This is a genomic window from Acidovorax sp. SUPP2825 (assembly GCF_030158995.1).
In the GTDB taxonomy this organism is placed as follows: Bacteria; Pseudomonadota; Gammaproteobacteria; order Burkholderiales; family Burkholderiaceae_C; genus Paracidovorax.
Genome location: NZ_BQXK01000007.1, coordinates 227,292 through 274,405 on the forward strand (window position 1 = coordinate 227,292; position 47,114 = coordinate 274,405).

Below are 47,114 nucleotides of genomic sequence, written 5' to 3' on the forward strand. Positions count from 1 at the left end.
ACTCCATGCGCACGCCGGCGATGCGGCACGACACCATGAGGTTCACGGCCAGCGGCGGCGTGAACTGGCCCAGGGCGACCTTGAGCGTGAGGATGACGCCGAACCACACCGGGTCCCACTGGTAGTGCTGCATGATGGGCAGCAGCAGCGGCACGAAGATCAGGAAGATCGAGATGCCGTCGAGGAACATGCCCACCGTGATGAGCAGCAGGATCAGCAGCGCCATCACGCCGTATTCGCCCAGGCCCGAGTTCACGATGGCTTTGGCCACCGGATCGATCACGCCCAGCGTGGACAGCGAGAACGCGAAGATGCCGGCCAGCGACACCACCAGCAGGATCACGGCCGAGAGCTCACCCGCCTCGCGCAGGATGGGGAACAGGTCGCGCACCCGGATGGTCCGGTGGATGCACATGCCCACGAACAGGCCGTAGAACACCGCCACCACGGCCGCCTCGGTGGGGGTGAACCAGCCCGCCCGCATGCCGCCCAGGATCAGCACCGGCGCGGCCAGGCCCCAGGAGGCCTCGCGCAGGCTGCGCCAGAACGGCGGGCGCGGCATGGAGGATTCGAGCGCGCCCATCTTGTGCCGGCGGGCCAGCCACACCGCGGGCACGATCAGCGCGATGCCGGCGAGCACGCCGGGAATCATGCCGGCCGCGAAGAGCGCGGGCACCGAGGCGCCCGGCACCAGCACCGAATAGATGATGAACGCGACGGAAGGCGGGATCAGGATGTCGGTGGCCGCCGCGGCCCCCACCACGCTGGCGGAGAACGAGCCCGGATAGCCCGCCCGCGACATGGCCGCGATCATCACGCCACCCACCGCAGCCGCATTGGCCGGCCCCGAGCCGGAGATGCCGCCCAGGAACATCGCCACGGCGATGGCCACCAGGGGCAGCATGCCCGGGCCGCGGCCCACGATGGCCACCGCGAAGTTCACGAGCCGAAGCGCCACCCCGGAGCGGTCGAAGATCGAGCCCACGAGCACGAACATGGGAATGGCCAGCAGCGGGTACTTGCCCAGGCCGGCATAGAAGTTCTGGGGCACGGCCAGCAGGCCGAACCATTGGCTGTCGGCATTGGCCAGCGCAATGGCCGCCACCCCCGCCAGCCCCAGCGCGGCGCCGATGGGCACGCCCACGAACATCATGGCGAGGAACGCCACGAACAGCAGGGTCGCGATCATGCGGAAGTGTCCTGCCGGCCTGCCGAGGAGGCCGTGCGGCCCCGGCGGATGAACAGCCCCACCGCCCGCCAGGTGATCAGTGCGGACAGCAGCGGCAGCCACACCGAGTACCACCACTGCGGTACGCCGATGCCGGGAGAGGTCTCGCCGAAGCGGTAGTCGTCCCACACCACCCGCACGCTCAGCACGGCGATCACGCCGAACAGCAGCGCCACCATCAGCGCACCGAAGCGCGCCAGCGCGTGCCGGCGAGCCGCCGAGCCGCCCTCGGCGAACCATTCGATGCGGATGTGCTGATCGCGCGCGACCGCGGCGGAGCCCGCCACCAGCGCCAGGACGATCATGAGGAAGACCGAGATCTCCTCGGTCCAGGCGAAGGAGGAGTTGGTGAAGTAGCGCACGAGCACGTTGGCGAAGGTGATGAGGGCCAGCGCCGCCATCACGATGACGGTGAGCCAGTCTTCGATGCGCAGTGAGCGGGGAGCGTCGTCGGGCGGTGCGGCAGGCCGTGCCGCGTCGTGGGGCGCGGGCCCGGACGGGGGAAGTGAGGACATGGGAGGCAGAGGGTCGAGAGAACGGACAACGTGGCGATGCGGGTCACTCTGCCCGCCGGCCTTGTGCGCCAGGGGCCCGGACGGGGCGGCGCTCGGAGCGCCGAAGCCATTTTGCAAGCAAACGTGGCAGGGCCCGGTGCAGGGTTTCCCCAAGGGGCCTTGCGCCACAGGCACGCGCGGCCCCCGATAATGCGCGCCATGGAAACCAAGTGGCTCGAGGATTTCGTCAGCCTCGCGGAAACGCGCAGCTTCAGCCGTTCAGCGCAATTGCGCCACGTGACCCAGCCGGCGTTCTCGCGCCGCATCCAGGCGCTGGAGGCCTGGGCCGGCACCGATCTGGTGGACCGCAGTTCCTACCCGACCCGGCTCACGCCCGCGGGCAAGACGCTCTACGAGGAAGCGCTGGAGATGCTGCAGGCCATGCAGAACACCCGCGCCATGCTGCGGGCCCACACCAGCGCCGGCAAGGACATGATCGAGTTCGCGGTGCCGCACACGCTGGCCTTCACGTTCTTTCCCGCCTGGCTGTCGAGCCTGCGCGAGCGTTTCGGGCCGGTCAAGAGCCGCCTCATCGCGCTCAACGTGCACGATGCCGTGCTGCGCCTGGTGGAGGGGGGGTGCGACCTGCTGATCGCCTACCACCATCCCTCGCAGCCCTTCCAGCTCGACGCCGACCGCTACGAAATGGTGACGCTGGGCCAGGAAATCCTCTCGCCCTATTCGCGCGCCAATGCCGACGGCCAGCCGCTGTTCAGCCTGCCGGGCCGCGCGGGCGAGCCGCTCCCCTACCTGGGGTATGCACCCGGGGCCTATCTGGGCCGCGTGACGGATTTGATCCTCAAGCAGTCGGGAACGGCCATCCACCTGGACCGCGTCTATGAAACCGACATGGCCGAGGGATTGAAGGCGATGGCGGTCGAGGGGCACGGGGTGGCCTTCCTGCCGCACAGCGCGGTCAAGAAGGAACTGCGCTCGCGCCGCCTGGTCAGCGCGGCGCCCCCGGGCGTGGAGGACCTGCAGATGGCGATGGAAGTGCGGGCCTACCGCGAAAAGCCGTCCGGCAAGGAGCCCTCCAAGGGCATCGCGCAGTCGCTGTGGACCTACCTGCAGGCCCACAGTACGGACAAGCCCCTTTGACCGCAGGGTCAGGTTATGTGTCAAATGCATATTCCACCGTGCATTTGGCATTGGAAAGACCGTGTGACGGGACGTACATTCCGTCCCGGCGTCCGGAGCGAAGTGCACAAGCCTTCACCCAACAGAGAGGCCCGGCCTGGCACGGTGTTTGCTCAGGTTAGAACTTACGAACTTTGAGACAAGCCATGAAAACATTCCATTGGAAGGCCGTATGGGGCGTTGCCGCCTTGTGCTGGGGCATGGCTGTCTCCGCGCAAGGGGTACTGGAGCGGGTCACCGCCGGCGGCAAGCTGGTGCTGGCCTACCGGGAATCCTCGGTGCCCTTCTCCTATGTGGACGCCGGCAAGCCCGTGGGCTATGCGGTGGAGCTGTGCCAGCGGATCGCCGAGGTCGTTCGCAAGAAGACCGGCCGCAAGGACATGGACGTGGAATTCGTGCCGGTCACCTCGGCCAACCGCATGGAGACCATCGAGAAAGGCCGCGCCGACATGGAGTGCGGCTCCACCACCAACAATGCCGAGCGCCGCCAGGTCGTGGCGTTCACCGTGCCCCACTTCATCACCGGCGCCCGCCTGCTGGTGCCGGCCCAGAGCAACGTGGACCGCATCGAAGACCTCAGCGGCAAGAAGCTCGTGTCCACCAAGGGCACCACGCCCTTGAAGGCGGCCCAGCAGATCAACCGCGAGCGGCTCCTGCAGATCAACATCGTCGAAGCCCCGGACCATGCCCGGGCCGTCGAGATGGTGGAAAAGGGCGAGGCCGATGCCTTCGCGATGGACGACGTGCTGCTCTACGGCCTGGCGTCCAACCGCCCCAATCCGGCCGCCTTGAAGGTGGTCGGCAAGTTCATCACCACCGAGCCGCTGGCCATCATGCTGCCCAAGAACGACCCCACGTTCAAGAAGCTGGTGGACGACGAGATGCGCCGGCTGATCACCAGCCGCGAGATCTATCCCATCTACGACAAGTGGTTCGCCCAGCCCATCCCCCCGTCCAACCGCGCGCTCAATCTTCCGGTGAGCTATCTCTTGCGGGATTTCTGGCGCTATCCCACCGATCAGGTTCCGTTTTGAGCGCCGTTTTTCAGCTGCGCTGACCCGATGTTCCGGGTATTCGGCATGGTGGCGAATTCCACTCCGTGCCACTATCTAGAATGATTGTTTCCGTTGTATCCGTAAGTTCTAAGGAGATCCTGATGAAGAAGCATTTGCTGGCAGTCGCCATCACCGCCCTGGCCGCAGGGAGCGCATTCGCGCAAGCCAACGACACGCTGGCCAAGATCAAGGCCTCCGGCACGATCACCGAAGGTGTTCGCGAATCCTCCGGCCTGTCGTACACCCTGGGTGACGGCAAGTACACGGGCTTCCACTACGACGTGTGCGCCAAGGTGATCGCCGACGTGCAAAAGCAGCTCGGCCTGGCCAAGCTGGACGTCAAGTACCAGCCCGTCACGTCGCAAAACCGCATCCCCCTGGTGCAAAACGGCACCGTGGACATCGAGTGCGGCTCCACCACCAACAACGCGGCCCGCCAGAAGGACGTCGCCTTCGCGGTCACGACCTATGTCGAGGAAGTGCGCATCGCCGTCAAGGCCGATTCGGGCATCACCGGCATCAAGGACCTGAACGGCAAGAACATCGCCACCACCACGGGCACCACCTCGGTGCAGACGCTGCGCAAGAACAAGCGCGCCGAAGGCCTGACGTTCAAGGAAGTGTTCGGCAAGGACCATTCCGACAGCTTCCTGCTGCTGGAATCCGGCCGCGCCGACGCCTTCATCATGGACGGCTCGATCCTGGCTTCCAACATCGCCAAGTCCAAGAGCCCCAACGATTTCAAGATCGTCGGCGAAGTGCTGAGCGTGGAACCCATCGCGATCATGATCCGCAAGGACGACCCCGCCTTCAAGAAGGCCGTGGACGACAGCATCAAGGCGCAGATCAAGTCCGGCGACATGGCCAAGCTGTACGACAAGTGGTTCCTGCAGCCCGTGCCCCCGAACAACGTGAAGATCGGCCTGCCAGCGAGCGAAGCGACGAAGGCGGCCTGGGCGAACCCCAACGACAAGCCCATGGAAGAGTACGCCACCAAGGACTGAGCGCCCGGCGCTCGCATGCGGCAAACGCCCACCTGACGGTGGGCGTTTGTTTGTTTCCCCGGCAGGGATGCCCGGGATGGGGCGCCAAGTTTGAAGACAACGAGATTTGAGAAGGATTTCCCATGGGATCAAATTGGGATTGGCAAGTCTTCCTGCAGGACCCAGGGGGTGAATACCCGACCTACCTCCAGTGGATGCTCTCTGCCTGGGGCTGGACGGTGTCGGTGGCCCTGCTGGCCCTGGTCATCGCGCTGGTGATGGGATCGATCGTCGGGACACTGCGCACGCTGCCCGACAACAAGGTGCTGGTCGGCTTCGGCAATGCCTGGGTCGAGCTGTTCCGCAACATTCCGCTGCTGGTGCAGATTTTTCTGTGGTACCACGTGCTGCCGGCGATCTTCCCGGTGCTCAAGGGCGTCTCGGGCTTCATCCTCGTGGTGCTGGCGCTGGGCTTCTTCACCTCGGCGCGGATCGCCGAGCAGGTGAGGGCGGGCATCCAGGCCCTGCCGCGCGGCCAGCGCTACGCGGGCATGGCCATGGGCTTCACCACCGTGCAGTACTACCGCTACGTGCTGCTGCCGATGGCGTTTCGCATCATCATTCCGCCGCTCACGAGCGAGACGATGAACATCTTCAAGAACTCGTCCGTGGCCTTCGCCGTGTCGGTGGCCGAACTGACGATGTTCGCGATGCAGGCGCAGGAAGAGACCTCGCGCGGCATCGAAATCTACCTGGCCGTGACGGGCCTGTACGTGATCTCGGCCTTCGCCATCAACCGCATCATGGCCTTCATCGAAAAGCGCACGCGCGTTCCCGGCCTGATCGTGTCCGGCGGCACGGGGGGAGGCCACTGACATGATGAATCTCGACCTTTCCTTCTACAGCTGGGACATCATCAGCAAGTTCGTCGTCAAGGGCTTTTACTTCAGCATCATGCTGACGCTGATCGCCACGGTCGGCGGCATCCTGCTGGGCACCGTGCTGGCGCTGATGCGCCTGTCGGGTAAGAAGTGGCTGGACGCGCCGGCCACGTTCTACGTCAACGGCATGCGCAGCATCCCGCTGGTGATGGTGATCCTGTGGTTCTTCCTGCTGGTGCCGGCCTCGTTCTACGCGGCCCTGCCCGGCGGAATCGGCACGAGCTACCGTTCGGAGCTGTCGGCCATCATCACCTTCATCGCCTTCGAGGCCGCGTACTTCAGCGAGATCATGCGGGCCGGCATCCAGTCGATCTCCCGCGGACAGGTGTTCGCGGGCCAGGCGCTCGGGATGACCTACGGCCAGAACATGAAGCTCGTGATCCTGCCGCAGGCGTTCCGCAACATGCTGCCCGTGCTGCTCACGCAGACCATCATCCTGTTCCAGGACACTTCGCTGGTCTACGCCATCGGCGCCTACGAGATGCTCAAGGGCTTCGAGACGGCGGGCAAGAACTATGGGCGGCCGATCGAGGCCTACCTGCTGGCAGCCGTCGTGTACTTCGCGATGTGCTTCGCACTGTCCTGGGTCGTCAAGCGCCTGCACCGGAAAATCGCCATCATCCGCTGAGCGGAAAGAGTGAGGAAATAGCAATGATTGAAATGAAGAATGTCTCGAAGTGGTACGGCAGCTTCCAGGTGCTGACCGACTGCTCCACTTCCATCCAGAAGGGCGAAGTCGTGGTGGTGTGCGGCCCTTCGGGCTCCGGCAAGTCCACGCTGATCAAGACCATCAACGCGCTGGAGCCCTTCCAGAAGGGCGAGATCTTCGTGGACGGCATCGCCGTGCACGACCCCAAGACCAACCTGCCCAAGCTGCGCAGCCGCGTGGGCATGGTGTTCCAGCACTTCGAACTGTTCCCCCACCTGTCGGTGACCGAGAACCTGACGATCGCGCAGATCAAGGTGCTGGGCCGCGGCGCGGACGAGGCCAAGAAGCGCGGCCTCAAGATGCTGGACCGCGTGGGCCTGTCGGCGCACAAGGACAAGTTCCCCGGCCAGTTGTCGGGCGGCCAGCAGCAGCGTGTGGCGATCGCCCGTGCGCTGTCGATGGACCCCATCGTGATGCTGTTCGACGAACCCACGTCCGCCCTCGACCCCGAAATGGTGGGCGAAGTGCTGGATGTGATGGTGGGCCTGGCCAATGAAGGCATGACCATGATGTGCGTGACCCACGAAATGGGCTTCGCGCGCAAGGTCAGCAACCGCGTGATCTTCATGGACGTGGGCGGAAAGATCCTGGAGGACTGCTCCAAGGACGATTTCTTCAACAACCCGGATGCCCGTCAGCCGCGCACCAAGGACTTCCTCAACAAGATCCTGCAGCACTGATCGCTGCGAGCCCCCGAGCCCCTGCGCCCCTGTCGGCAACAGCAGGGCACCAACGAGAAGCGCCCCCCGGCGCTTTTTTCATGGGCATCCAGGCAGGGACGGCGGGGCGGCGCAACAATGGAGCGCCCTGGCGGATGGGCCGTGGTTCGCGGCGTCCGCTTCCTTTCCCCCCGGCGTGCTCGTTGCCGCCTTTCCTGGATTCCCATTGCCCATGCCATTGCCCGAGGACATTCAGGCCGACGATGCAGCCGCTGGCGGCGCGCGTGCAGGCGCTGGTGCGGGTCGGGAGGTGGATGCCCGTGCGGGAGCGCATGGTCCGGGCTGGCAGATCGTGCACCTGCACTCCTCGGCCCCGCCGCAGCCGGACCAAGGCGCGCCCTGCAACGGCTGCGGCCTGTGCTGCCTGGCCGAGCCCTGCCCGCTGGGCATGCTGGTGTCGCGCCGCCGGCATGGCCCGTGCGCGGCGCTGCGCTGGCGGGAGGAAGGCGCTGGGGGCGATGCCGCACCGGGCCGCTATGTCTGCGGCATGGTCGCGGACCCCGGCGAGGTCACGGGCTGGCGCAGCGCCTGGGCCGTGCGGCTGATGCGCGCGCTGGTCAGGCGTTGGATCGCGGCCGGCATCGGCTGCGATGCGCCGCCGCTGAGGGTGCCTGAGGGGGCGGTCCATCCCCAAAAGGATCCGGGCAATTTGCTATAAAAATAATAGCTATATGCCCTAGTATCGATTGTGCTGGAGGCCTTTTTTGTCTCAAAGCCTCGTCACGTGCGCGGCAGGGCGTAGGCGATCAGCCAGTCCCCCGTGCGCGTACCGAGCGAGCCGTGTCCGCCTGCCGCCACCACGATGTACTGCCGGCCATCGGCCCCGGTGTAGGTCATCGGGGTGGCCTGGCCGCCCGCGGGCAGGCGGCTCTTCCACAGCTCGTTGCCGTTGGAGACATCGTAGGCCCGCACGTAGTAGTCGAGCGTGCCGGACAGGAAGGCCACGCCGCCGGCCGTGGTCACCGGGCCGCCCAGGTTGGGCACGCCCATCTTGAACGGCACGGGCACGGGGGCCAGGTCGCGCACGGTGCCGTTCTTGTGCTTCCAGATGATCTTGCCCGTGGTCAGGTCCGCGCCGGCCACGTAGCCCCAGGGCGGTGCCTGGCAGGGAATGCCCAGCACCGAGACGAAGGGCTTCAGGCGCACGGCGAACGGCGCGCCCACGTTCTCGTTCAGCGCGGGCAGCATGCCGTGCGGCGGCGCGCCGCCGGGCTGGACCAGCAAGGTGGTGTCGTCGGTGCGCGGGATGAGCTGCGAGGTGAAGGCCAGGTAGGTGGGCGTGGTGAAGGCCATCTCGCGCTGCGGGTCCACGGCCACGCCGCCCCAGTTGAACACGCCGAAGTTGCCGGGATAGACCAGGGTGCCGCGGGTGGAGGGCGGGGTGAAGCGGCCTTCGAAGCGCAGCTTCTCGAACGCGATGCGGCACATGAGCTGGTCGAAGAGGGTCACGCCCCACATGTCCGCGCCGGTGAGCGGTGCGGGGTCGAACGACAGGGCCGATTTGGGCTGCGTGGGCGCGGTGCGGTCGCCCTCGGCGGCGCCCTGGGGGGCGGGCACCTCGGTCACCGGCAGGATGGGGGTGCCGGTGCGACGGTCGAGCACGAAGACCTCGCCCTGCTTGGTGGGCTGCACCAGCGCGGGCACGCGCTCGCCCTTGACGGTCAGGTCCACCAGGCTGGGCTGCGCGGGCACGTCGTAGTCCCACAGGTCGTGGTGCACGGTCTGGAAGTGCCAGCGCACGCGGCCGGTGGCCAGCTCGAGCGCCACGACGGAGGACGAATAGCGCTCCACCTCGGGGCTGCGGCGGCCGCCCCACTGGTCGGGCGGCTGGTTGCCCATGGGCACGTAGACCAGGCCCAGGGTTTCGTCCACGCTGGAGATCGACCAGCTGTTGGGCGAATTGGCGGTGTAGGTCTCGCCGGGGCCGATGGGCGCGGTGGCCTCGGGTTTGGCCGAATCCCAGTTCCACACCAGCGCGCCGGTGTGCACGTCGTAGGCGCGGATCACGCCGGACTGCTCCTTGGTGGAGGCGTTGTCCAGCACGGTGCCGCCGATGATGACGAGATCGCGCGTGACCACGGCGGGCGAGGTCGAGTAGTAGGCGCCGGGGCGGCGGTTGGGCATGCCGGTCCACAGGTCGATCTGCCCGGTGCCGTTGCCGAAATCGGTGCACAGGCCGCCGGTGCGCGGGTCCAGCGCGAGCAGCCGGCCATCGGCCGTGGGCATGAACAAACGCCCTTCGCAGGACGCCGTAGGCAGGGCGGGTGCCGAGGCCGGCACCGGTGTGGCCGGCTTGGCTGCGGGTGGGGAAGAGGGTGCTGGCGCGGCCGTCGGAACGGCCGTGGCGCCGGCGGCAGCCGGTTCGGGGGGCTGGTACGACAGGCCGCGGCAGGTCAGGTGCTGCAGCGCCAGTTCGCCTTTGCCCTGCACCTGGGTGTCGTAGCGCCAGACCTGCGCGCCGGTGGTCGCGTCGAGCGCAATGACCGACTGGTGCGGGGTGCACAGGTACAGGCGGTTGCCGACCTTCAGCGGCGTGACCTCGAAGGTCGTTTCCTGCGGATCGCCGGGCTCGCCGCGCACGTCGCCGGTGCGGTACTGCCAGGCGACCTCCAGGCCGCGCACGTTGTCGGGGGTGATCTGGCCCAGCGGGGAATAGCGCTGGCCCTCGCCGGTGCGGCCGTAGGCATGCCATTCGCCGGGCGGGATGGCGCCGTGGTCGCCAGGGCCGCCAGCCGCGGCAGGCACCGTGGTGGTGGGGGTGGGGGCGGCATGCGCGGCGAAGGCGCCGGGCACGTCGTGCGCGTCATGGAACCACGAGGCCACGGCCACGGCCAGAAAGGCCGCCAGCGTCACGCCCAGCGCGCGGCGCGGGCCGCGCTGCGATGGCGAGACCAGGCCGCGGGACACCCAGGGCGTGAGCAGCAGCACCCCCAGCACGAAGAACACGTCGCCCCGTGCGGCGAGCGGCCACCAGTCCAGCCCGGCCTCCCACAGCGACCACAGCAGCGTCACCAGCACCAGCCCGGCATAGACCCACAGGGCGGCGGGGTTGCGCTGGGCCAGCATCCAGCCGGCGAGCAGGGTGGCCAGACCCGCGGGCAGGTAGTACCACGAGCCGCCCAGGGCGATGAGCCAGACCCCGCCCACGCCGATGGCCAGGCCGATCACGACGAGAAGCACCCCCAGGAAAACAGGCGCGTGGCGTTGGTTGGGCATGACCATTCCTCTTGAATAGGCAGTTCCCGGGCATGGCCTGCGGGCCGGATGTGCGGGGGGGGTTGGGGCTGGGAAGCGGCACGCTGGAAGTCGCGTGCGCCGGGGGTGACGTTAAGCGGGCACCCCGCGCCGCCGTGTCGGTTCCGCCCGTCGGCCCATGTAGGACGAACGCACCGGCCCTTCCGGCGCCGCTGCAATGCGGTCCGTGCATGACACGTGGGCGACAGATCCTCAGGGTTTCCGGCCTGCAGGGACAGGGCTACCCTGCGCTGCAATGGCGGTTGCTTACTTTGCGAGAACCGACCGACCATGCAGCGCCGCCATCTCATTCAGCTCGGGGCCGCGGCCCTGGCCGCCCCCGCCCTCACCGCCCGTGCCCAATCCTTTCCCGCCCGGCCCATCAAGCTGGTGATCGCCTTCCCGGCCGGCGGGCCCACCGACATCACCATGCGCGTGCTGGCCGACAGCGCCGGCAAGGCGCTGGGCCAGCCGGTCATCGTGGACAACAAGCCCGGCGCCGGCGGCACGCTGCCCGCGCAGCTGCTGCAGTCCTCGGCGGCCGACGGCTATACGGTGGCGCAGATCCCGCTGGGCGTGTTCCGCATGCCCTACACCACCAAGATCAACTGGGACCCGGTCAAGGACATCACCTATGTGCTGAACGTCACGGGCTACGCCTTCGGCGTGGTGGTGCCGGCCGACTCGCCGTTCAAGACCTGGGCGGACTTCGTGGCCTATGCCAAGGCCAACCCCGGCAAGCTCAGCTACGGCTCCACCGGCACGCTGACCAGCCCGCACCTCACGATGGAGCTGGCCGCGCAGCAACTGGGCCTGCAACTGCTGCACGTGCCGTACAAGGGCAGCGCCGACCTGATGCAGTCCATCCTGGGCGGGCAGATCATGGCCGCGGCCGACTCCACCGGCTTCGCGCCGCAGGTCGAGGCGGGCAAGCTGCGCGTGCTGAACACCTGGGGCGCCGAGCGCTTGGCGAAATTCCCCGATGCGCCCACGCTCAAGGAGCTGGGCATCGACGTGGTGCAGAACTCGCCCTTCGGCATCGGCGCACCCAAGGGCACGCCGCCGGACGTGGTCAAGCGCCTGCACGATGCGTTCAAGCAGGCGATGGACCAGGAGTCCTACCGCACCGCGCTGGCGCGCTACGACATGGTGCCGATCTACATGGACAGCGCGCGCTACCGCCAGTTCGCGCAGGACACCTTCACGCGCGAGAAGGCGCTGGTGGAAAAGCTGGGCCTGGGCAAGCCGCTGTAGTCCCCCTCGCACCGGGGCGGGGCACCGCTTGCGATGGGTTTTTTTGCTATGAAGATAATAGCTACAAGGGCAATATCTTCTAGGGCATGCGGCCCATCGCACCCAAAATGGCCTGCGCGACCTCGGCAAAGCCCGCGCCGCGCTCGCCCCGGGTGACGTAGCGCGGCCGGTGGCGCAGCTGCGGCACGAAGCGCGCCACGTTCGCCACGCCCACGCTGTGGGCGAAGCGCTCGAACATCAGCTGGTCGTTGGTGGAGTCGCCCACGTACACCCAGCGGTCGATCTCGGCGTCCAGGTCGCGCCCCAGGCGCTCGCGCACGATCCAGCGGGCGCCCTCCAGCTTGTTGTGCGCCCCGAACCAGCCGTTGATGTGGATGCTGCTCACCGTGGCATGCATGCCCGCCGCGTGCAGGCGGTCCACCACCTGGTCGATGGCGGCCTGCGGCAGGTGCACGAACTCGCTGTGGTCGATGGCGATGTCGCACTCGCGCCCGGCGGAATCGGTGGCGCGGCGCGCGCCCGGCACTTCGCGCTCGATCTGCGCCAGCACGGCCTGCATCCGCGCGTAGTTGGCCGCCCGCGTCGGCGCATCCTGTTGATACCATTTCGATAGGACGATGCAGGCGTCTTCATTGCGCGCAAGGGCATTCTGGTCCCGCTCCGCCACCAGCGCCACCGCGCCGTTCTCCGCCACGATGGCGTCCACGGGCCACGCGGCCGCGAAGGGCTCGCTCCAGCCCACGGGGCGCCCGGTGATCGGGATCACGTGCAGGCCCGCCGCTTTCAGGTCCGCGATGGCGGCCAGCGCATCGGCAGTGATGGCGCCATCGGTGGTGAGGGTGTCGTCGATGTCGGTGAACACCCCGGCGAGCGTGGCCGGCGGTTGCCACGCGGCCAGGGGCTGCAAGGTGGCGGGGAGCGGGGAGGGCGAAGGCATGGCGGTGGCAGGAAAAGGCGTGGCCGGAAAGTCGGGAAGGGGAGGCGCCCACCAGGGCCTGGGCCGCCCCGTTGGGCGTCCCCTGGCCCTCAGCGCTTGGCGAACTCGATGATGGCCCGGTAGAAGCGGTCGGAGCCGTCCTTCGTGTTGTCCGGGCCCAGTTCCATGCGGTTCACGCCGTTTTCGGCGCTGCCCTTGAACCGGTTCGGAATCACGGAAAAGTAGTACGGGCTGATGAAGCGCGCGCCGCCGGTGTAGTGCGACTGCATGGCCGCCAGGTGGGCACCGTCGCGCTTCCACTGCTGCGGATTGAATTCCGGCACGCCGTAGTCGGCGATCTTGCGTTCGGCCAGGAACCCTCGCACCCAGTCGCTGTCGGTGGCGCCGCCATACAGGTTGATGCCGTGCTTCCAGGGCAGCGAGCCGTGCAGGGTCTGGTCCGCCGCGAAGAGCTGCGGGTTCCAGGAGGAGTTCACGTTGGGCACGATCTGGTGGGAGTACAGCTTGTCGGCCGGCAACCCTTCGCTCGAGGCGATGCGATGGAACTCGCCCAGCAGCCGCGCCACCTGCTGCTCGCGGTAACGGTTCCAGTCCCTCGCCAGTGGGTTGAACAGCACGCCCTGCTGCGGCTTGGGCAGGTCGAGCCACGAGCGCACGCCAGGCAGCTCGCTCGCGGCCTTCATGCCGAAGACCTCCGGCGGGCGGCGGGTGGGCGGCGCCACGCGGCGGTCGCGCGGCATCACCGTGAACTCGGTCTGCGCCACCTCGAAGCGCGCCCCGCCCACACGCGCCACGATCTGCGCCATGTGCTTGCCGGGGCGCAGGGCGCTGAAGTCCACGTCGGTGCGAAAGCCCACGTTCGGCGTGGTGACCTCGTCCAGCGCGCGGTACACGTCCAGCCGGTTGTAGCTGCGCCCCACCGGGCCGATGTAGCGCGCATCCAGGTACAGGTCGAGGCCGGTCACGCGGCCTGCGGGGTCCCACAGCCAGCCGGAGAGCGGCAGGGTGCCGTCGGCGAAGGCGTCGTAGTGCTCGCCCAGGCTGCTGGCCGGCTCGCGGCTCACATCGTGCGACGGGGCGGGAACGGTGTTGAACGCGGCATAGGCCGTCCCGGCCTGCCGGTTGAGCGCCGCGATGCTGCCGTACTGCCTGGCCAGGTAGGCCTGGAAGCCCGCCACCGAGGCCGGGCTGTAGTCGGTGGTGCGGATGTTCTGGTACTCGCCCATGCCGTGTTCGAAATCGGGGAACAGGTGGTGCAGTTCGCCCGCGAGCGTGATGGCGACGATGCGCTGCTGCTGCTCCGCAGGCAGGGCCTTGATGCGCCGAGCCACGTAGCGCAGGGCCTCGTAGCGGTAGCGGTTGACCGGAATGCTGGCATCCGTCTCCAGCGTATAGGGCGCGATGCGGTAGCCGAAGTAGCCCAGTTCCAGCGGCTTGCCCCCAGGCAGTTGCATGAGGTTGCGCGGGTCTTGCTCCAGCTCGTCGGTCAGGGGACCGGCGGAGTCGAAGTGGTCCCCGGCCAGGTACAGCACGACGGGGCGCTTCACATCGGCCACGAGCTGCAGGAATTCATCGACCCGCGCGGTGTCGATCTCCCAGCCCGTGGCGGTCCTGCGGTACAGCGCCAGCAGCTGGAGCGTGGACGTGAAGCCGATCTGCACCTGCCCCCGCGGGCCGCCGGGCTCCAGCGTGTCGAGCAGGCGGTTGATCGCCGCCGCGCCCGTGCGCTTGCGCGCGCGGCACAGATCGATGGCGGCTTCGTAGGTCTTGACCCGCGGGTCGTTGGCGGCCTCGTCGCACACCATCGTGCCGACGATGGTCGGGGCGACGATGAACGGCGCGCGCGCCGGGCGGGGGGCGGTGTCCGCGTGCGCAGCGGCTCCCAGCAGGGACAGTGCCGCCGCCAGAATCCGTTGAGCGTTGAAAAAGCGCATGGCAGAGTGTCCGTCAAGGAAAAGAACTGCAAGGCCATGTCCGGCCGTGCAGAAGGTCCCCGGTGTGGGGCTAGGGAAAAGCGGAGTCTCAGGGCGGGCTGAGCGCCTTCTCCCGGTAGAAACGTCCCTCGCTGGCCTCGTACAGGCCCAACTCGCTGAACTGCATGCGCGTGCCCGGCTTGCAGTGGAACTCCATCGTCAGGCGACCTGGCGGGCCGGGCATCAACAGCGGCATCGTGCCCCAGGTGATGTCCTGCCCGGCCTTCAGGCCGTCCAGGCGCACGAGGCTGGCGCGTGCGGCACCATCGGGCCGGGTGTAGCCCACCCACAGGCGCTGGCATTGGCCTTCCAGACGCTCCAGCGGCAGCCGCAGGATGGAGATGCCATCCATCTTGAAGGCCTTCGCGCGCCACTCGACCAGGGCTTTCCCGGACGCCATGGGCACCTCGGCCGTGAACGGGTCGCCTTCCCACCCCTGCGTCTGGACCGTGCCGGGCTCGGCCATCTGGAGCAGCACGGGGTGCCCGAGGCTCAGGTCGGGCATGAGCGGCGCGCTGGTGCGCAGGTGGTAGGCCCCCAGCGCCACGCCCGCAACGATGGTGGCCAGGGCGCCGCCCAGGGCCATGCCCCGGCGTGGCTGGCGCCACAGCATCGCCACGCCTTGCGCGGCCAGCAGCACGAACAGAATGTCGAGCGCGCTGATGCTGTAGCGCGGGTTGTAGAGCACCGGCACGTGCACCGCGCACTGGTAGGCTGCGGCGCCGGTGACCATCCACACCATCAGGTGCCGGCGTCCGCCCCACGCCCCCAGGCACGCCAGGATCACCAGCACCACGCGCCAGGACCGGTCGTTCATGACATGGCGGTCCAGGTGCGCGCGGCTGAAGAACAGCACGGCGCCGAGCTTTTGCACGTACATCTGCGCCAGCACCGGGAAGGGCGTTTCGCGCAGCATGGTCTTGGCCACGGCCATCAGGCGGCGGTCGCCCTCGATCGAAAGGTGCCCCTGGCCGTCCGTGATGGTGGACTCGTCATGGACCAGTCCGAAGTACGGCGGCTCGTAGCCGGACAGCACGGGGTTGCTGCCGAAGTACAGCGCCGCGCCTGTGCCCGTGGCGACAATGGGCCGGCCGAATTCCTCGTTCTGCCGCGCCATGTAGGCGCCTACCAGTGCGAGGGCGATCAGGTGCACCGCCGCGATGCGCACGGCCGCCCCGCGTTGCGCGCCCTGCAGCTTGCGCGATGCGGCGAAGAACGCCACCACGGCGAACGGCAGCCAGTACATGTAGGTCCCGCGGGTCAGGGTGGCCGCGGCGAGGGCCAGGCCCGCCAGAACCACGGCGCCGATCCGCCAGCGCGCTGCGCGCGCACCGGCCGTGGTGTCTACCGCATAGGTGGTGGCCCAGAGCCACACGGCAACCAGGAACACGAAGGGCGCTTCGCCCATGAGCACCGCCCCGGCCTCCACCAGCATGTGGGGCAGCACGAACAGCCAGGCCGCGGCGGCGGCGGCTACGCGGCCGCCGATCCTGCGTGCGGCATCGAACGTGAGCACCAGCGCCACGAGCGAGATCGCGAGATTCGCGGCCTTGACGGCCACCGGGTCTGCCCCCGAAAGCGCCATGTAGACGACCGCGCCGGGCGCCACCTTGAGCATCTTCGGATCGCTGAACAGCTGCGCCGCATCCTCCAGCAACTGGCGCGCCAGCGGCAGGTAGGTGTGCAGCGAGTCGAACGGAATTTCCACCCGCGTGAGCACTTCCACCGTGCGCGCCGCGTAGAAGATGAGGGGCACGACCAGCCCCCACAGCATCCAGTGCAGGGTGGCGCGCTCGGACGGTGCGAGGGTGTGGCTGGCGTTGGGAGCGATGTGGCCCTGGGAGACGCTCATGGCGTGGCCTTTCCCGCCAGGTCGGCGGCGGCATCGAGGTCGTCCGGATGCAGGTAGGTGCTCAGCGGCTCGGTGGGCACGCTGCCCACGTCGTAGTGCAGGAACGCCACCAGGAACTGGATGCCGATGAGCACCGGCAGCGCCGCCAGCATCACGGTGCCGCTCGTGGCCGGATGGGTGCCGTAGGCGCTGTTGATCCAGTGCATCGCCCCGAACAGGCCCCCGGCCAGCAGCAAAAGCATGCCGAAGAGGCTGTAGATGGAGCCCACGTTGAAGTCGCGCACCAGGTAGCTGTACACATAGCGCCGGGCCAGGCGCGATGCGTGCTTCTTCAGGAATTCGGGCAGGACCTTGCCGATCTTGAGGTTCGATTCTTCGTCCGCGTACACGGCGTCCATGGGCACGTCGCGCACCACCGCCCGCAGCGTGTTCAAGCGGAACAACATGTCGGTCTCGAAGAAATAGCGGCGCTCCAGCTTGTCCAGCGGCAGCTCGCGCAGCACGCTGGTGTGGATGGCGGTGTAGCCGTTCGTCGGGTCCATGATGGACCAGTAGCCGCAGCTGAGCTTGGTCATGAACGACAGCACGGCGTTGCCGAACAGGCGCATCCCGGGCATGCCGCGCACCGATTCGGGCCGGAAGAAGCGGTTGCCCTTGGTGTAGTCGGCCCGGCCGTCCTGGATGGGGCGCACGAAGAGCGGCAGCAGGCGGGGGTTCATCTGGCCGTCGCCGTCGATCTTGACCACGATGTCGATGCCGTCCGCGACGGCCTGGCGGTAGGCCGTGACCACGGCCCCGCCCACGCCCTGGTTCTCGGGGTTGAACAGCACCTGCACGCGCGGGTCGGTGCAGTGCTGCTGGACGAAGGCGCCGCTGCCGTCGGGGCAGGCGTCGTCCACCGCGTAGATGCGGGACACGCTGGCCGGAATCGTGCGGATCACCTCCAGCACATGCTGGGTGACCTTGTAGCAGGGGATGGCGACGGCGACGCTCATGGTGTGCTTCGTCATGCCGAAGCCCTCCCCGCCACGGCGATACCTGCCAGGATCAGCGCCCCCCCGATGAAGGTCTGCAGGTGCAGCGGCTCATCGAGGAACAGCCACCCCAGCGCCGGCACGATCAGGAAGGCCAGTCCCATGAACGGATAGGCCAGGTGCAGCGGTGCGCTGCGCAGCACCCAGATCCACAGCAGCGTGGTCACGCCGTAGAGCGCCAGGGCGACGATGAGCCAGCCGTTGAAGATCCAGTCGGTCAGCACCGGCTGGGCCGGCAGCATCATGGCCGCCTTCTTGAACAACAGTTGCCCGAGCGAGATGCCGAGCACGCACAACAGGGTCAGGGACGTGAGTAAAAGGGACATGGTGAGAAGGCAGGGGGAGTGTCATGCCGACACGGGGCGGGCCGGGGTGGGGCGCCGCAAGGCGAAAGCGGGAAGCAGGGCCAGGGGCAGGGTGAAAAACGGCAGGAGGTAACGGTATTCGCCCGCGGTGGACAGCAGGAAGATGGCCACCAGCTGCACGGCCATGGGCAACGCCACGATCAGCAGGGTCAGGTCGCGCCGGGCGATGCCACGGCACAGGGCCCACGCCAGCAAAAGCATGCCGAGCCAAGGGGTCCACAGCAGCCACCGCCATGCATGGCTGGCCTTTTGCAGGGCGATGAAGCGGCGCTCCACGCCGCGCAGGTCGAACTGGCGAAAGACCGACACCCCCTGCGTGCGCTGCAGCACGTAGGTGGCGTAGGTCACGGAGGGAAAGCCGCCCTGCGCGAGCGCAGCGGCCAGGAAGACGTTGACCCGGCTGGCGATGAAGTCGGGCAGGTTCTGCCAGAGGTTGTAGGTGAAGAATTCACGCACGAGGGCCTTCTGGTCGGGCTGCGGCAGGCCTTGCATCTGCGGGCCTTCGGGATGGAAGACGAGCATGTCCCAGTACGCCGGGTCGGCATAGGCCTGCAGTTGCGGCAGGGGGCGGTAGCGCCCGAGCATCTCGATCGTGGCGGGCGACACCTTGGGCCGGTCCAGCACCCAGGGATCGTTCATGTGGGGGTACTGGTCCCACAGGCGGTTCATGGCCCGGGGCTTGAGAAAGTTCACGGTCTCGAAGACCACCATGGGATAGACGGCTTCCTGTGTCCTGGACGGATGCAGCTGGTGGCCCGCGAACATCGCCGCGCCCACCGCACCGATGACCGCCGCCAGCGTCCAGCGGCTGCGGCGGTCCAGGAGCAGTAGCACGGCAACGGCCGGCAGCAGAAAGACGATGCCGTTCGGCCGGGCGAAGGCCGCGAAGGGCAGCGCCACGGCCACCATGGTCAGCGAGGCCGCGCCCATCGTGCGCTGGCGGGCCGCCAGCCACAGCTCGAACAGCAGGCCGCAGGACGCCACGGCGAAGATGCCGTCCGGGTACAGCGTGCCCATGAAGTAAACCATGTGCGGTGCCAGGCACACCAGCACCAGCACCACCGCGAAGCTCTTTCTCAGGCCCTGCCGCCAGTACCACGCCAGCATGCGGGCGAAGATCAGCGCGCACAGGCACAGCAGCACCGCCACGGGCACTTCCACCCGCCGCGTGCCCTCGTAGAACAGGCGCACGAAGTAGTACCAGAAGACGGTCTTGCCGGAGCGGAAGTCGCCTGCGCGCTCCACCTCCAGCAGGATGGACACCGAGTCCTCCCCCAGGATGCCGGGCCAGAAGGCCATCAGCCAGGTGCCGTACAGCGCCATCAGGGCGCTCCAGATCACCAGAAAGGGGGCGGTTGCCCGCCAGCCATCCCGCGGGGCACGGACCGCGCGGGCCATGGACGGGGATGGCAGCGTCGCTCCCACGGTCGGGCGATGGTCTGCGCTCAACCGGCGGCCTGCAGCGCCAGGCCGGCGTGCTCGCGCAACGGATGGAAATGGATCTTGGGAAACCGCTCCTGGGCCAGGCGCACGTCGTAAGGCGAGGTGCACAGGTAGGCCAGCGTGTCCGCCGCGTCGTGCGCGAGCCGCAGCGGGTAGGCGTCGGTGAACGCACGCAGGTCGGCCGGGCTGTCGGCGGTGATCCAACGGGCGCCGGTGTACTGGCAGCCCTCCAGCCGCACGTCGGCGTCGTATTCGGTCTTGAGCCGGTGCTGCACCACTTCGAACTGCAGCTGACCCACCGCGCCCAGCAGCATGGCACCGCCGGCGTCGGGCTTGAAGACCTGGATCGCGCCTTCTTCGCCGAGCTGGGCCAGGCCCTGCTGCAGCTGCTTGGTGCGCAGGGGGTTCTTCAGGATGACCGTCATGAACAGTTCGGGCGCGAAGAACGGCAGGCCGGTGAACTGCAGGCTGGCGCCGTCGGTGATGGTGTCGCCCAACTGCACGCCGCCATGGGTGGTGAAGCCGATGATGTCGCCCGCATAAGCCTCTTCCACCGCCTCGCGGCGTTGCGACATGAAGGTCACCACGCTGGTGGGGCGCAGTTCCTTGGCGGTGCGTTGCACCTTGAGCTTCATGCCCGGCGTGTACAGCCCCGAGGCCACGCGCACGAAGGCGATGCGGTCGCGGTGGTTGGCGTCCATGTTGGCCTGCACCTTGAACACCACGCCCGAGAAATTCTGGTCTTCGGGCTGCACGGTTTTCTCGACCGGCTGCTTGTTCACCTGCAGGCTGCTCAGGCGGGGACGCGGCGAGGGGGCCAGGTCCACCAGCGCATCCAGCACTTCCATGACCCCGAAGTTGTTCACGCCGGAGCCGAAGAACACCGGCGTCTGCTTGCCGGCGAGGAAGGCCTCGTGGTCCCAGGTGGGCGAGGCGCCCACGGCGAGTTCCATGCTCTCGATGGCGGCGTCGAATTCGCTGCCGAAACGCGCGCGCAGGTTGGCGGCGTCCGACAGGGGAATGGTCTCGAAGTCCTGCGGGCGGCGCTCGCTGCCCGACTCGAACACCGTCATGGCCTGCGTGCGCAGGTTGATGATGCCGCCGAAACCCTTGCCCTGGCCCACGGGCCAGGTCATGGGCACGCAGGGCATGCCCAGCTCGCGCTCGACCTCGTCCAGGATGTCCAGCGGTTCGCGCACTTCGCGGTCCATCTTGTTCACGAAGGTGATGATGGGCGTGTCACGCTGGCGGCAGACCTCGATCAGGCGGCGCGTCTGCGCCTCCACGCCGTTGGCCGCGTCGATCACCATCAGGGCCGAATCGACCGCGGTGAGCACGCGGTAGGTGTCTTCCGAGAAGTCCTTGTGGCCCGGCGTGTCCAGCAGGTTCACCACGTGTTCGCGGTAGGCCATCTGCATGACCGAGCTGGCCACCGAGATGCCGCGCTGTTTTTCGATCTCCATCCAGTCGCTGGTGGCGTGGCGGCTGGCCTTGCGGCCCTTGACGGCGCCCGCGATCTGGATCGCACCCGAGAACAGCAGCAGCTTTTCCGTGAGCGTGGTCTTGCCCGCGTCAGGGTGGGAAATGATGGCGAAGGTGCGGCGGCGCCGTGTTTCGGAGACGTAGGACACTGTGTTTTTTGGTGAGGGCGCGGCGCAGGCGGGTGGGCCGAAGTACGGGCGCCAGGGCCGGCGCGCTGGCGTGCCGCCGCGGAGGGCGCCCGCGGAAAAGTGGCCGTATTCTAATGGCCGCCCTCATGCCGGACCTCGGTGGGACCGCGCCGGCCCGGCCCCGTGGCCGCCGCCTTGGCCGCTCGCAAGGGTCAGGGGGCCGCTTGGGGCGCCACGGGCGTTCGCTGGAACCACCGCTTGAACCGCAGCGCTGGTGATTCCACCAGATGCCAGGAGGCATAGCCTGCCACGGCGGCCAGTGCCACCGACAGCATCAGGCTCGGAATGAACGCCAGATCGGGCCAGAGCGCATACACCGACTGCTGCACCGGACAGCCGTACAGATAGATGCCGTACGACGGGTCCCCGCCGCGCTGCAGGAAGGCCAGCGCGGGCACGTTCAGCGAGCCGATGTGGACCAGCAGCGGCGGCAGCAGGAGCAGGCCCGCCGTGTGCTCCATCTGCAATCTGAAGAACAGCACGGCGGCCAGCGGCGCCAGCACGAGCAGCAGCCGGCCGGAGCGGGCATGGAACGCATCGCGGAAGACGGCGATGAGCGCGCCATAGGTGAAATAGGCGGGGTATTCGAACCAGTGCTGCATCTCGCCCGTCAGGTCCGCATTGCGGGCAGTGAGAAAGAACGCGATGTAGGCCACAGCGGCGAGGCCGGCGAGCCAGCGAGACCGGAACACGCCGAGCAACCCCGCACCCGCCAGCACCAAGTAGCACAGGCTTTCTATCGGGATGGTCCACAAGGGCCCGTTCATCAGGTGCTTGATCGGGTTGTTTTCGAACACGCCCGGCAGATAGGGGTAGTCCTTGATCAGCAGCAGGTTGCGAAAGTAGCCGAGCGTATCGGGGTGGGCCAGAAAGTCCGTGGCCGGCAGCGAGTTGAAGAAGATCCCGAACAGAAAGACGTTGGTGAGCACGGCGAACAGCACCCCGGGCCAGATCCGCAGGAACCGCTTGGACAGGAACGCCAGCGCCTTGGGCTGGCGCAGCCAGCTCTGGGTGACGAGGTAGCCGCTGATCGTGAAGAATGTCATCACCGCCACGCCACCCACCATGTCGGAATGCAGCCAGGTGGGCGACGCGGTGTGCGTGATGTGGAAGTGGTGGCTGAAGATCACCGCGCTCGCCGCGCAGATGCGCATCAGATCGAACAGGTTGCCCCGGTGCTGTGTGGACATTGTCTCTGGGTTCTTCTGGCCCGTTGGGGGCGTATTGTTTGTTGGCTTGTTGTCATGGGCGGCACCTCGAATCCATGCCGGTCTCGGTTCTGCAGCGCGCCACGGTCGGCGCGCTGGCATGGGCGCGAAGCGCGATGTCCTTATAATCGCCGCTTTCCGAGGAGCGTTGCAGCGTCTTTACCCCCGGTGCCCGGTGTGCGGCAGGGACGCGAGGCTCGGATCATCATTTTGCAACGACGCTCGCCCACGCTTCTTGTGCGGTGAGTGAGCCATTCCCCTCCGATGCGTGGTTTTTTACCTTCTTTACCGGAGAAAACCATGAGCGCAGTTCTCAAGCCCCAGGCCGACCAGGCCATCGCCGACCTTTCCCTTGCCGCGTGGGGCCGCAAGGAAATCCGCATCGCCGAGACGGAAATGCCCGGCCTGATGGCCATCCGCGACGAGTTCGCCGCCAGCCAGCCGCTCCAGGGCGCGCGCATCACCGGTTCGCTGCACATGACGATCCAGACCGCCGTGCTGATCGAAACGCTGAAGGCCCTGGGCGCCGACGTGCGCTGGGCTTCATGCAACATCTTCTCCACGCAGGACCATGCCGCTGCCGCCATCGCGGCCACGGGCACGCCGGTCTTCGCCATCAAGGGCGAGTCGCTGGAAGACTACTGGGACTACACCCACCGCATCTTCGACTTTGCGCCTAAGGGCAGTGCGGGCGAAGGCCCCAACATGATCCTGGACGACGGCGGCGATGCCACGCTGCTGATGCACCTGGGCCAGCGCGCCGAGAAGGACGCCTCCCTGGTCGCCGGCAACGGTGCCAGCGAGGAAGAGCGCATCCTGTTCGCCGCCATCCGCAAGAAACTGTCGGAAGACGCGACCTGGTACACCCGCAAGTCGGCCGAGATCATCGGCGTGACGGAAGAAACCACCACGGGCGTGCACCGCCTGAACGAGATGTCCGCCAAGGGCACGCTGCTGTTCCGCGCGATCAACGTGAACGACTCGGTCACCAAGTCCAAGTTCGACAACCTGTACGGCTGCCGCGAATCGCTGGTGGACGGCATCAAGCGCGCCACCGACGTCATGATCGCCGGCAAGGTCGCCGTGGTGGCCGGCTACGGCGACGTGGGCAAGGGCTCCGCCCAGGCACTGCGCGCGCTGTCGGCCCAGGTGTGGGTCACCGAGATCGACCCCATCAATGCCCTGCAGGCCGCCATGGAAGGCTACCGCGTGGTGACGATGGACTACGCCGCCGACAAGGCCGACATCTTCGTGACGACGACCGGCAACAAGGACATCATCACCCACGACACCATGGTGAAGATGAAGGACCAGGCCATCGTCTGCAACATCGGCCACTTCGACAACGAGATCGACGTCGCGTCGATCGAGAAGTACGAATGGGAAGAGATCAAGCCCCAGGTGGACCACATCACCTTCCCGGACGGCAAGAAGATCATCCTGCTGGCCAAGGGCCGTCTGGTGAACCTGGGCTGCGGCACGGGCCACCCGAGCTTCGTGATGTCGTCGTCGTTCGCCAACCAGACCATCGCGCAGATCGAGCTCTTCACCAAGCCCGATGCCTACGAGGCCGGCAAGGTCTACGTGCTGCCCAAGCTGCTGGATGAGAAGGTCGCGCGCCTGCACCTGAAGAAGGTCGGCGCCATGCTGACCGAACTGACGGACTCGCAGGCCGCCTACATCGGTGTGAGCAAGAGCGGCCCCTACAAGCCCGACACCTACCGTTACTGATCGGGCGGGGCTTCGCCGCCCCGGGGCGGCGGCCGGCAACTCCGGCCGGTTCGCCCTGTCTTGCTATAAAAATAATAGCTTCTAGCGCTAGATGAATATGCGCTGGAGGCCTTTTTGACTCTGAAAAGGACGGGCGCATGCGCGCAGACGTGTATCTGGTGGACAAGGGCCACGCCGCGACCCGGTCGCAGGCGCAGCGCCTGATCGCGGCCGGCGTGCAATGGCGGCTGGCACCCAGCCTGCCCTGGCATAAGGTGGCCAAGAACGGTGACGAGATTCCGGACATCGCCGAAGTGCAACTGCTCGACCAGTCCGAGGCGCGCTACCTCTCGCGCGGCGGCCTCAAGCTGGAAGGCGCGCTCGTGTCCACGGGCCTGGACGTGGCGGGCTGGCGCTGCCTGGACGTGGGCCAGAGCACCGGGGGCTTCACCGACTGCCTGCTGCAGCGCGGCGCGGCCCAGGTGATTGGTGTGGACGTGGGCCACAGCCAACTGCACGACCGCCTGCGCCAGGATCCGCGCGTGGTGGCCGTGGAAGGCGTCAACGCCCGGTCCCTGACGGCCGCATCGCTGCAGGACGCCTGCGAGGACGCCCTGTCCGAGCAGGTCGAGCAAGACCCCGACGACAACGAGACCCAGCCCGAAGCGCCCTACAGCTGGATGCGCAACGGCGGCCTGATCGACGACGAATACGACGACAGCGACGACGCCAAGGAACACGACGTCGAAGCCTTCAAGGCCGAGCGGTCGGCCCGGGCGCGGGCCCGCGCGGAGGGCGCCCTGCCCACCGTGCGCCGGCGCCGGGCAGGGCTGGAACAGGTGGACATCACCCCGGTGTTCGACCTGGTGACGGGCGATGTGTCGTTCATCTCGCTCACGCTCATCCTGCCGGCGGTGGCGCCGCTGCTCAAGGCCGGCGGCGACCTGCTCATGCTGGTCAAGCCGCAGTTCGAGCTGCAGCCCGGCCAGGTGGGCAAGGGCGGCATCGTGCGCGATGTGGCGCTCTACGCCGTGGTCGAGCAGCGCATCCGCGACTGCTGCGCGGAACTGGGCCTGACCGTGGCCGCCTGGATGGACAGTTCCATCGATGGCGGCGACGGCAACCGTGAATTCTTCGTCCATGCAAGGAGGGCGGCATGAGTGCCTCCAATCCACCCGTACCCGTCAGTTTCGAATTTTTCCCCCCCAAGACGCCCGAAGGGGCCGAAAAGCTGCGTGCCGTGCGGCAGGCGCTGTATGCCCGGCGGCCCGAGTTCTGTTCCGTCACCTACGGTGCGGGCGGCTCGACGCAGGAGGGCACCTTTACCACCGTGCGCGAGATTCTGGCGGAGGGCGTGAGCGCAGCCTCGCACTTCTCGTGCATCGGCGCCACGCGCGAGACGGTGCGCAGCCAGCTGGCCACGCTCAAGGCCATGGGCGTGAAGCGCCTGGTGGCCCTGCGCGGCGACCTGCCGAGCGGCTACGGCGCGGGCGGCGAGTTCCACTACGCCAGCGATCTGGTGGCCTTCATCCGCGCGGAGACGGGCGACGACTTCCACGTGGAAGTGGCCGCCTATCCGGAAGTGCACCCCCAGGCCCGTTCACCCGAAGCCGATCTGCAGGCCTTCGCGCTCAAGGTGCGTGCCGGCGCGCACTCGGCCATCACGCAGTACTTCTTCAATGCCGACGCCTATTTCCGCTTCGTGGACGACACGCGGCGGCTGGGGCTGGATGTGCCCGTGGTGCCGGGCATCATGCCCATCCTGGGCTCCACGCAGCTCATGCGTTTCTCCGACGCTTGCGGTGCCGAGATTCCCCGCTGGATTCGCATGCGCCTGCAGGGCTTCGGCGATGACACGGCCAGCATCAAGGCCTTCGGCCTGGATGTGGTCACCGGGCTGTGCGAGCAGCTGCGCGACCGTGGCGTGCCGGGCCTGCACTTCTACACGATGAACCAGAGCGCCACCACGCTGGAGATCTGCCGCCGGCTGGGTCTCTAGACGCCGGCGGTCACTCCGGTAATATCGCCCCTTCGTTTTTCGTGCCCATCCATGACGTCCGCCTTCGCTCCCCTGTTGGTCGCCACCCTGTGCTGCGTGGCGTCTGCCCCGTCGTGGGCCCAGACGCGGTACGTCTGCCGGGATGCCGCAGGCAACAGCTTCACGATGTCGCGCCCCTGTCCTTCGGGCACGACGACGTCGGTGGCGGCCGCAGGGCCTGTCTCCCCGCCTCCGGCGTGGCGCTATGAGCCCCCGGTGCGTTCCGTTCCCGAAGGGCCGGCTTACCAGCGCTACATGAGCGCCCGTTGCCGGTCCCTGAGCGACACGCTGCGCGGAGGCTCCTCCGGCATTCAGCCCGACGCTTACGCCGGCATGCGCCGGGAGTACCAGCGCGATTGCCACGACGAGGAATCCGACGCTTCCTCCCGCTATTCCAGGGAGCAGAGCGAGGCGCGCAAGCAGCGGCAGGAGCAGGAACAGCAACTGCGCGTGGCGGCCCAGACCTCCCGCGAAGAGGCCACGCGCCACGCCGAACAATGCCGGGAGTCGCGCCGCATCCTCACCGCCAAGCGGGCCCGCACGGACCTGACCGAAGGCGAAAGAAAGGACCTGAAGCGTTTTGAAGACGCCTACGAAACGCGCTGCCAGCGCTGAACTGCGCCACCGCCTCGGTGCGCTGTTGTCGGGCGCGCTGCTGTCGTGCGCCCTGGTGGCCTGCGCGGTCAAGGCGCCCGCGCCCGGCGACGACACCGTCGCGGCGCCGCAAAAGCCATTGGTTCCCCTGCCTGCGCCAGCCCAGCCGCCCCGCGCCGCGGCCCCTGTGAAGCCCCCGCCGGCCATGGCGGGCGATGCGCCCTCCAGCCCGTCGGACGCGGACACCTCATCCGAGAGCGACACCGCCGATGCGTTCGTGCAGGAAGGCTTGGCCTCCTGGTACGGGGCGCGTTTCCACCGCCGCCGCACGGCCAGCGGAGAGCGCTTCGACATGAACGAATTCACCGCCGCCCACCGCACCTTGCCCTTCGGCACGCGCGTGTGCGTGCGCAGCCTGGTGACCGGCCGCGCCGTGCAGGTGCGCATCAACGACCGCGGGCCCCACTCGCCCGGTCGCATCATCGACGTGAGCCGCGCCGCCGCCGGGGCGCTGGGGTTGCTGGGGCTGGGCACCAAGCCGGTCGTGGTGTCGCAGGCGCCGGACGATGCCGCGGCGCAGTGCCCCGATGCCTCGGCTTCCGGCCTGTCGCAGGCCGGCCCGTTGCCAGCCGCTGGCGAATAGGCGGGCGGGCTCAGCCGCCCGACTCGAGCGTGTGCGAGGCGTGGTGGTCCTGCGCCAACAGTTCGGCCATCTGCGGCAGTGCGGGCTTGAGCGCCGCTTTCAGCGTGAACGGCGGATTGATCAGGAACATGCCGCTGGCCGGCAGCCCCGGGCGGCGGGCCTGTCCGTCCGCGGCGCCCGTCACCTTGCTCGATTTCACGGTGAGCGTGGCATGCAGCCACGACTTGCCGGCCTTGGTCGCCAGCGTCTTGAGCCGCCGCGGCAGGTCATGGGCTTCGGGCCGGGGAATGATCGGGTACCAGACGGCATAGGTGCCCGTCGCAAAGCGCTTGAGCGAGTCTGCGGCCATGTCCAGGACGCGCCCGTAGTCGCTCTTGATTTCATAGCTGGGGTCGCACAGCACGAGCGCGCGGCGGGCCGGTGGGGGCAGGAATTTCTTGATGCCTTCGAAGCCGTCCTCATGCAGCACCGCCACCTGGCGGCCGGCCTCCAGCTGGGCCACGTTGCCGGCCAGCGCGCGCAGGTCGGTCGGGTGCAGTTCGAACACCTTGAGCTTGTCGCGGTCGCGCAACAGGCGCTGCGTGATGAAGGGCGAGCCGGGATAGACCCGCGTCACGTTGCCTTGGTTGAAGGCGCCGACCATGTCGACGTAGGCCTGCAGCGCGGGCGCCAGGGGCTCTTTGAGCACGGTGGGCGGCACCAGGCGCAGGATGCCGTCCCCCGCCTCTCCGCTCGTGGCGGCATAGTCGCCGTCCAGCCGGAACAGGCCGGCGCCGGCATGGGTGTCCAGCACGGTGAGCGCTGCGTCTTTCTGCGTAAGGTGTTGCAAAGTGGCAATCAGCACCGTGTGCTTGAGCACATCGGCGTGGTTGCCCGCATGGAAGGCGTGGCGGTAACTGAACATGATGGGCCAATGGTAACCACGCACCGCCCGGTTGCCGCGTGATCGTGCCCGTCGTCGGGGCGCAGTGGGGGCCGGGGCGCTGCCGGTGCGACGGCTTGGGGGTCGTCGCCGGGCGCCTTGTTGCCGCCAGGGGGCGGGCTTGCTGCATGATGGCGGCTTCGGCCAATGTGTTGCAATCCATCCACTTGTCCGTTGCCGGGTGCGCCGTTGCTGGTGCACCATTGCCGCCCGAAAGCCCAGCCGTCACCATGTCCGCCATCACCAGCACCGAACCCCCGACCGACGTCCACCACGTCGACGCCCTGCCGGCCGGGACGCGCCTGGGGGAGTTCGAGGTGCTTTCGCTGCTGGGGGTGGGCGGGTTCGGCATGGTCTACAAGGCGTTTGACCATTCGCTCCTGCGCTTCGTGGCCATCAAGGAATACATGCCTTCGGCGCTGGCGGCGCGGGCGCAGGGGCAGTCGCTGTGGGTGCGGTCTTCCACCCAGGAGCAATCCTTCCAGGCGGGGCTGGCCTCGTTCGTGAGCGAGGCCAGGCTGCTTGCCCAGTTCGACCACCCCTCGCTGGTCAAGGTCTTCCGATTCTGGGAAGCCAATCACACCGCCTATATGGTCATGCCGCTCTACACGGGCATGACCCTCAAGCAGGCCCGCGCGCACATGCGCACGCCGCCGCCCGAGGCCTGGCTGCGCAAGATGCTGTGGTCGGTGCTGAGCGCGCTGCGCGTGCTGCACGACGGCCAGACGCTGCACCGCGACATTTCGCCCGACAACATCTTTCTGCAGGACAGCGGCCCTCCCGTGCTGCTGGACCTGGGGGCTGCACGCCATGCGATCAGCGACCACGGGCACCAGCACACGGCGGTCCTGAAGGTCAATTACGCGCCCATCGAGCAGTACAACGACGGCGAGAGCGATCTGCGCCAGGGGCCCTGGAGCGATCTGTATGCCCTCGGTGCCGTGGTGCATGGCAGCCTGTGCAACGACACGCCGCTGCCGGCCACGCTGCGGTCGATCCGCGACCGCATGGTGCCGTTCTCACGGGTGGCCAAGACCGTGCGGCGCCAGTTCTGCGTCGAATATTCCCCGCCCTTCGTGGCCGCGATTTCACAGGCATTGGCCCTGCGGCCGGACGAGCGCCCCCAGAGCATCGACGAATTCCTGCGCACCATGGACATGGTCGCTCCTCCGGAGGGCATCGACCAGTTCGATTTCCGCGCCGAGCTGGGCGATATCTGGGTGGAGCCGGCTGACCGGCATGGCACGGGCGTGGCGGTGCCCATGATCGACATCACCTCGGTTCCCTTGGGGGCGGTGGGCGCACCCTTGCCTGCGCCTCTGGCCGCTGCGGTGGAGGCGCCGACGGTGGACACGGGTGCGCAATTGCACATCGATCGGCAGGAGGCGGGCGACACCGTGGTGTCCGATGAGCATGACACGGTTTTCATGGATGGAGGACAAGAGGTGGCAGATACCGTGACAGGTGGCGATACGGTTTTCGAGGAGCGCCGTCCTCAGCATCCGGAAAGGCTGGGGCGTCCGAAGACCCGCCGCAGCCAGGCTGCGGGCGAGGAACCGCCGGCATCGGCCGCCGCTGGCGTGCGCCGCCGTCCCTTGCTTTGGGCGGGCGCCGGCGTGGTGGCCGTGGCTGTGATCGCTGCCGGACTGTGGTGGAACGCCTCGCGCGACACGCGCCATCCCACCAAATACACCCCGGAAGACCAGATCATCACGGAACTGGCCGAGCCGCCAGCGCCGGTGGCCTCTGCGCCTGCCGAAGTGATCCCCGTGGTCGATGAAGCGGCCGCCGCACCGGCGCTGCCAGCCGCATCCGCTGCATCGGTGGCCGCAGCGCCCGCATTCGTCGTTGCATCGGCACCACGGCCCAAACCGGCGCCCCGCAAGGTCGCTGAGCCCACGCCAGCGGCCGTGGCCGCGGAAGCGCCCGCGTCGCCCGAGCCTGCGCCGGCTCCGGCGGCTACGCCTAAGCCGGCGGCCACACGCGTGGCGGGGCCGGACGAAGCGTGCGCCAACGCCGGATTCATCGCCCGACCGATGTGCATCCACCAGCAATGCCAGAACGCGGCGGTGGCCAACCACCCGCTGTGCGTCGAGAACCGCCGCAGGCTGGAAGCCGAAGAACGCCGCCGCACGATGCTGTCCCAATAGCCCTGCCTTGGCATTTTCCCGCCGCTTCGTATAATGGCGGGCTTCGCAGCGCTTTTTTGGTCCCGCGGCGGAGCATTCACACCACCTAAGAGGCTTCCTTCAGAGATGCACCGACCGTGGAAAAGGACCGACAAACCCCCGTTCTTTGAAAAGAGAAACTCATGTCTACTTTCAGCGCAAAGCCCGCTGAGGTCGTGCACGAGTGGTTTGTGATTGACGCGACCGACAAGGTCCTCGGACGAGTAGCCAGCGAAGTTGCTCTCCGTTTGCGCGGCAAACACAAGGCCATTTACACGCCTCACGTCGATACCGGTGACTTCATCGTCATCATCAACGCCGCTCAGCTCAAGGTCACCGGCACCAAGTCCCTGGACAAGGTGTATTACCGCCATTCGGGCTATCCCGGCGGTATCACGGCCACGAACTTCCGCGACATGCAAGCCAAGCACCCCGGCCGCGCGCTGGAAAAAGCTGTCAAAGGCATGCTGCCCAAGGGTCCCCTGGGCTACGCGATGATCAAGAAACTCAAGGTGTATGGCGGTGCTGAGCATCCCCACACCGCCCAGCAGCCCAAGGCGCTGGAAATCTAAGGAGCCTTGAGATGATTGGTGAATGGAACAATGGCACCGGCCGTCGCAAGTCCAGCGTCGCCCGTGTGTTTCTCAAGAAGGGTTCCGGCAAGATCACTGTGAATGGCAAAGACATTCAGCAGTATTTCGGCCGCGAAACCTCGATCATGATCGCCAAGCAGCCGCTCGCGCTGACCAACCATGTCGAAACCTTCGACATCCAGGTCAACGTGCACGGCGGCGGTGAATCCGGCCAAGCCGGTGCCACCCGCCACGGCATCACCCGCGCCCTGATCGACTACGACGCAACGCTGAAGCTCGCACTGAGCCAAGCCGGCTTCGTGACCCGCGATGCACGTGAAGTCGAACGGAAGAAGGTCGGTCTGCGTTCTGCACGCCGCGCCAAGCAGTTCTCCAAGCGTTAAGCTTCGCCACTGCAAAAGACTGCCATGCCGTACTGCGCCTTTACAAAGGCTGCAAGAGGGGCATGTCAGTCGGCCGAAAGCACTCTCGGGTGCTTTCCGGCTTCAGAAACCGCCTGTCCGGCGGTTTTTTCATTTCTGCTCCTCCATTTGTTGGATAGGGAAACATGCGACTCAAGCTGCTACGGCGTCGTTTGACCATCAGTGCCCCGCGGGTGTCGGTCCGCAGCGCGATGCCATGGCCTGTTCGCTGGGTGCTGCTGGCCATTTTCTTCGGCCTGTGCGCCGCGCTGGCGCTCTGGGCCTTCGAGTTCGGCAAGAGCATCGCAGGCCTGGACTCCCGCTCCCGGGCCGAATTGGTGCGGTTGCGCGAAGAGGTGGCCCAGTTGCGCGAGGAGCAGCGCTTGCAAAAGGACACGTCGAGCTCTACCGGCACGCTGCTGACCGCAGAGCGCACCACGATGGATCGCCTGATGGCCCAGATGCGCCAGCTGGAGGCGGACAACCGTGCCCTCCGGGACGACCTAGGCTTTTTCGAAAAACTCATCCCTGCAGGCAAGACCGAGGGTGTCAGCATCCGTGGACTGCAGGCCGACGTGATCGGCGGCAACGAGTTGCGCTGGCAGGTGCTGGTGATCCAGCCGGTGCGCAATGCGCCGGAGTTCCGTGGCCGGCTGGAGTTGCTGCTGGCAGGTACGCGCGATGGACGCCCCTGGACACAGGCGATGCCTGCGGATGGGCAGTCCCTTCAGTTCCAGCAGTACCGCCGGGTGGAAGGGTTGTGGCCGTTGCCCGGCAATGCCGTGGTAAAAACCGTGACCGCGCGGGTCTTGGAGGGCAGTGCGGTGCGTGCCACCCAGACCCTGAGCATCGAAGAATAGCGGCGGTGGTGGCGTCGGCAATGGGCCATTCCCTCCCGCGCCAACCGACTGGAGTGTTCCATGTTCTCTCGCAAGAAGCAGCCCCCGATCAAGAGCCTGATTGCCCATGGCACCCGCATCAACGGCGAAGTGCGGTTTTCCGAGGGCTTGCGGATCGATGGCGAGGTGGCAGGGGACGTGCGGGCCAGCGACGAGCAGCCCAGCATTCTGGTGATATCGGAGTCTGCCCGGGTCGAAGGCGCGGTGCACGCGGCCCATGTGATCGTCAACGGCACGGTGCTCGGACCGGTGCATGCCGCAGAATTGCTGGAACTGCAGCCCAAGGCCCGCATCACCGGCAACGTGCACTACAAATCGCTTGAAATGCACCAAGGTGCCACGATATCGGGACAGATGAGCCCGTCGACCGTGCTGGTCGAGGAAAAACCCACACTGAAGTTGGCGTCAAACGCCAGCTGACCCACATTCAAGGGGCATTGCAGTACCATCGACGGCAAACCCTCCCGAAGGAGCACTCCATGAGCGCCGTAGCCGAAAACATCCAGACCGAAATGCCCGCCCCGATCCTGTTTACCGACAGCGCGGCGGCCAAGGTGGCTGACCTGATTGCCGAAGAAGGCAACCCCGACCTGAAATTGCGTGTGTTCGTCCAGGGCGGCGGATGCTCGGGCTTCCAGTACGGCTTCACGTTCGATGAAATCACGAACGAAGACGACACCACCATGACCAAGAACGGTGTGTCGCTGCTCATTGATGCCATGAGCTACCAGTACCTGGTCGGTGCCGAAATCGACTACAAGGAAGACTTGCAGGGCGCCCAGTTCGTCATCAAGAACCCGAATGCGACCACCACCTGTGGCTGCGGATCGAGTTTCTCCGCCTGATGGCGCGATTTTTCGCCTGACTCAAAAGCCGCCTTCGGGCGGCTTTTTGCTGGGCACGTGCGGCGGAACCCATTACCGCCGTTGATCGGAACGGCATGCAACAAGAGCGCTCCCTTCAAATCCTGCTGTGGCTGGTGGCCGTCGGGTTCTTCATGCAGACGCTGGACGCCACCATCGTCAACACGGCCCTGCCCACCATGGCGCACAGCCTGGGGGAAAGTCCGCTGCGCATGCAATCGGTCGTGGTGGCGTATTCGCTGTCCATGGCGCTGCTGATCCCGGCATCGGGCTGGGTGGCCGACCGCTTCGGCGCACGGCGCGTGTATTTGAGCGCCATCGTGCTGTTCGTCGTGGGATCGGTGCTTTGCGCTGTGTCGAGCCGGCTGGACCAATTGGTGGCGGCGCGGGTGGTGCAGGGCCTGGGCGGAGCGCTGTTGCTGCCGGTGGGGCGGCTGGTGGTGCTGCGCACCTTTCCGCGCGAGAAGTTCCTGCAGGCCATGAGCTTCGTGGCGATCCCCGGCCTCATCGGGCCGCTGATCGGCCCCACGCTGGGTGGCTGGCTGGTGGAGGTGGCATCGTGGCACTGGATCTTCCTGATCAATGTGCCGGTCGGCCTGATCGGGTGCCTGGCGACCCTGCGGTACATGCCGGCCGTGCCCGGCGCCCCGGTGGCCCGCTTTGACCTGGCGGGCTATCTCATGCTGGCCTTCGGCATGGCGGCGCTGTCTCTGGCGCTGGATGGACTGTCGAGCCTGGGGCTGCGGCAGGCGAGTGTGCTCGTGTTGCTGATTTTCGGGCTGGCGAGCCTGGTGGCGTACTGGCTGCATGCGGCGCGTAAGCCGAACCCACTGTTCTCGCCCCGGCTGTTCTCGGTGGCCACGCTGCGCATCGGGCTGCTGGGCAACCTGTTTTCGCGCCTGGGCAGCTCGTGCATGCCCTTCCTCATCCCCCTGATGCTGCAGGTGACGATGGGCTACACCCCCCTGCATGCCGGACTGATGATGCTGCCGGTCGCATTGGCCGGCATGTCGATGAAGCGTTTCACGACGCCATTGATCACGCGGTTCGGCTACCGCCGCGTGCTGGTGGGCAACACGCTGATGGTGGGGATCACGATGGCGAGTTTTGCCCTCTCGACCCCCTCGCAGCCGCTGTGGTGGCACATCGTGCAACTGGCGATCTTCGGTGCGGTGAATTCGCTGCAGTTCACGGCGATGAACACGGTCACGCTCAAGGACTTGAACCAGGGCATGGCCAGCAGCGGCAACAGCCTGCTGTCGATGGTGCAGATGGTTGCCATGGGCATGGGGGTGGCCGCCGCGGGCGGGGTGCTCTCGGCATTCACGGGCCACTTCGGGAGCGGGGGCGCGCAGCAGACGCTGTGGGCGTTCCAGGGCACGTTCGCCTGCATGGGGCTGGTGACCATCGCCTCGGCAGGCATCTTCTGGCAGTTGTCTCCACGCGACTCCGAAAGCGGCGCGGCTGCGGACGACGTGCCGGACGTGCCGGAGCACGTCTGAGCCGTCAGGCGGGGTAGATCGCGCCCAGGATGCGCGGCCCCGCCGCGCCGGTGACGCTGGGCAGATTGCCGCTGCGCCGCTCCACGGCTCGGTGGGCCAGCCAGGCGAAGGCGGCGGCTTCCACCTGCAGGGCCGGCATGCCGTGCTCGTCGGAAGCCGATACGGCGGCCCCGGGCGCAAGCGCCTGCAATCGACGCATGAGGTGGCCGTTGAGGGCGCCACCGCCGCACACGATCAACGGGCTGTCGCCTTCACCGAAACGGCGAACGCCATCGGCGCAGACACTGGCCGTGAATTCGGTCAGCGTGGCCTGGACATCGGCCGGGGCGGCCGATGCGAACGCCGGCAGGTGCCCTTCCAGCCAGGTGGGGTTGAAAAGGTCACGTCCTGTGCTTTTGGGCGGTGGCTGCGACAGATACGGCTCGGACCGCAGTGTGCCGAGCAGTGCGGGCAGGACCTGCCCGCTGGCGGCCCAGGCACCGTCGCGGTCGAACGGTTGGCCCGTGTGCTGCTGGCACCAGTGGTCCATCAGCGCGTTGCCGGGCCCGCAATCGAATCCCAGCACCGCACCCTGTGCACCCAGCACGCTGAGGTTGGAGATGCCGCCGATGTTCAATACGCAGACTGTCCGGCCGGACTGGCCGAACACCCCCTGGTGAAACGCCGGTACCAGCGGTGCACCCTGGCCGCCTGCCGCCACGTCGCGGCTGCGAAAGTCGGCCACCACGTCGATGCCCGTCGATTCGGCCAGCAGGGCGGCGTTGCCCAGTTGCAGTGTGTAGCCGGTGCCGTCAAAAGTCTGGGGGCGGTGGCGCACCGTCTGCCCGTGGGCGCCGATGGCGCGAACGGCGGAGGGCGGCAGGCCGGCCTGTCTCAAAAGCGTGTGCACCACGCCGGCATAAGTGCGTGCCAACGCATTGCCGGCCAGCGCCGCGCGGTGCAGTTCGTCGGCACCGGGTGTGTTGAGCGCGAGCAGCTCTGCTCTTAAATCAGGAGCAAAGGGTGCGCATGCATATTGCGCGACCTTGCATTTTTGTTCGGAGAAATCGGCCAGCACTCCGTCGACTCCGTCGAGCGAGGTGCCCGACATGAGCCCGATGTACAGCGCTGGCATGGGGCCGGAACGCGCCGCGCGCTTACTGGGCGCTGGCTTGCTGCACCTGGGCGGCGGCCGACAACTGGATGCGCATGTTCGATGCCAAGCGGTTGAAGGCGGCGCGCGAGGCGCTGGACACCGGCGTGGCGGCTTCGCTTTGCTGCGCGATCACCATGGGGTCCTGGTGCTGGCCATCCACGCGGAACTCGAAGTGCAGGTGGGGGCCGGTGGCCCAGCCCGTCGCGCCGACGGCGCCGATGGTCTGTCCCTGCTCCACGCTCTGGCCCTTGCGCACGTCAATGCGGCTCAGGTGGGCATACACGGTGACGTGCTGGTTGCGGTGCTTGACGTAGATGACGTTGCCATAGCCGTTCTGCACCCCGGCGAAATCGACCGTACCGTCGCCCACGGTGCGCACGGCCGTGCCGGTGGGCGCTGCAAAGTCGGTGCCCAGGTGGGCGCGCCACTTCTGCAGGATGGGATGAAAGCGCATCTTGAAACCGCTCGAGATGCGCGAGAACTCCACCGGCGAGGTGAGGTAGGCGCGGCGCATGCTCTCGCCGTCCAGCGTGTAGTAGGCGCCCTTGGAGGCGGGCGTGTCCTGGAACCAGACGGCGTCGTGCGTCTTGCCGTTGTTGTGGAATTCCGCGCTCAGCACGCGGCCGCTGCGCAGCGGCTCGCCATCGGCTTCGAGCGTTTCGTAGACCACCGAGAACCGGTCGTCCTTGCGCAGGGCGCGGTGGAAATCGATGTTGCTGGCGAACACCTCGGCGATCTGCGTCGCCACGGCATCGGGAATGTTGGAAGCGTCGGTCGCGGCGAACAGCGAGCTGCGGATGATGCCGCCGGCCAGCCGCGTGCCCACGGTGAGCGGCGCCGTCTCGACGCGCGAGGTGAATTCGTTGCCCTTGCGCTGCACGACCAGCCGGCGGAAATTGCCGCTGTCGTCCTGGACCCAGCGCGCCGTGAGGCTGATGAGGCGGTGATCGTCCGTGGTTTCTGCCGATACGGACCGGCCCGAGCGGCCCAGCAGGGTCTGGCGCACCTGGCCGTCGCTGCGCAGGAAGGCCGCTGCCGCGGGGTCTGCCACGCCCAGGCGCTGCAGGATGGCTTCGGCGGTGTCGCTGCTGCGGGTCTGGTCCGAGCGGTAGAGGGAATAGTTGGGAATGTCCACCAGCGCCGGCAGGGACTGGTCGCTGGCCAGCGAATCCACCGCGTATTCGACGGTGCTGCGGGGCAGGTCGGCGGGGTCCGGCGCGAAGGATGCGACGGCGAAAGCGCCGCCGCCGCCCGTCAGCAACAGCGTTGCGATGGCGGCGGTGATGCGTTTGGGATGGGTCTGGGCGATGCGCGATAGCCGGTCCAGCAGTGCGAGGCTGGCGGATGTCAAGCCATTGTTCAAAGTGTCTTACCCCAGGGTGAGGTGCGTTCGGGCCGGGTGGGGGCGGAACGCACGAGCTTGGTCAGGCTGCAGCCATTCGGTGCAAGGGTCCGAACCGGCAGGACCACTAGAATCCGCCACTGCAAATGTGGGCCGGAGTATAACGACGAGCGCCCCGGAAACCCCCAAAAAAACCCTTATGAATCAATCTGCTGTTACAACATTCCCAATCACCGATGGTGTAGGACGGGCGCTTGAGGTATCGCTACGGGGCGCTGACGAATTGCTGCCCCGCGACGAATGGACGAAGAAGCTGGCACGCTCCGAGGCGACCGGCGTGCCGCTGCGCATCAAACTGGGGCTGGATCCGACGGCGCCGGACATCCACATCGGCCACACCGTGGTGCTCAACAAGATGCGCCAGTTGCAGGACCTGGGGCACCAGGTGATCTTCCTGATCGGCGACTTCACCAGCCTGATCGGCGACCCCTCCGGCCGCAACAGCACCCGGCCGCCCCTCACCCCCGAGCAGATCAAGGCCAATGCCGAGACCTACTACCGCCAGGCCAGCATGGTGCTGGACCCGGCCAAAACGGAGATCCGCTACAACAGCGAATGGAGCGAGCCGCTGGGCGCGACCGGCATGATCCAGCTCGCCGCCAAGTACACGGTCGCGCGCATGATGGAGCGCGACGATTTCCACAAGCGCTTTTCGACCGGGCAGTCGATCAGCGTGCACGAATTCCTCTACCCGCTCATGCAGGGCTACGACTCGGTGGCGTTGAAGAGCGATCTGGAACTGGGCGGTACCGACCAGAAGTTCAACCTGCTCATGGGTCGCCATCTCCAGCAGGAGTACGGCCAGGAGCCGCAGTGCGTGCTCACCATGCCGCTGTTGGTGGGTCTGGACGGCGTCGACAAGATGTCGAAATCCAAGAACAACTACATCGGCATTGCGGAAGACGCCAACACCATGTTCGCCAAGGTGCTGTCCATCTCCGACACGCTGATGTGGGACTGGTACACGCTGCTGTCGTTCAAGTCCCTCGCCGAGATCGCCGCGCTCAAGGCCGAGGTGGAGGCGGGCCGCAACCCCAAGGACGCCAAGGTGATGCTCGCCAAGGAGATCACCGCGCGCTTTCACAGCGCGGCGGCCGCCGATGCGGCCGAGGCGGACTTCATCAACCGCAGCAAGGGCGGGGTGCCCGACGAGATTCCCGAGGTGGCCCTGGCCGGGGCGCCGCTGGGCATCGGCGCGCTGCTGCGCCAGGCCAACCTGGCGCCTTCCGGCAGCGAGGCCAGCCGCCTGATCGATGGCGGTGGCGTGCGTGTGGACGGCGGTGTCGTCAGCGACAAGGGTCTCAAGCTGGAAGCGGGCACTTACGTGCTTCAGGTGGGCAAGCGCAAGTTCGCGCGGGTCACGCTCAGCGCCTGAACGCGTCAGACTGCGGCATGCGCCGCACGCGCGTCAATCCAGGTTGTCGCTCAGGTCGGGGTCGGGCACGTCACCGATCGCCTCGCGCGTGGCCTGGGCCTGCAGGGTGAGCCAGGCGCAGAACGCCCGGATTTCCGGCCGCTGCCCGCTGCGCGGTCCCACCAGCAGCCAGTACGCCAGAGGCGAATCGAGCCGGTAGCCCGGCAGCACTTCCACCAGATCGCCCGACGCCAGCGCGTCGGCGATGAGCGGCATGCGCGCCAAGGCCAGGCCCTGGCCGGTGAGCGTGGCCTGCACGATCTGATGGGCGTAGTTGAAGTACAGCCAGCGCTTGGGCTGCAGCTTTTCCTGCCCGTTGAGCTCGAACCAGCGGCGCCAGGTGAGCCATTCGAGGTGCATGGTGCGGTGCGCATCGCCCGCTTCGATGAGCGTGAAGCGCGCCACGTCCGCGGGCCCGCGGATGGGCGGATTGCTCTTGATGAGCCAGGGGCTCGCCACCACGGCCAACTGCTCGCCGAACAGGCGCTGCGAGCCGCTCATGTTGGCGCTGGGCAGGCTGTAGCGCAGGGCCAGGTCCACGTCGGCGGTTTCCAGGTCCACGGCCACATCGCTCGCGTCGATGCGGATGTCGATGTCGGGGTTTTCGCGCTGAAACTCCTCCATGCGCGGGATGAGCCACATCGAAGCGAAGCTGGCCCAGGTGGTGATCGCCACGCTCTTGCGGCCCGCTGTCTGCCGCACCAGCCGCACACAGGCATCCAGGCGCTCGAGGGCGGGGGCGACGGCCCGCTGCAGCTGCGCGCCGGCGCTGGTCAGCTCCACCGCCCGGGTGTGGCGCAGAAACAGCGGCACGCCCACTTCTTCTTCCAGCGCCTGGATCTGGCGGCTGACCGCCGATTGGGTGAGCGAGAGCTCTTCCGCGGCTGCCCGGAAGTTCAGATGGCGGGCCACCGCGAGAAAAGCGCGCCAGTGGCCGACCGCCACTGGCCGGGTGCGCAGGTGGGTGATGGGGGCAGGCAGATTCATGGCTGGGATTGATGAGGCTGGGGAATCAAATTATCTCCGGCTTTTCATTGGACCGGATGGGGGTGATGGGCCGAATATCCAGTCCTGTCAACACCAAGATCCATGCAAGGAGCGCTCCATGTCAAACCCTTCCGTTCTGGAATCGCAACAATCCCGGGTGGGCGCTGTGTCGGCCCGGACCATGGCGGGCTGCTGGATTTTGCCCCCACGCCGCGCCTTGGGTTTGTACCCCACCCAGCGGGCGCGGCTGCGCATCGAGCGTGGCGGCGTCTGGCTCACGGTGGCGGGCCGCAAGGGTGCGTTGTCCAGCGACTGTTTCCTGGGCGAAGGCGATGAGCAGGTGCTCGAGCCCGGGGTTCATGCCGTCATCGAGCCGTGGCACGGCGGTCGGGCCGCGCTTTCGGGTGGCGCGCTGGCCGAAGGCGTGCAATTTCGCTGGGATCCGGTCGCCCTGCCAGCGCTCGTAGTGCACTCCGAGGCCTGGTCGCGGGGCGTCGTAGCGCCTTGGGTGGACTTGATAGGGGCTTTGCGCGGGGCGGCGTGGGCTGCGGCCCGGCTGGTGAAAGGGCTGCTGCAGTGGGCAGGCGCAGGCCGCTGGGCGCCGACGGCGGTCCCTCGGACCTGCATTGATGCGCAATGCGAATAGATCGGAGAGGTCTTTCGCATTGATGTGGTTCCGGCATGAATCGCCTGGGGCGTTTTCATTGGACGGTGCCACGTCGCCAGACGCATGATAGGCACATTGCTAGGGTTTTCCAGGAGAAAGAAATGACCGCTTCAAATGTTCTGAATTTTCAACAATCCGCTGTCTTGCCTCGCGGAGAGGCGAAAGACATTTGCATGCTGGCCACCGGCAATGCCCACAGCCTGCGCCCCCGTGTGCCGATGGCCCTGCGCGTGATGTCCGGCCATGCCTGGGTCACGCTGGACGACGGCCCCAACGGTGAGCGCGATGTGGCGGCCGGCGACGTCTTCCTCAATGCCGGCCAGACCCTGTGGGTGGCGGCCGGCCAGCATGCCGTCATCGAGCCCCTGGGCCGCGATGCCGTGCAGTACCGCTTCAGCGCTTCGGCGGTGGTGCGCCATGCGGACAGCGCTTTGAAAGCCCGCTCCACGCAAGGCGAAACCTGCTTGGCCTGAAGTCTTTCTTGCTGCCACCCCCCAGGGAGCCGCAGCGAGGCCGCAGGAAACTGGCGCGGTGGCGCCGAAGGCGGGCCGGAAGCTGTCAAAGCTCCCGGCCCGTTTGACATTTCAGGGCCGGTCGGCAGGCTGATGAAATCCCTCCCGGCGGGTGAGAAAGTCAATCGGCGCTGGCGCGTCGGCGCAAGGCCTGTGGCGTGTCGTGCACAGTGTCAAAAGACATAGGGAGGAGTACCCTGGTGTGCCTAGAATCGCCGCCCACCAGTTCTCACCGATTCGCCTTTATGAGCGTGGACTTTGCTTCTGAATCCCTGGCGCACGCCATTGCGATGCCTGCCGGTTGCGCAATACCCCTTCCGCTTTCACTCCCGTCTCGCCGCAGGAGCTGCAGTTCATCGACCAGTTCCGCTGCGGCACCGCCACCGTGGCGGCCGGCGGCACGCTGATCCGCGAGCACCAGCCTAACGGCAAGCTCTACACGCTCTACACCGGTTGGGCGTTTCGCTACAAGACGCTGTCGGATGGGCGGCGCCAGATCCTCAACTTCCTGCTGCCCGGCGACCTGGTGGGGCTGCAGCAGGAGTTCGGCGACACCGCGATGCACGGTGTGGAGGCCGTCACCCCTTGCGCGTTCTGCGTCTTCCCGGCCGACGGGCTGTGGTCGCTGTTTCGCGACCATGGCCGGCTGGGCTACGACGTGACCTGGCTCGCGGCGCGCGGTGAGGGCATGGTGGACGACAACCTGCTCACCACCGGCCGGCGCAATGCCACCGAGCGCGTGGCCATGCTGCTCATGCACCTGTACCGCCGGCTCGACCGCCTGGGGCTTTCCGAGAACGGCACCGTCGAATTCCCCATCACCCAGCAGCACATCGCCGACTCGCTCGGGCTGTCGCTCGTGCACACCAACAAGACGCTGCGGCGCCTGGCGCAACTGGGTCTGCACGAGATCGCCGATGGGCGGCTGCGCATCATCAATCCGCGCGCGCTGGCCCGCATCGCCGAGTATTACGACACCATCCCCCGGCCGGTGCCCCTGCTCTAGGTTTTGGGTGAAATCGGCCTCCAGTGCAATAAGTACTAGGGCATGTTGCTATTAATTTTGTAGCAATCTTAAAACCCCTGGCGGACGCGGCAGGGCGCCGATAATCGGCGGATTCCCCTGGGACGCCGGTCGCCGTGCCGCGCGGCCGCAACCGAACGGACCCTTTCATGACAGCACTGGACATCATCATCATGGCGGCGGGCAAAGGCACGCGCATGAAAAGCCGCACCCCCAAGGTCCTGCAGCGCCTGGCGGGGCGCCCGTTGCTGCGCCACGTGCTGGACCAGGCGGCCAGCCTGCAGGCGCGGCGCGTGGTGGTCATCACCGGCCACGAGGCGGAGCAGGTGGAGGCCGCCGTCGCTGGCGATTCGGGGGGCGATTCCGGCGCCGGTTTCGAATTGAAGTTCGCCCGCCAGGAGCCGCAGCTCGGCACCGGCCATGCCGTGCAGCAGGCGATGCCCGCGCTGGCGGGCGACGGCACCGTGGTCGTGCTGTCGGGCGACGTGCCCCTGACCCAGGCCGCCACCTTGCACGCGCTGGTGGAGGCCTCGGCGCAGGAGCGGCTCGCGCTGCTGACCGTGACGCTGCCCGACCCGACCGGCTACGGCCGCATCGTGCGCGATGCCGCCGGTGCAGTGCAGGGCATCGTGGAGCACAAGGACGCGAGCGACACCCAGCGCGCCATCACCGAGGTGTACAGCGGCATCATGGCCGTACCGGCGCAGCGGCTGGCCGGCTGGCTCGCCCGCCTGCGCAACGACAACGCCCAGGGCGAGTACTACCTGACCGACATCGTCGCCATGGCCGTGGCCGACGGGGTGCCTGTGGTGGCCCACCGCATCACCGACGCATTGCAGGTGGCGGGCGTGAACAGCCCGCTGCAATTGGCCGAACTGGAGCGCGCGCACCAGACCCGCCAGGCCGCGGCGCTGATGGAGCAGGGCGTGCGCCTGGCCGACCCGGCGCGCTTCGATCTGCGCGACGATGCCCGCATCGGGGTCCGGGGCCGGCTGGTTTGCGGGCAGGACGTGGAGATCGACGTGAACTGCATCTTCACCGGCCACGTGGAGCTGGGCGAGGGCGTGCAGATCGGTGCGCACTGCTGCATCGCCAACGCCACCATCGCGGCGGGCGCGGTGATCCACCCCTACACCCACATCGATGGCGAGAAAGCCGGTGTGCAGGTCGGCCCGGGCGCCCTCATCGGGCCTTTCGCCCGCCTGCGCCCGGGTGCCCAACTGGGCCGCGAGGTGCACATCGGCAACTTCGTCGAAGTGAAGAACTCCACGCTGGCCGATGGCGCCAAGGCCAACCACCTGGCCTATCTGGGCGATGCCACGGTGGGCGAGCGCGTGAACTACGGTGCGGGCAGCATCACGGCCAATTACGACGGGGCCAACAAGTTCCGCACCGTCATCGAGGCCGACGTGCACATCGGCAGCAACAGCGTGTTGGTGGCGCCCGTCACCATCGGCGCTGGCGGCACGGTCGGTGGCGGCTCCACCATCACGAAAGACGCCCCGCCGGGCGCGCTGAGCGTGGCGCGCGGCCGGCAGGTGATCATCGAGAACTGGAAGCGCCCCGCCAAGGTGCCCAAGGCCTGAGCCATGGATGGCCCCCGCAGCGATCTGCCGAATGCAGCGGGCCGCGTGCAGGCCGACGAGGTGACGCGCCTGCGGGCGGAACTGGACGCGGCGCGGCAGGAGCAGGAGGCATTCCTGCGGGCCGTGTCGCACGACCTGCGCGCGCCCGTGCGCCACATCCTCGCCTACGGCCGGCTGTTGCGGGAGACGGTTGCAGAGAGCAATGCCGATCCCGAGGCGATGCAGTTTCTGGACACCATCGCGCAGGCAGGCCAGCAGCTCGGCGGCATGATCGACGGGCTGATCCAGCTGGGGCGCATCGGCTCAGCCCCTGCTACGCCGGCCCCGGTCGCGCTGGGCCCGGTGCTGCAGAGCGCGGTGGCTGCGGCGCGGACTGCTGCCGCGGTAGCACCGTCACCCAAAAGCGGGGCAGCGAAAGCGCCTGCGTCTTCCGAAGAGGGCTCGGCCGGCGCCTGGATCGACGCCGTGCAATGGGATCTGCCCGCGGCCGAGGCCTGCCCCGTGCTGTGGGCGGACGCGGGCTGGCTGCAGGAGGTGCTGGTGGCATTGCTGGACAACGCCCTCAAGTTCTCGCGCGGTGCCCAGCCGCCACGCATCGCCGTGCAGGTGCGGCCGGCACCCGGCGAACGGGTGGACATCACGGTGCAGGACAACGGCGCCGGCTTTCCTGCCGCGCAGGCGGGGCAGCTGTTCCAGGTGTTCCAGCGGCTGCATCCGGCCAGCCAGTTCGAAGGCCTGGGCCTGGGGCTCGCGCGGTGCCGGCGCCTGGTGGCGCGCATGGGCGGCACCATCGGCATCAGTGCGGCGCCCCACCAAGGCTGCACGGTGTGCCTGCAATTGCCGGCCGCGGGGGCACCGGGGCCGGACGCCGCTGCCGGCTGACCGCGGCGATGGCCGCCGCGCCAGTCGGGCGGCTCATGGGGTGCGGGGAGCCAGGGTCTCCGGACGCACGCACGGCAGCTTCGGCTCGAACTTGCTGCGCTTGAGGCTGAAGAAGGCCTTCACGTTGCGCACGTTGCCGTCGCTGGAAAACAGGCGCTGGGCCAGGGTTAGATAGCCCGGGATGTCCTGCGCGTAGATCACCAGGATGAAATCCGGCCCCGGCGAGACGCGGTAGCACTGCTGCACCGCGGTTTCCGGCTGCATGCGCTGCTCGAAGGCTGCCAGGCGTTCGGTGTCCTGCCGGTCCAGCGTCACTTCCACGATCGCGGTGATGCCGTGGCCCAGGTGCCGCGCCAGGGCATCGGGCTGCACCAGGGCCACCTCCCGCTCGATCAGGCCCGCCTCGCGCAGGCGCTTGACCCGGCGAAGGCAGGTGGGAGGCGACACGCGAACCGCTGCGGCCAGGTCCTGGTTGCTGGTCGTGGCATCGTCTTGCAGGGCACTCAGCAGTTGAAGGTCGGTGTCGTCGAGAAATAATGGTTCCATGGGGCTAATTTTATGGAATTAAATTTCAATAGGTGTTTTATGAGAAATTTAATTCCAAACATTGTTTGAATAATTTATACATATTTCTTAACGCCCTGCCTACCATCGCCCATCCACATTCCTTTCAGGAGATCGTCCATGTGCGGCATCGTCGGCGCGGTATCCACGCGCAACATCGTTCCCATCCTCGTGCAGGGCCTGCAGCGCCTGGAGTACCGAGGCTATGACTCCTGCGGCGTGGCCATCCACGATGCCAGCCTGGGCGCCTCCCGCACGGGCGGCCTGCGCCGCGCCCGCAGCACGGCCCGCGTGGCCGAGTTGCTAGAGCAGGTGAACGCCGAGCAGGTCGAGGGGGCCACCGGTATCGCGCATACCCGCTGGGCCACGCACGGCGCCCCGGCGGTGCACAACGCCCATCCGCACTTCAGCCACGGCACGGGCGATCCCACGGCGGATGAGCCGCTGCGCCTGGGGCGCGTGGCGCTGGTGCACAACGGCATCATCGAAAACCACGAAGAGCTGCGCGCCGCCCTGCAGGCACGTGGCTACACCTTCACCAGCCAGACGGACACCGAAGTCATCGCCCACCTGGTGGACAGCCACTACAGCGGCGACCTGTTCCAGGCTGTTCAGGCCGCCGTGGTCCAGTTGCATGGCGCCTACGCCATTGCCGTCATCCACAAGGACGAACCCCACCGCGTGGTGGGTGCACGCGCCGGCTCACCGCTCATCCTGGGCGTGGGGGAGGGCGAGCATTTCCTGGCCAGCGATGCCATGGCGCTCGCCGGCGTGACCGACCAGATCGTGTACCTGGAAGAGGGCGATCTGGTGGACCTGCAACTGGGCCGCTACTGGATCGTGGGCAAGGGCGGGCAGCCGCTGGAGGCCCATCGGCGCCCGGTGCGCACCGTGCAGGCGCACAGTGGCGCCGCCGAGCTGGGCCCCTACCGCCACTACATGCAAAAGGAAATCTTCGAGCAGCCCCGCGCCATTGCCGACACGCTGGAGGGCGTGCGCGGCATCGTGCCCGAGCTGTTCGACGGCGCCCCCGGTCCGGACGGCGAGCCCGGCGCCGCCGCCTGGCGCGTGTTCAAGGAGATCGACTCGGTGCTCATCCTGGCCTGCGGCACCAGCTACTACAGCGGCTGCGCGGCCAAATACTGGCTGGAGTCCATCGCCGGCATTCCCACCCAGGTGGAAGTGGCCAGCGAGTACCGCTACCGCACCAGCGTGCCGAACCCGCGCGCGCTGGTCGTCACCATCAGCCAGTCGGGCGAAACGGCCGACACGCTGGCTGCGCTGCGCCACGCGCAAAGCCTGGGCATGCTGCACACGCTCACCATCTGCAACGTGTCCACCAGCGCCATGGTGCGCGAATGCAAGCTGGCCTACATCACGCGTGCCGGTGTCGAGATCGGCGTGGCCTCGACCAAGGCCTTCACGACGCAGCTGGCGGGGCTGTTCCTGCTCACCCTCGCCATCGCGCAGTCGCGCGGCCGCCTGACCGACGACCAGGAGGCCGAGCACCTGAAAGCCATGCGCCATCTGCCCGTCGCGCTGCAGGCCGTGCTGGCGCTGGAGCCGCAGATCATCAGCTGGGCCGAGGACTTCGCGCGCATGGAAAACGCGCTCTTCCTGGGCCGCGGGCTGCACTACCCCATCGCGCTCGAAGGCGCGCTGAAGCTCAAGGAAATCAGCTACATCCATGCCGAGGCCTACCCGGCAGGAGAGCTCAAGCACGGTCCCCTGGCCCTGGTGACCAGCGCCATGCCGATCGTGACCGTCGCCCCCAACGACACGCTGCTGGAAAAGCTCAAGAGCAACATGCAGGAAGTGCGCGCGCGCGGCGGCGTGCTGTATGTGCTGGCCGATGGCGACACACGGATCGAAAGCGGCGAAGGCCTGCATGTGATCCGCATGCCCGAGCATTACGGCCCGCTGTCGCCGCTGCTGCACGTGGTGCCGCTGCAATTGCTGGCGTACCACACGGCTTGTGCCAGGGGGACGGACGTGGACAAGCCCCGCAATCTGGCCAAGAGCGTGACGGTGGAGTGAGTGCTTGTGGCGGCTCCCGCACTGCCCTGAATTGACAAAAGTTATGGAAATTTTCCGTACAGAAAATGCTAGTTCTCAATTATTTTTGAGTTATGGAAATTTTTACTAATTAGCTTTTACTACGCAATAAGCTGCTCGAAGGACTTAGGGAAGCTCTGCACAAAACACGCACGAACGTGCTGATGCCTTGAGCCAGTTGGAACGCGATGGGCCAACCCCTGATTTATCTCAGCTCCGGTGCCTGTGGCACGAACTGGCGGCCTGAATGGCCGGTT

The 47,114-nt window shown here is 67.3% G+C and carries 43 protein-coding genes and 1 riboswitch (1 of these 44 only partly in view); of the genes, 27 read left to right on the forward strand and 16 right to left on the reverse strand.

Annotated features, from left to right (window positions below; all coding sequences use genetic code 11):
• Together AVAK2825_RS11495 and AVAK2825_RS11500 are read right to left on the reverse strand one after the other, a co-directional pair.
• A protein-coding gene (locus AVAK2825_RS11495; protein WP_284398182.1) for a TRAP transporter large permease crosses the window boundary here: on the reverse strand, positions 1-1,189 show its 5' portion. Its footprint begins 110 nt before the window's first position; only the first 1,189 of its 1,299 coding nucleotides appear in the window; it begins with the start codon at positions 1,187-1,189; the stop codon falls past the left edge of the window.
• On the reverse strand, positions 1,186-1,743 hold the full coding sequence (locus AVAK2825_RS11500; RefSeq protein WP_284398191.1) for a TRAP transporter small permease: 558 nt from the start codon (positions 1,741-1,743) through the stop codon (positions 1,186-1,188). The genes AVAK2825_RS11495 and AVAK2825_RS11500 overlap by 4 nt, the downstream gene beginning before the upstream one ends.
• A gap of 198 nt (positions 1,744-1,941) precedes the next feature.
• Here AVAK2825_RS11500 and AVAK2825_RS11505 point away from each other — a divergent pair, with 198 nt between their 5' ends.
• The 7 genes from AVAK2825_RS11505 (at position 1,942) to AVAK2825_RS11535 (ending at position 7,984) form a co-directional block, all read left to right on the forward strand.
• Positions 1,942-2,880, forward strand: a complete 939-nt coding sequence (locus tag AVAK2825_RS11505) for a LysR substrate-binding domain-containing protein (protein WP_272565137.1) — start codon at positions 1,942-1,944, stop codon at positions 2,878-2,880.
• Between the two features lie 185 nt (positions 2,881-3,065).
• Positions 3,066-3,953 (forward strand): amino acid ABC transporter substrate-binding protein, encoded by an 888-nt coding sequence (locus AVAK2825_RS11510; protein WP_284398194.1) that lies wholly within the window; start codon positions 3,066-3,068, stop codon positions 3,951-3,953.
• Between the two features lie 122 nt (positions 3,954-4,075).
• Positions 4,076-4,978, forward strand: a complete 903-nt coding sequence (locus AVAK2825_RS11515) for an amino acid ABC transporter substrate-binding protein (protein WP_272565135.1) — start codon at positions 4,076-4,078, stop codon at positions 4,976-4,978.
• 122 nt (positions 4,979-5,100) lie between these two features.
• Positions 5,101-5,832, forward strand: a complete 732-nt coding sequence (locus AVAK2825_RS11520; RefSeq protein WP_272565134.1) for an amino acid ABC transporter permease — start codon at positions 5,101-5,103, stop codon at positions 5,830-5,832.
• Between the two features lies 1 nt (position 5,833).
• Entirely contained in the window at positions 5,834-6,526 is a 693-nt protein-coding gene (locus AVAK2825_RS11525; RefSeq protein ID WP_284398199.1) for an amino acid ABC transporter permease, read from the forward strand.
• Between the two features lie 23 nt (positions 6,527-6,549).
• Positions 6,550-7,287, forward strand: coding sequence for an amino acid ABC transporter ATP-binding protein (locus AVAK2825_RS11530; RefSeq protein ID WP_272565132.1), 738 nt, complete (start codon positions 6,550-6,552; stop codon positions 7,285-7,287).
• Between the two features lie 211 nt (positions 7,288-7,498).
• Positions 7,499-7,984 carry a hypothetical protein gene (locus AVAK2825_RS11535; RefSeq protein ID WP_502870526.1) on the forward strand — a complete coding sequence of 162 codons (486 nt, stop codon included), beginning with the start codon at positions 7,499-7,501 and terminating at the stop codon, positions 7,982-7,984.
• Positions 7,985-8,046: 62 nt separating this feature from the next.
• Here the strand turns inward: AVAK2825_RS11535 and AVAK2825_RS11540 are convergent, their stop codons facing one another.
• Entirely contained in the window at positions 8,047-10,542 is a 2,496-nt protein-coding gene (locus AVAK2825_RS11540; protein ID WP_284398202.1) for a glucose/quinate/shikimate family membrane-bound PQQ-dependent dehydrogenase, read from the reverse strand.
• 309 nt (positions 10,543-10,851) lie between these two features.
• Here AVAK2825_RS11540 and AVAK2825_RS11545 point away from each other — a divergent pair, with 309 nt between their 5' ends.
• Positions 10,852-11,814 (forward strand): tripartite tricarboxylate transporter substrate binding protein, encoded by a 963-nt coding sequence (locus AVAK2825_RS11545; protein WP_284398206.1) that lies wholly within the window; start codon positions 10,852-10,854, stop codon positions 11,812-11,814.
• Between the two features lie 79 nt (positions 11,815-11,893).
• Here the strand turns inward: AVAK2825_RS11545 and AVAK2825_RS11550 are convergent, their stop codons facing one another.
• The 8 genes from AVAK2825_RS11550 to AVAK2825_RS11585 form a co-directional block, all read right to left on the reverse strand.
• The gene (locus tag AVAK2825_RS11550; protein ID WP_502870529.1) at positions 11,894-12,721 is read right to left on the reverse strand and encodes an HAD-IIB family hydrolase; all 828 of its coding nucleotides are present in this window, start codon (positions 12,719-12,721) and stop codon (positions 11,894-11,896) included.
• A gap of 119 nt (positions 12,722-12,840) precedes the next feature.
• Positions 12,841-14,685: a hypothetical protein gene (locus AVAK2825_RS11555; protein WP_284398212.1), complete on the reverse strand. Its 1,845-nt coding sequence runs from the start codon at positions 14,683-14,685 to the stop codon at positions 12,841-12,843.
• A gap of 88 nt (positions 14,686-14,773) precedes the next feature.
• A complete protein-coding gene (locus AVAK2825_RS11560) occupies positions 14,774-16,576 on the reverse strand; it encodes a hypothetical protein (RefSeq protein ID WP_284398215.1) in 1,803 nt (600 codons plus the stop codon).
• Entirely contained in the window at positions 16,573-17,586 is a 1,014-nt protein-coding gene (locus AVAK2825_RS11565) for a glycosyltransferase family 2 protein (RefSeq protein WP_284398218.1), read from the reverse strand. Before AVAK2825_RS11565 ends, AVAK2825_RS11560 begins: the two co-directional genes overlap by 4 nt.
• The gene (locus AVAK2825_RS11570) at positions 17,583-17,936 is read right to left on the reverse strand and encodes a DMT family transporter (RefSeq protein ID WP_272565124.1); all 354 of its coding nucleotides are present in this window, start codon (positions 17,934-17,936) and stop codon (positions 17,583-17,585) included. The genes AVAK2825_RS11565 and AVAK2825_RS11570 overlap by 4 nt, the downstream gene beginning before the upstream one ends.
• 21 nt (positions 17,937-17,957) lie before the next feature.
• Positions 17,958-19,316, reverse strand: a complete 1,359-nt coding sequence (locus AVAK2825_RS11575; RefSeq protein WP_284398221.1) for a hypothetical protein — start codon at positions 19,314-19,316, stop codon at positions 17,958-17,960.
• A 104-nt stretch (positions 19,317-19,420) separates the two neighbouring features.
• Positions 19,421-21,049 (reverse strand): peptide chain release factor 3, encoded by a 1,629-nt coding sequence (locus AVAK2825_RS11580; protein ID WP_284398224.1) that lies wholly within the window; start codon positions 21,047-21,049, stop codon positions 19,421-19,423.
• Positions 21,050-21,240: 191 nt separating this feature from the next.
• On the reverse strand, positions 21,241-22,278 hold the full coding sequence (locus AVAK2825_RS11585; protein WP_284398227.1) for an acyltransferase family protein: 1,038 nt from the start codon (positions 22,276-22,278) through the stop codon (positions 21,241-21,243).
• A gap of 152 nt (positions 22,279-22,430) precedes the next feature.
• Positions 22,431-22,527: riboswitch (S-adenosyl-L-homocysteine riboswitch) on the forward strand.
• A gap of 69 nt (positions 22,528-22,596) precedes the next feature.
• Here AVAK2825_RS11585 and ahcY point away from each other — a divergent pair.
• The 5 genes from ahcY (at position 22,597) to AVAK2825_RS11610 (ending at position 27,281) form a co-directional block, all read left to right on the forward strand.
• Positions 22,597-24,027: an adenosylhomocysteinase gene (ahcY, locus tag AVAK2825_RS11590; RefSeq protein WP_272565120.1), complete on the forward strand. Its 1,431-nt coding sequence runs from the start codon at positions 22,597-22,599 to the stop codon at positions 24,025-24,027.
• A 137-nt stretch (positions 24,028-24,164) separates the two neighbouring features.
• On the forward strand, positions 24,165-25,166 hold the full coding sequence (locus AVAK2825_RS11595; RefSeq protein ID WP_272565119.1) for a TlyA family RNA methyltransferase: 1,002 nt from the start codon (positions 24,165-24,167) through the stop codon (positions 25,164-25,166).
• Positions 25,163-26,005, forward strand: a complete 843-nt coding sequence (metF, locus tag AVAK2825_RS11600; RefSeq protein WP_284398240.1) for a methylenetetrahydrofolate reductase [NAD(P)H] — start codon at positions 25,163-25,165, stop codon at positions 26,003-26,005. Before AVAK2825_RS11595 ends, metF begins: the two co-directional genes overlap by 4 nt.
• A 51-nt stretch (positions 26,006-26,056) precedes the next feature.
• Positions 26,057-26,659, forward strand: coding sequence for a hypothetical protein (locus AVAK2825_RS11605; RefSeq protein ID WP_272565117.1), 603 nt, complete (start codon positions 26,057-26,059; stop codon positions 26,657-26,659).
• Complete coding sequence (locus tag AVAK2825_RS11610) at positions 26,625-27,281, forward strand: septal ring lytic transglycosylase RlpA family protein (RefSeq protein ID WP_284398244.1); 657 nt, start codon at positions 26,625-26,627, stop codon at positions 27,279-27,281. The genes AVAK2825_RS11605 and AVAK2825_RS11610 overlap by 35 nt, the downstream gene beginning before the upstream one ends.
• A 10-nt stretch (positions 27,282-27,291) precedes the next feature.
• On the opposite strand, the gene AVAK2825_RS11615 is transcribed toward AVAK2825_RS11610, so the two are convergent.
• Positions 27,292-28,185 (reverse strand): 23S rRNA (adenine(2030)-N(6))-methyltransferase RlmJ, encoded by an 894-nt coding sequence (locus AVAK2825_RS11615; protein WP_284398247.1) that lies wholly within the window; start codon positions 28,183-28,185, stop codon positions 27,292-27,294.
• 248 nt (positions 28,186-28,433) lie between these two features.
• Between AVAK2825_RS11615 and AVAK2825_RS11620 the strand changes: the two genes are divergently transcribed.
• The 7 genes from AVAK2825_RS11620 to mdtD all read left to right on the forward strand — a co-directional run bounded on the left by AVAK2825_RS11620 (position 28,434) and on the right by mdtD (position 34,629).
• On the forward strand, positions 28,434-30,353 hold the full coding sequence (locus AVAK2825_RS11620; RefSeq protein ID WP_284398250.1) for a serine/threonine protein kinase: 1,920 nt from the start codon (positions 28,434-28,436) through the stop codon (positions 30,351-30,353).
• Positions 30,354-30,514: 161 nt separating this feature from the next.
• On the forward strand, positions 30,515-30,943 hold the full coding sequence (rplM, locus tag AVAK2825_RS11625; protein WP_092745280.1) for a 50S ribosomal protein L13: 429 nt from the start codon (positions 30,515-30,517) through the stop codon (positions 30,941-30,943).
• 11 nt (positions 30,944-30,954) lie between these two features.
• Positions 30,955-31,347: a 30S ribosomal protein S9 gene (gene rpsI, locus AVAK2825_RS11630; RefSeq protein WP_284398253.1), complete on the forward strand. Its 393-nt coding sequence runs from the start codon at positions 30,955-30,957 to the stop codon at positions 31,345-31,347.
• A gap of 164 nt (positions 31,348-31,511) precedes the next feature.
• Positions 31,512-32,225 carry a DUF6776 family protein gene (locus AVAK2825_RS11635; RefSeq protein WP_284398257.1) on the forward strand — a complete coding sequence of 238 codons (714 nt, stop codon included), beginning with the start codon at positions 31,512-31,514 and terminating at the stop codon, positions 32,223-32,225.
• Positions 32,226-32,285: 60 nt separating this feature from the next.
• Positions 32,286-32,684 (forward strand): bactofilin family protein, encoded by a 399-nt coding sequence (locus AVAK2825_RS11640; RefSeq protein ID WP_272565112.1) that lies wholly within the window; start codon positions 32,286-32,288, stop codon positions 32,682-32,684.
• A 59-nt stretch (positions 32,685-32,743) separates the two neighbouring features.
• Positions 32,744-33,109: an iron-sulfur cluster insertion protein ErpA gene (gene erpA, locus AVAK2825_RS11645; protein WP_008907234.1), complete on the forward strand. Its 366-nt coding sequence runs from the start codon at positions 32,744-32,746 to the stop codon at positions 33,107-33,109.
• Between the two features lie 95 nt (positions 33,110-33,204).
• Positions 33,205-34,629 (forward strand): multidrug transporter subunit MdtD, encoded by a 1,425-nt coding sequence (gene mdtD / locus AVAK2825_RS11650; RefSeq protein ID WP_272565111.1) that lies wholly within the window; start codon positions 33,205-33,207, stop codon positions 34,627-34,629.
• Between the two features lie 4 nt (positions 34,630-34,633).
• Here the strand turns inward: mdtD and AVAK2825_RS11655 are convergent, their stop codons facing one another.
• Both AVAK2825_RS11655 and AVAK2825_RS11660 read right to left on the reverse strand, forming a co-directional pair.
• Positions 34,634-35,743, reverse strand: coding sequence for an anhydro-N-acetylmuramic acid kinase (locus tag AVAK2825_RS11655; protein ID WP_284398332.1), 1,110 nt, complete (start codon positions 35,741-35,743; stop codon positions 34,634-34,636).
• 22 nt (positions 35,744-35,765) lie between these two features.
• Positions 35,766-37,127 carry a M23 family metallopeptidase gene (locus AVAK2825_RS11660; RefSeq protein WP_284398334.1) on the reverse strand — a complete coding sequence of 454 codons (1,362 nt, stop codon included), beginning with the start codon at positions 37,125-37,127 and terminating at the stop codon, positions 35,766-35,768.
• Positions 37,128-37,305: 178 nt separating this feature from the next.
• Between AVAK2825_RS11660 and tyrS the strand changes: the two genes are divergently transcribed.
• The gene (tyrS, locus tag AVAK2825_RS11665) at positions 37,306-38,541 is read left to right on the forward strand and encodes a tyrosine--tRNA ligase (protein WP_284398336.1); all 1,236 of its coding nucleotides are present in this window, start codon (positions 37,306-37,308) and stop codon (positions 38,539-38,541) included.
• A gap of 33 nt (positions 38,542-38,574) precedes the next feature.
• Here the strand turns inward: tyrS and AVAK2825_RS11670 are convergent, their stop codons facing one another.
• On the reverse strand, positions 38,575-39,567 hold the full coding sequence (locus AVAK2825_RS11670) for a LysR substrate-binding domain-containing protein (protein WP_284398338.1): 993 nt from the start codon (positions 39,565-39,567) through the stop codon (positions 38,575-38,577).
• 118 nt (positions 39,568-39,685) lie between these two features.
• Here AVAK2825_RS11670 and AVAK2825_RS11675 point away from each other — a divergent pair, with 118 nt between their 5' ends.
• The 5 genes from AVAK2825_RS11675 to AVAK2825_RS11695 all read left to right on the forward strand — a co-directional run bounded on the left by AVAK2825_RS11675 (position 39,686) and on the right by AVAK2825_RS11695 (position 44,238).
• On the forward strand, positions 39,686-40,213 hold the full coding sequence (locus AVAK2825_RS11675) for a DUF2917 domain-containing protein (protein ID WP_284398341.1): 528 nt from the start codon (positions 39,686-39,688) through the stop codon (positions 40,211-40,213).
• 194 nt (positions 40,214-40,407) lie between these two features.
• Positions 40,408-40,707 (forward strand): DUF2917 domain-containing protein, encoded by a 300-nt coding sequence (locus AVAK2825_RS11680; RefSeq protein ID WP_284398345.1) that lies wholly within the window; start codon positions 40,408-40,410, stop codon positions 40,705-40,707.
• Positions 40,708-41,047: 340 nt separating this feature from the next.
• Positions 41,048-41,752 (forward strand): Crp/Fnr family transcriptional regulator, encoded by a 705-nt coding sequence (locus AVAK2825_RS11685; protein WP_349817170.1) that lies wholly within the window; start codon positions 41,048-41,050, stop codon positions 41,750-41,752.
• 167 nt (positions 41,753-41,919) lie between these two features.
• Entirely contained in the window at positions 41,920-43,356 is a 1,437-nt protein-coding gene (glmU, locus tag AVAK2825_RS11690; RefSeq protein WP_284398347.1) for a bifunctional UDP-N-acetylglucosamine diphosphorylase/glucosamine-1-phosphate N-acetyltransferase GlmU, read from the forward strand.
• A 3-nt stretch (positions 43,357-43,359) separates the two neighbouring features.
• Complete coding sequence (locus AVAK2825_RS11695; RefSeq protein ID WP_284398350.1) at positions 43,360-44,238, forward strand: sensor histidine kinase; 879 nt, start codon at positions 43,360-43,362, stop codon at positions 44,236-44,238.
• 33 nt (positions 44,239-44,271) lie between these two features.
• Here the strand turns inward: AVAK2825_RS11695 and AVAK2825_RS11700 are convergent, their stop codons facing one another.
• Positions 44,272-44,784 carry an Lrp/AsnC family transcriptional regulator gene (locus AVAK2825_RS11700; RefSeq protein WP_284398353.1) on the reverse strand — a complete coding sequence of 171 codons (513 nt, stop codon included), beginning with the start codon at positions 44,782-44,784 and terminating at the stop codon, positions 44,272-44,274.
• Between the two features lie 138 nt (positions 44,785-44,922).
• On the opposite strand from AVAK2825_RS11700, the gene glmS reads away from it, so the two are divergent.
• Complete coding sequence (glmS, locus tag AVAK2825_RS11705; protein WP_284398356.1) at positions 44,923-46,839, forward strand: glutamine--fructose-6-phosphate transaminase (isomerizing); 1,917 nt, start codon at positions 44,923-44,925, stop codon at positions 46,837-46,839.
• Positions 46,840-47,114: the final 275 nt, after the last annotated feature.

Coding starts and splice junctions, on each gene's coding strand:
- AVAK2825_RS11540 (WP_284398202.1), bottom strand. CDS start 10,542: ATGCCCAACCAACGCCACGCGCCTGTTTTCCTGGGGGTGCTTCTCGTC.
- AVAK2825_RS11635 (WP_284398257.1), top strand. CDS start 31,512: ATGCGACTCAAGCTGCTACGGCGTCGTTTGACCATCAGTGCCCCGCGG.
- AVAK2825_RS11535 (WP_502870526.1), top strand. CDS start 7,499: ATGCCATTGCCCGAGGACATTCAGGCCGACGATGCAGCCGCTGGCGGC.
- AVAK2825_RS11640 (WP_272565112.1), top strand. CDS start 32,286: ATGTTCTCTCGCAAGAAGCAGCCCCCGATCAAGAGCCTGATTGCCCAT.
- ahcY (WP_272565120.1), top strand. CDS start 22,597: ATGAGCGCAGTTCTCAAGCCCCAGGCCGACCAGGCCATCGCCGACCTT.
- AVAK2825_RS11525 (WP_284398199.1), top strand. CDS start 5,834: ATGATGAATCTCGACCTTTCCTTCTACAGCTGGGACATCATCAGCAAG.
- glmU (WP_284398347.1), top strand. CDS start 41,920: ATGACAGCACTGGACATCATCATCATGGCGGCGGGCAAAGGCACGCGC.
- AVAK2825_RS11515 (WP_272565135.1), top strand. CDS start 4,076: ATGAAGAAGCATTTGCTGGCAGTCGCCATCACCGCCCTGGCCGCAGGG.
- AVAK2825_RS11560 (WP_284398215.1), bottom strand. CDS start 16,576: ATGAGCGTCTCCCAGGGCCACATCGCTCCCAACGCCAGCCACACCCTC.
- rpsI (WP_284398253.1), top strand. CDS start 30,955: ATGATTGGTGAATGGAACAATGGCACCGGCCGTCGCAAGTCCAGCGTC.
- AVAK2825_RS11615 (WP_284398247.1), bottom strand. CDS start 28,185: ATGTTCAGTTACCGCCACGCCTTCCATGCGGGCAACCACGCCGATGTG.
- AVAK2825_RS11585 (WP_284398227.1), bottom strand. CDS start 22,278: ATGTCCACACAGCACCGGGGCAACCTGTTCGATCTGATGCGCATCTGC.
- AVAK2825_RS11620 (WP_284398250.1), top strand. CDS start 28,434: ATGTCCGCCATCACCAGCACCGAACCCCCGACCGACGTCCACCACGTC.
- glmS (WP_284398356.1), top strand. CDS start 44,923: ATGTGCGGCATCGTCGGCGCGGTATCCACGCGCAACATCGTTCCCATC.
- AVAK2825_RS11605 (WP_272565117.1), top strand. CDS start 26,057: ATGACGTCCGCCTTCGCTCCCCTGTTGGTCGCCACCCTGTGCTGCGTG.
- AVAK2825_RS11700 (WP_284398353.1), bottom strand. CDS start 44,784: ATGGAACCATTATTTCTCGACGACACCGACCTTCAACTGCTGAGTGCC.
- AVAK2825_RS11675 (WP_284398341.1), top strand. CDS start 39,686: ATGTCAAACCCTTCCGTTCTGGAATCGCAACAATCCCGGGTGGGCGCT.
- erpA (WP_008907234.1), top strand. CDS start 32,744: ATGAGCGCCGTAGCCGAAAACATCCAGACCGAAATGCCCGCCCCGATC.
- AVAK2825_RS11555 (WP_284398212.1), bottom strand. CDS start 14,685: ATGCGCTTTTTCAACGCTCAACGGATTCTGGCGGCGGCACTGTCCCTG.
- AVAK2825_RS11510 (WP_284398194.1), top strand. CDS start 3,066: ATGAAAACATTCCATTGGAAGGCCGTATGGGGCGTTGCCGCCTTGTGC.
- AVAK2825_RS11670 (WP_284398338.1), bottom strand. CDS start 39,567: ATGAATCTGCCTGCCCCCATCACCCACCTGCGCACCCGGCCAGTGGCG.
- AVAK2825_RS11530 (WP_272565132.1), top strand. CDS start 6,550: ATGATTGAAATGAAGAATGTCTCGAAGTGGTACGGCAGCTTCCAGGTG.
- AVAK2825_RS11655 (WP_284398332.1), bottom strand. CDS start 35,743: ATGCCAGCGCTGTACATCGGGCTCATGTCGGGCACCTCGCTCGACGGA.
- AVAK2825_RS11545 (WP_284398206.1), top strand. CDS start 10,852: ATGCAGCGCCGCCATCTCATTCAGCTCGGGGCCGCGGCCCTGGCCGCC.
- AVAK2825_RS11500 (WP_284398191.1), bottom strand. CDS start 1,743: ATGTCCTCACTTCCCCCGTCCGGGCCCGCGCCCCACGACGCGGCACGG.
- AVAK2825_RS11570 (WP_272565124.1), bottom strand. CDS start 17,936: ATGTCCCTTTTACTCACGTCCCTGACCCTGTTGTGCGTGCTCGGCATC.
- AVAK2825_RS11505 (WP_272565137.1), top strand. CDS start 1,942: ATGGAAACCAAGTGGCTCGAGGATTTCGTCAGCCTCGCGGAAACGCGC.
- AVAK2825_RS11695 (WP_284398350.1), top strand. CDS start 43,360: ATGGATGGCCCCCGCAGCGATCTGCCGAATGCAGCGGGCCGCGTGCAG.
- AVAK2825_RS11520 (WP_272565134.1), top strand. CDS start 5,101: ATGGGATCAAATTGGGATTGGCAAGTCTTCCTGCAGGACCCAGGGGGT.
- mdtD (WP_272565111.1), top strand. CDS start 33,205: ATGCAACAAGAGCGCTCCCTTCAAATCCTGCTGTGGCTGGTGGCCGTC.
- AVAK2825_RS11595 (WP_272565119.1), top strand. CDS start 24,165: ATGCGCGCAGACGTGTATCTGGTGGACAAGGGCCACGCCGCGACCCGG.
- AVAK2825_RS11565 (WP_284398218.1), bottom strand. CDS start 17,586: ATGACGAAGCACACCATGAGCGTCGCCGTCGCCATCCCCTGCTACAAG.
- rplM (WP_092745280.1), top strand. CDS start 30,515: ATGTCTACTTTCAGCGCAAAGCCCGCTGAGGTCGTGCACGAGTGGTTT.
- AVAK2825_RS11680 (WP_284398345.1), top strand. CDS start 40,408: ATGCTGGCCACCGGCAATGCCCACAGCCTGCGCCCCCGTGTGCCGATG.
- tyrS (WP_284398336.1), top strand. CDS start 37,306: ATGAATCAATCTGCTGTTACAACATTCCCAATCACCGATGGTGTAGGA.
- metF (WP_284398240.1), top strand. CDS start 25,163: ATGAGTGCCTCCAATCCACCCGTACCCGTCAGTTTCGAATTTTTCCCC.